This is a genomic window from Herbaspirillum sp. C9C3 (genome assembly GCF_013359625.1).
GTDB lineage: Bacteria > Pseudomonadota > Gammaproteobacteria > Burkholderiales > Burkholderiaceae_D > Herbaspirillum.
In genome coordinates, this window is sequence record NZ_JABFMQ010000010.1 from 1 (window position 1) to 57,671 (window position 57,671).

The window sequence follows — 57,671 nt, forward strand, 5'->3', positions numbered from 1 at the left end:
CAGGCGGGGCAATGCGGGGAGGCTTGGGTTGCGCATCCGGGGAGCGGGATGCGCAGGCGGGCTGGTCAGGCAGAGGGGAGACGGCGGCGGGATGCGCCATCTCCCTGCTGCAAGGATCAGTCTTCGCGACGCAGGTGCGGGAACAGGATCACGTCGCGGATGTTGGGCGAGTCGGTAATGAGCATCATCAGGCGGTCGATGCCGATGCCGCAGCCACCGGCCGGGGGCATGCCATATTCCAGGGCGCGGATGTAGTCCGCATCGTAATACATGGCTTCTTCGTCACCGGCATCCTTGGCCGCGACCTGGGCCTGGAAGCGGGCAGCCTGGTCTTCGGCGTCATTCAGCTCGGAGAAGCCATTGGCGATCTCACGGCCGGTGATGAAGAGCTCGAAGCGCTCGGTGATGCCGGCCACCGTGTCGGAGGCGCGCGCCAGCGGCGAGACTTCAACCGGGTAGTCGATGATGTAGGTCGGGTTCCACAGTTGCGACTCGGCCGTCTCTTCGAACAGCGCCAGTTGCAGCGCACCGATGCCGGCGCCGGCCAGCGGGGCCTGGTCGGTCTTGACGCCGAACTTCTTCAGTTCGGTACGCAGGAAGTCGATGTCGGCCAGTTGCGTCTCGGTGTAGTTCGGGGCGTACTTCAGGATCGCGCCGGTGATGGTCAGGCGGTCGAAGGGCTTGGACAGGTCCAGCTCGCGGCCCTGGTAGGTCAGCACGGCAGTGCCGTGGGCGTCGATGGCAGCCTGGCGGATCACCTGTTCGGTGAAGCCCATCAGCCACTGGTAATCCACGTAGGCGGCGTAGAACTCCATCATCGTGAATTCGGGATTGTGACGTGGCGAGACACCTTCGTTGCGGAAGTTGCGGTTGATCTCGAAGACACGCTCGAAGCCGCCCACCACCAGGCGCTTCAGGTACAGCTCGGGGGCGATGCGCATGAACATCTGCATGTCCAGCGCATTGTGATGGGTGATGAAGGGCTTGGCCGCCGCGCCGCCCGGGATCGGGTGCAGCATCGGAGTTTCCACTTCCATGAAGCCGTTGGTTTCCATGAAGCGGCGGATCGACGACATCGCGGCGGTACGCGCCTTGAAGGTGCGGCGGGTCTCTTCGCTCATGATCAGGTCGACGTAGCGCTGGCGATACTTCATTTCCTGGTCGGCCAGGCCGTGGAACTTGTCCGGCAGCGGGCGCAGCGACTTGGTGATGAGCTTGAGCCTGGTGACCTTGATGGACAGTTCGCCGGTCTTGGTCTTGAAGAGCGTACCCTCGGCACCCAGGATGTCGCCCAGGTCATAGTGCTTGAAGGCGGCCATGGCTTCTTCGCCGGTGACGTCGCGGGTCACGTAGAGCTGGATGCGGCCATCGGCGCGCAGGCCCGAGGCATCCTGCAGGGTGGCGAAGGCGGCCTTGCCCATGACCCGCTTCAACATCATGCGACCGGCGACGGTGACGGTGACCGGCTCGGCTTCCAGGGCCTCATTCTCGAAGCCGTCGTATTTCGCATGCAGGTCGGCGGCGTTGTTGGCCGGACGGAAATCGTTGGGGAAGGCGATGCCCTGTTCGCGGATCGCCGCCAGCTTGGCGCGGCGCTCGGCGATGATGCTGTTCTCGTCGGCTGCCGGCTGGGCGGCGGGGGTGTTTTGCGTGGTCATGGTTGGAATTCTTGAAGGTTGAACGGTCGGATCAGCATGAGCCGGCCGCGCAGCAAGGCCGCGCAGCCGCTGCGGATCAGACGCCCTGTTTCAGCGAGGCCGCGATGAAGTCGTCGAGGTCGCCATCGAGGACGGCCTTGGTATTGCCGGTTTCGAAGTTGGTGCGCAAGTCCTTGATGCGGGACTGGTCCAGCACGTAGGAGCGGATCTGGTGGCCCCAGCCGACGTCGGTCTTGGAGTCTTCCAGCTTCTGCTGCTCGCTCATGCGCTTGCGCAGTTCCAGTTCGAACAGCTTGGCGCGCAGCATGTCCCAGGCTTCGGCACGGTTGCGGTGCTGGCTGCGGTCGTTCTGGCATTGCACGACGATGCCCGACGGCGCGTGTGTCAGGCGCACGGCGGAGTCGGTCTTGTTGATGTGCTGACCACCGGCACCGGAAGCGCGGTAGGTATCGACACGCACGTCGGCCGGGTTGATCTCGATCTCGAAGGATTCATCCACTTCGGGGTAGACGAAGAGACTGGAGAAGGAGGTATGGCGGCCATTGGACGAGTCGAAGGGCGACTTGCGCACCAGACGGTGCACACCGGTTTCGGTGCGCAGGAAGCCATAGGCGTATTCGCCTTCGACCTTGATGGTGGCGGTCTTGATGCCGGCCACTTCACCGTCGGACTGTTCCAGGATCTCGGCCTTGAAGCCCTTGCGTTCGCAATAGCGCAGGTACTGGCGCAGCAGCATGGAAGCCCAGTCCTGGGCTTCGGTACCGCCGGCACCGGCCTGGATGTCGATGAAGCAGTTGTTGGCGTCCATGGGGCCGCTGAACATGCGGCGGAATTCCATTTCTTCCACCAGCTTCTTCAGGTTCTCGGCATCGGCCTCGATGGCGACGATGGTGTCCTCGTCCTTTTCCTCGCGCGCCATCTCGAACAGGTCACGCGCATCGGTGAGTTCGCTGTCGATCTTGACGAGGGTGTGAACGATCGCTTCCAGCGATTTCTTTTCCTTGCCGAGGTCCTGGGCCCGCTTCTGGTCATTCCAGACGTTGGGGTCTTCCAGTTCGGCGTTGACTTGTTCGAGTTTCTCCGACTTCACATCGAAGTCAAAGATACCTCCGAAGCTCGGTGGCACGGGTGGCCAGGTCGTCGAGCAAGGATTGGAGGGAATTGAGGCGTTCTGCTTCCATGATGGTTTCTTTTGCGATCAAACCTCGAATTATACAAGAGGAGGAGGGCAGTTTCACCCCCGTCACGCGCCTGTCATTTTCCCTCGCTACCATCGGCGCGCTTGTTTGACTGACAAAATCCTGACGGCGGCGCCCGGCGCTGCCTGCCATCTGCTAGCCAATACGGAGAACCTTCGATGAGACAGCCTGCCCCCACCGCTACCCAATCCGACGTCGATCAGCCGCAAGCCGGCCGCCGCAACCTGCTCAAGGCGCTGGGCGCCGCGCCCCTGCTGCCGCTGACCGGCGGCCTGTCGGCCTCGGCCCTGCTGGCGGCCTGCGCCACCCCCGGCGCGGGCAAGCCCTTTGCCTCGGCGCGCTTCACCGGCATGCCGGCTCCGACCCTGGCCAATCCGGCCGCGATGGCCACCACCACCGTCGGTTCGGCCCTGGAAGTGATCTTTGCCGATGGCAGCAAACAGAGTTACAAGCTGGCCTATCAACCCTTCTTCATGACCGGCGACATGGTGCCCGACGGAAAGGGCGGTACCATTCTCGCCGGCGGCTACCTCGACATCAACAATCAGCCCATCATCGACCGTTCGGTGCCGGGCAAGGAGCGCCAGTTCTATTCCGACTGCCCGGACGGCTCTTCGTTGCTGACCGTGGCCGGTGCCAAGGTGCCGGGCGTGAAGGGCAATGCGGTATTTGCCGTGGTGCAATTCGAATACACCACCCGCGACCAGAAGCAGGCCGCCATGTACGGCCAGCTGCCGTCGCCCATCGCCGTGCTGACGCTGGACCAGGACCCGTCCTCGGGCAAGTTGTCGCTGGTGCAGTACCACAATGTCGATACGTCCCAGGTCAACGGTCTGTGGATCACCTGCGGCGCCAGCCTGTCGCCCTGGAATACGCACCTGTCGTCGGAAGAATATGAACCGGATGCCTCGGCCATCGCCTCCAACCCGCAATTCAAGGCCTTCAGCAAGAATCTGTATGGCGACGAGAACCGCGCCAATCCCTACCACTACGGCCACTTGCCGGAAGTGACCGTCCACCCCGACGGCACCGGCTCCATCAAGAAGCACTACTGCCTGGGCCGCATCTCGCACGAGCTGGTGCAGGTCATGCCGGACCAGCGCACCGTGTTGATGGGCGACGACGCCACCAATGGTGGCCTGTTCATGTTCATCGCTGACCGTGCTGCCGACTTGTCGTCGGGCACGCTCTACGTGGCGCGCTGGGAGCAGGTCTCGGGCGTCGGTCCGGGCGCGGGCAAGTTGTCCTGGGTGCGCCTGGGCAGCGCCACCAGCGCCGAAGTCAAGGCCATGGCAGACCGCTACAAGGCCGCCGACATCATGGACATCCGCACCACTGATCCGGCCGACGGTTCCTTCTCCAAGATCCCGTTCAACGGCAAGTTCAACTGGGTGCGCGTCAAGCCGGGCATGCAGAAGGCCGCGGCCTTCCTCGAAACCCACCGCTATGCGGCACTCGCCGGTGGCAGCCTGGGCTTCACCAAGATGGAAGGCACGACCGTCAACGCGCAGGACAAGATCGCCTATTCGGCCATGTCCTACATCCAGACCTCGATGCTCAATGGCTCCGGTCACATCAAGGTCGCCGGGCCCCGGGCCGGCGCCGTGTACGCCCTGAACCTGCGCGGTGGCCAGCGCGATACCGGCGGCAATGTCATCGACAGTGAATGGGTCGCCATCGACATGGCCCCGCCGGCGGCCCTGGTGGGCGTAGACCTGAAGACACCGGATGCCCTCGGCAACCTGGCCGATCAGGAGCACATTGCCAATCCGGACAACATCAAGTTCTCCGAGAAGCTGCGGACCTTGTTCATCGGCGAAGACAGCGGCATGCACGTCAACAACTTCCTGTGGGCCTACAACGTCGATACCAAGGCGCTCACCCGCGTACTGTCCTGCCCGGCCGGTGCCGAATCGACCGGCCTGCACGCCGTCGATGAAATCAACGGCTGGACCTACGTGATGAGCAATTTCCAGCACGCCGGCGACTGGGAAAAAGGTTTGCACGACAAGGTCAAGGACACCCTCGACCCGCTGGTACGCGCCAACTACAAGGATCGCTTCGGTGCCACGGTCGGCTATCTGACCGGTTTGCCGCATACCGGAAAGGCCTGATGTGAAGCAAAAGGCTTCAGTCTGAAGGGGGCGGAGGGAACGCATTCTGCTAGGATCAGGCCCTGTCAGCTCGTTTCGTGCCGCCCGCCGATGACCAGAAAGCTGTTTTTTCTCCTGCCGCCCCTGCTGTGCCTCGCACTGCTGGCCGGGTGCGCCTCGACACCCGCCCCGCATGGCGAAGTCAAGGGCGCCCAGGCCAGTTCACGCGAGATGGGCCAATCCGACAGCAACCGCGTGGCTACCCTGGCCATGCGGGCCAATCTCGACAGTCTCTACCTGCTGATGTCCAAGCTGTATCGGCGCAATCCGGCCGAATGGAAAAAGACTGCGGCCAGCCGCGACGAGGCCGAGCAGAAGGTGCGCCAGGCCATCGAACAGCGCCAGGCCTGGCCGGAACTGCAGGGCAAGCGCGATATCGAGGCCATGACGCTGGCCTTGTCGCCGGAGTTCAAGGGGGATAGGGTCGCGGCCTTCATCGATGCCACCGCCGACATGATCATCGTGGCGCATGGCAACAAGATTGAATTCTTCCTGGTCGACGGGCTCGATGCCCAGCGTCTCTACAACGCTGCCCGCAATGTGGAGATCGCCGCCTGGATCCTCTCCAGTCGCCGCCATGCCAGCGGTGCACCCTTGCTGCTGTCCGACGAGATCGGCAGCCAGGCACGCAATCTGAGTTTCGAACGTGAATTCGGCAAGATCGTCGGCCGCCTGGACCTGATGGCCGAATTCATGACCGAGCGCTATCGCCGTGCCGGCATCAGCTATGTGCAGAACCTGTTGGGCGGGTCATTCCTGCAGTTCCTGCCGGTACGTTGAGTTCGTCGGCCACCGTCGGCCGTGCCGGGGCAATCACGTAGCAGCCACGGCCGTTGCCCTTGGCGGCATACATGGCCTTGTCGGCCGCCTGCAGCAGGCTGTCGGCGTCACAGCTGCCGTCACACACGGCGATGCCCACCGACACGCCCAGCTGATAGTCTCCCTGCGCCAGGTGCAGCGGTTCCGAGACCACCTTGATACATTTTTCGGCCAGCACCTGCGCGCCCTGTTCGTAGGGCTGGCCGAGATCGGTAATGAGCAGCACGAATTCATCCCCGCCCACGCGCGCCAGGGTATCGCCGTGGCGGGCCACCTGGCGCAGGCGCCGTGTGACTTCCTGCAGCACCAGGTCGCCGGCCTTGTGGCCGAGGGTATCGTTGATCGGTTTGAAACCGTCCAGATCCAGGAACAGCAGCGCCACACCATTGCGTTCGCGGCAGGCGTGGGTGAGCGCCGCCTCCATCCGTTCGGCCAGCATCATGCGGTTGGGCAGGCCGGTCAGCACGTCGTGATGGGCCTGATGTTGCAGTTCGGCCTGGTGCAGCTTCAGGCGCGAGAGCAGCCCATTGAAGGCCATGGTGAGGTGGCCGACTTCATCGCGCCGCTCCACCGGCAGCGGCGACAGCGGCAGCTCGCCGCGCGTCATGCGGTCGGCCAGGGCGGCGGCACGGCGCAGCGGGCGGAAGAACCACAGGTAGGCCAGCACCACCAGCGCAACCACCATGACCCCCTGAATCAGTCCACCGCGCCCGATCAGGGCGCGGGTACGGGCGACTGTGGGCAAAGCGTCGGCCAGCGGCAGCGTCACCGCTACCAGCCAGCTGGTGCCGGGCACCGAGGAAAAGGCTTTGATTTCACTGACCCCATTGGCCGCCACGTCCACGCCATTGCCGCGGTATCCCTGCTGCAGGGCCTGGTCCATCAGCTTGTCCTGGCCCACGGGAGGCAAGCGGGTATAGACCAGGGCCTCGTCACTGGAGGCGATGATCAGGCGCTGGTTGGGTGCAATGAGCAGGAAACTGCCGGTCGGCCCCAGTCTGGCCCGTTGCAGGTGATCGAGGAAGCCCGGCGCAGTCAGTTCGGTGCTGCCGCCCAGTACCCCCACGATCCGGCCCTCGGCATTGCGCAGCGGCGTCATGATCGCAAGGATGGGTTTGCCGCTGGCCGGGCTGGTCAGGGGCGGGCAGATCACGGTGGCGCCCCGCATGACGCGTTCGAAATCGGGGTACCCGGTCAGCGACAGGGCGCGGCGGCCATTGAGCGTGGGGTAGTCGACGACGATCATGCCGTTGGTGTCGGCCACGAAGAGTCCTTGCGCAAACAGCGGCTGCAATTCCTGGTGCTCCTGCAGCCAGGTGTACAGTCCTGCGCGGTCTGCCGGCATCGACGCCGGCAGGTGCCGGGCCAGGCGTTCCAGGTAGTGCGCCCGCTCCTGTACGCGGTACCCGATGTCCTCGGCCAGATAGCTGGCGATGGTGCTTTGCTGGTCGGCTGCGACCTGGGCTTGTTCCTTTTCCAGAAAGTCGATCAGGATGTAGTAGCGCATGAAGGCGCTGACCACGATCAGCAGGAGGCCGAAGAGGACGAGTCGAGACACCAGGCTGCAATGGATGCGCTTGAGCTTCATTCAGGGATTTGATGTTGTTGTTTTTGCTCGGAGCGCCCTTGTTGCCCACTTCCTTCAAAATTGCCCGGAAGTCGCTCCAAGCCAATATTGTGCCACTGCAATGTGGTGCCGGTGCTCTTTTTTTAGCTATTGCCGGGCTGCAATCCTTGCAGGGCAAGGCTTTGCCCGCGTGCGCAGCCCGCCTGGCTCGACGAGGGGCCTGTCAGGGTTTCAGGCGGGTTCCGCATGTTCCACCATCAGTTGCACGCTGGTCTTGCCGTTGTATTCGTTGGCATCCAGCCGGAAGGCGACCTGGGCATGGTCGGGCAGGGCATCGGTATGGCCGAACCAGATGGCGTCATACTTGCGCCCTCCCTTTTCCAGTTGCAGCTTGAGGTGCTTGTCCTTGAGGATGCGCTGGCTGAGCACGCGGAAATGGTCGCAGAACACCGGCGGGGCAAAGCCCTGGCCCCACACTTGCTGGTCCATCAGGCTGATGAATTCCACCGAATAGTAGCTGTCCTCGAGTTCGCCATCGGTCTCGATGACGCGCTCCAGCTGGTTTTGCGTGAGCCAGTCGCGCCCTACCGCCTCGAAAGCCTGCGCAAAGGCATCGAAGGCTTCAGCATGGATGGTCAGCCCGGCCGCCATGGCGTGGCCGCCGAACTTGGTCATCACCGAGGGGGCATGCTTGGACACCAGATCGAGCGCGTCACGCAGGTGGAAACCGGCGATGGAGCGGCCCGAGCCCTTGATGAAACCTTCATCTCCCGGTGCGAAGGTGATCGTGGGGCGGTAGAACTTGTCCTTCAGGCGCGAGGCCACGATGCCGATCACGCCCTGGTGCCAGGAGGGATCGAAAACGGCGATGGTGCGCCGGTCGGCCGGGTTGAAATCGTCCAGCAGCAGCAGGGCGGTGTCCTGCATGCCGGCTTCGATGTCGCGCCGTTCGCGGTTGATGGCGTCGAGTTGCTGGGCGATGGCCCAGGCACGGCCTTCGTCATCGGTAGTGAGGCATTCGATGCCCAGCGACATGTCGGCCAGGCGGCCGGCCGCGTTCAGGCGCGGGCCGACGGCAAAACCGAGGTCGAACGGAGTGGCGCGGCGGGCCTCGCGGCCGGCGGCGCGAAACAGGGCGGCGATGCCGGGGTGCATCTTGCCGCTGCGCATGCGCTTCAAGCCCTGCGCCACCAGGATGCGGTTGTTGGCGTCCAGCTTGACCACGTCGGCCACGGTGCCCAGGGCCACCAGGTCGAGCAGGCTGTCCAGCCGTGGCTGGGTCTGGGCATCGAAGCGGCCGCGCTTGCGCATCTCGGCGCGCAGCGCCAGCAGCACGTAGAACATCACGCCCACCCCGGCCAGGTTCTTGCTGGGGAAGCCGCACTGCGGCTGGTTGGGATTGACGATCACGCGCGCCTCCGGCAGGGCGTCGCCGGGCAGGTGGTGGTCGGTCACCACGACGTCGATGCCGCGCCGCTTGGCTTCGGCCACACCATCGATGCTGGCGATGCCGTTGTCGACGGTGACGATGATGTCGGGATTCTTCTCGCGCACGGTCAGCTCGACGATCTCGGGCGTCAAGCCGTAACCGTATTCGAAGCGATTGGGCACGATATAGTCGACCTGCGCGCCCAACAGGCGCAATCCGCGCAGGCCGACGGCACAGGCGGTGGCGCCGTCGCAGTCGTAGTCGGCGACGATGACCAGCTTCTTGCGCGCGGCGATGGCGTCGGTCAGGTAGCTGGCGGCGGCATCGATATGCAGCAGGCCGGACGGGGCGATCAGGGCATTGAGCTCGCTGGCCAGCTCACGTGCGGTGGACAGGCCGCGCGCCGCATAGACGCGTGCCAGCACCGGGTGCACCCCTTCGGCGATGAGTTGCTCGGCCTGGGTGATGTCATAGGAGCGGGTGGTGACGCGTATCATGCCGACAGCCCCGCCAGTGAAGGTTTGTGCCAGAAACGCCGCAGCGCGCCACGGGTGACCGTCACTTCCAGGCTGCGATCCGCGCCGCTCAGGATCAGATTGAGCGACTCCAGGCTTGCTGCCCGCAGCGATACCAGCAAGGGTGCCAGCCAGTCGCGGTCCAGGTGTTCCAGGTGCTGCAGCCAGAGACCCCATTCCTCGGCCAGCGCGGCTTCGGCCAGGGCATCGAGCACCAGCAGGCGGTGGCCGCTGCCGCGCACGAGCTGGGCCGCGCCCCCATCGATGCGCTCCTGCCCGAAGGCGCGCAGCCAGCCGCGCAGGCCGAAGCGTTCGGTGTAGATGTCCTGCGCCAGCACGCCGGCATTGGCGCCGCCCCAGATCCAGATCGAGTTGATGGCCTTCTGGCCGCGCATTTCGCGCTGTTCGTTGAGGGACTCGGCGAACCATTGCATCTGCACTTCGTTTTGCAGCTTGCGCCAGGCCAGCTCGCCCGGTCCTTCGGGCATCCAGATATCGACATTGCGCCCGCTGGCCGCCGAAGGGGTGGAGGTGCGCAGGCCGGCCCAGGCATCGGCCCGGATGAACCAGGTACGGGCGTCGCCATAGACCAGCTCATGGCCGATCTCGGTAAAGAGCGGCAGGGCGGCGTCGAACAGGCGGCGCGATTCGTCCTCCTCCAGTTGCAGCTGGCCGATGTCGGTCAACACCAGATGATCGCGGGCCACGTGGATGTGGGCCGGATGCAGCACGAACCAGTGGCCGGCGCTGGGCGCGTGGCCCAAGCGCTGCATCAGCGCGCTGGCGGCAGCCGGGCTGCAATCCTGGGCGGCAGGCGGCAGGCCGAAGCGTCGGGCCAGCCAGTGTTCATGCGGCAGGGCGCGTGAAAACGGATCATGCGCCTGGCGCGCCACGGCCTTGCCCCGGCCCAGCAGCATGGCCAGGGCCGGCGCCTGGCACTGGCGCAGCAGGTCGCGCGCCAGCTCGGCCGGGGGCAGGGCGAAGGGGATGAGGATGTCGAGTTGATTCATGGGGCGCTATTTTAGCGGCTGGCGCGCCGCTTGGCCCCGTCGACTGCACAAAGCTTCACTTCAAGGCAGTGTCATTGCTTGTTCCAGGCGTTTTTGGCGCGCTGTCGTACCAGCATGCGCACGCTGTCGGGCATGGGCGTGCGCGCGCCATTGGTCTCGGCCGAGAACCACAGGCTGTCCTCGAAGAAAGGCAGCATGCGCGGCGTGATGAAACGGCTGCGGATGCCGTTGATGTGGCGCTCGCCCTGCGCCGTCTGCTGGGTGATGTAGAAGCGCTGTGGTACCACCAGGTGCAGATACTCCCTGGCGCGTGTCATGGCCACGTACAGCAGACGCCGTTCCTCGGCGATCTCGGCCTCGCTGCCGGTGGCCAGGTCGGACGGAATGCAGCCGTCGACCACATTCAGTACATGGACCGAGCGCCATTCCTGGCCCTTGGCGGAGTGGATGGTGGAGAGCGTCAGGTAATCTTCGTCGCGATAGGGCGGGCCGGAGAAATCGCTGCTGGCCTCGGGCGGGTCCAGGGTCAGTTCGGTGAGGAATTTCTCGCGCGAGGCATAGCCCCTGGCCAGCGCGGTCAACTGCTCGAGGTCGGCGGCGCGGGCGTCGGCATCCTCGTAGCGTTGTTCCAGCTGCGGCAGGTACCAGTCGCGCGCGGCCTGGAGGTCGGTCGGCCAGGTCGCGCTGGCGCGACGCATCAGGTCATAGGTGTCGGCAAAGGCCTGCCATTGCAAGGCGATGCCGGAGGGCGCGCTGAAGTTCAGGAGCGCGTCGGCCGGGGCGCTGGCACCGGCCATCAGGTCCAGCACCTTCCTGGCGGTAGCGGGACCGACCCCGGGGATCAGTTGCAGCGCCCGGAAGCCCGCCATCCGCCCACTGGGATTGTGGGCCAGGCGCAGCAGGGACAGCAGGTCCTTGATGTGTGTGCTTTCCAGGAACTTGAGGCCGCCGAACTTCACGAAGGGAATGTTGCGCCGGACCAGTTCCAGTTCCAGCGCCGCGCTGTGGGTGGCGGTACGGAAGAGCACCGCCTGCGACTTCAGCGTGAGTCCTTCTTCCCGATGCGCCAGGATGCGGTTGGCCACCCAGCGCGCCTGTTCGGCCTCATCCGGGATCACCACCAGTTGCGGCTTCTGCGAGGAAGGCTTGTCGCTCCAGAGCTGCTTGAGGTGCCGCTCCGGCGCATCGGCGATGACCGCATTGGAGGCCTGCAGGATGGGCTGCGTGGAGCGATAGTTCTGTTCCAGCGTCAACAGCCGCGCCGACTGCGTGAACAGCTCGGGAAAGTCGAGGATGTTGCGCACCGTGGCGCCCCGGAAGGAATAGATGGACTGGGCATCGTCGCCTACGGCGGTCACACCGGCGCCATCCGGTTTCATCCTTTGCAGGATCTCGGCCTGCAGGCGGTTGGTGTCCTGGTATTCATCCACCAGCACGTGGTCGAAGCGCGCGCCTGCCGACTGCGCGATCACTGGGTCCGAGAGCATGTCGGCCCAGAACAGCAGCAGGTCGTCGTAATCCAGCACATGCTGGGCTTCCTTGGCCTCCACATAGCGGGTAAAGAGTTCGCCCAGCAGCCTTTCCCATTCCCGGCACCAGGGGAACTGGGTTTGCAGCACCGTGCCCAGGTCTTGCCGGGTATTGACCGCACGTGAATAAATGGACAGGCAGGTCGCCTTCAGCGGAAAACGCTTGTCGGTCGAGGACAGCCCCATCTCATGGCGCAGCAGGCCGATCAGGTCTTCCGAATCGCCGCGATCCTGGATGGTGAAGTCTTCTTCCAATCCGATGACGGTCGCGTACTCGCGCAGCAGACGCGCGCCGATGGCGTGGAAGGTGCCCGACCAGGGCAGTTGCGGCGGGCTGTCGGCAGGCGCGAGCCCCAGGACCTGTCGGATCACCTGGCCGACGCGCCGGCCCATGTCGGCGGCCGCCCGGCGCGAGAAGGTCAGCAGCAGGATGCGCTGCGGGTCGGCCCCATCGAGGATCAGCCTGGCGACGCGGTGCGCCAGGGTATTGGTCTTGCCGGTACCGGCACCGGCCACGATGAGCAGCGGCAGCTGCTGTGCCGGCGGAAGCTTGCTGCCGTGCTCGACCGCCTCGCGCTGCTGCGCGTTCAGGCGCGCAAACGGATCGCGCTCGCCGCTGGGCGGGCTGCTGGTGTCGGGGACGTCCTGAGCGAGTTCGGGTGGCATGGTGCGGGAAATCCGGAGGGGCGAGGGGGCGCAAGCAGATACTGTATATATAACCAGTTCATGATGCAACATCAGGAAGTGCTTTTATATGAAGTCACTGAGCGCGAACCTCTGCCGTGGAAGTGAATCTATAGACATCACGGCGGGCGACCTACGGGTCAGGCGCGAGCAGGCGGCTGAGGGCCAGGGATGGGCCGTCGGTCCAAACTGTGGCAAACTTCGCGCTTTGTCTTCGCCCGTGTTGGCGTGCGGCCGGAGCATTGCGCCCCTAGCCTGGGGCGCGAGGCGACTGGTGGCACATTGTGCAGGCCCTCTCCCGGAGCAATTTTGAGTCTGATTAAAAACCTGCCGTTCGAATGGCTGGTCGGTATCCGCTACACGCGGGCCGGCAAGCGCAGCGGTCGCAACAGTTTCATTTCCTTCATTTCCCTCATTTCCATGGCCGGCATCGGGCTGGGCGTGGCCGCGCTGATCGTCGTGCTGTCGGTGATGAACGGCTTCCAGAAGGAGGTCCGTGATCGCATGTTGTCGGTGCTGCCCCATATCGAGGTGTTTGACGCTTCCGGTGCCATGCACGACTGGCAGGCCGTCGCCAAGCAGACCTTCCAGAACCCGGAAGTTCTGGGCGCGGCGCCCTACGTGTCCGGTCAGGGCATGATGACGCGTGACGACAACCTGCGCGGCGTCATGGTGCGCGGCGTGCTGCCCGAAGAAGAGCGCAAGGTGTCCGACGTGGCCGGGCAGATCAAGCAGGGCAGTTTCGATTCGCTCAAGCCCGGCGAATTCAACATCGTCATCGGCGGCGAGCTGGCGCGCGGCATGCGCGTGGGCCTGGGGGACAAGGTCACGCTGATCGTGCCGCAGGGGCAGGTGACCCCGGCGGGCGTGCTGCCGCGCCTGAAGCAGTTCACCGTAACCGGCATCTTCGAGGCCGGCCATTATGAATTCGACTCGTCGCTGGCGTTCATCGACATCAAGGATGCCGAGACCCTGTTCCGCATGGATGCCCCTACCGGCGTGCGCCTGCGCATCCGCGACATGCTGCAGGCCCCGGAAGTGACTCAGCAACTGGCCCACACTCTCACCGGCGACCTCTACCTGCGCGACTGGTCGCAGCAGAACAGCAACTGGTTCGCGGCCGTGAAGACCGAAAAGCGCATGATGTTCATCATCCTCGCCCTCATCATCGCGGTGGCGGCCTTCAACCTGGTGTCCACGCTGGTGATGACGGTGACCGACAAGCAGGCCGACATCGCCATCCTGCGCACGCTGGGGGCCTCTCCCGGTTCCATCATGAAGATCTTCGTGATCCAGGGCGCACTGGTGGGCCTCATCGGTACGGCTGCCGGGGTCGGTCTGGGCGTGCTGGTGGCACTGAACATCGATGTGCTGGTGCCGGCCATCGAGCGTGCCTTCCATGTGCAGTTCCTGCCCAAGAGCATCTACGTGATTTCCGAATTGCCGTCCGAGCTGATCTGGTCGGATGTCACCACCATCGGCGGCCTGGCCGTTGTGCTGGCATTCCTGGCCACGCTCTATCCGAGCTGGTCAGCGGCCCGTGTCAAACCGGCGGAGGCGCTGCGCTATGAATAATATTGATCCGATCAAGAACCGCCAGGCCGTGCTCTCATCGCGCGGACTGGGCAAGACCTTCACCCAGGGCAAATATTCCGTGAAGGTGTTGGGCAATGTCGATATCGACGTCTACCATGGCGAGCAGGTCGCCATCGTCGGCGCCTCCGGTTCCGGCAAGTCGACCCTGTTGCACTTGCTGGGCGGGCTCGATACCCCCAGCAGCGGTACCGTGAGCCTGCTGGGCAAGGATTTCGCCAGCCTGGGTGAGCGCGAGCGCGGAACCCTGCGCAACCAGTCGCTGGGCTTCGTCTACCAGTTCCACCACCTGTTGCCGGAATTCTCTGCGCTGGACAATGTGGCCATGCCGCTGATGATCCGCCGCATCAAGCGTGCCGAGGCGCAGGAACAGGCCCGCGAGATGCTGGACAAGGTCGGCCTGGCGCAACGCGTGACGCACCGGCCGGGTGAACTTTCCGGCGGCGAGCGCCAGCGGGTGGCGCTGGCGCGCGCGCTGGTCACGCGCCCGGCCTGCGTGCTGGCCGACGAACCGACCGGCAACCTCGACCGCAGCACCGCCGATCGCACCTTCGAACTGATGATCGAACTCTCGCGTACGCTGGGTACGGCCTTCGTCATCGTCACCCACGATATCGAGCTGGCCGGGCGTTGCGCACGCGTGCTGCGACTGTCCGACCAGGGGCTCAAGGCGGCCGGTCAGCAGTCTTGAGGCTTTCCGGGTAAGCTATGCCCTTGATACCGCCGTCTTTTGGAGACGGCGGTATGCTTTTGAAGACACGAATACCTGAACAGATACAGATGGAAACTGGAGCAAGACAATGAACACCCGCCAATGGCTAGAGACCCTGGTCGCCTTCGATACCACCAGCCGCAATTCCAACCTGGAACTGATCACCACCGTGCGGGACAGCCTGGAAAAGCAGGGCATCTCCTCCTGGCTGGCGCACAACAAGGAGCAGACCAAGGCCAACCTGTTCGCCACCTTGCCCGCTACCGCCGGTCCCGATGCCGGCAGCACCGAGGGCGGGATCGTGCTCTCCGGACATACCGACGTGGTGCCCGTGGATGGCCAGAAATGGGATACCGACCCCTTCAAGCTGACCGAAAAGGAGGGCAGCCTGTACGGTCGCGGTACCTGCGACATGAAGGGCTTCATCGCCACCTCGCTGGCGCTGGTGCCGGAATTTCTGGCCATGCCGCGTGTGAAGCCTATTCACCTGGCGTTCTCCTATGATGAAGAAATCGGCTGCATCGGCGCTCCCGTGATGCTGGAAGAGATCGTCAAGCGCGGCATCAAGGTCGATGGCTGCGTGGTCGGTGAGCCCACCAGCATGAACGTGGTGGTGGCGCACAAGGGTATCAACGTGTTCGCCTGCAAGGTACACGGCAAGTCCGCGCACTCTTCGCTGACCCCGCAGGGCTGCAATGCCATCGAGCATGCCGCGCGCCTGATCTGCGCCATCCGCGATTTCGCCGATGGCTACAAGGCCAATGGCCCCTATGACCAATTCTTCGATGTGCCTTTCAGCACGATGACCACCAATCAGATCCGTGGCGGCATCGCGGTCAATACCATCCCTGAGCTATGTGAATTTACTTACGAATTCCGCAACCTGCCCGGCATGAGCGTGGCCGACATCCAGGCCCGGATCGACAAGTACATCGCCGAGGTGCTGCTGCCCAAGATGCGCAGCGAGTTCCCGGACGCCCGCGTGGAGATCGACAACTTCGCCGGCAGCCCGGCGCTGGAAGCGGTGGAGCAGGCGGCCATCACCGAACTGGTACGCGCACTGACGGGCGACCGTGAAACCCGCAAGGTGGCGTATGGTACCGAGGCGGGGCTGTTCCAGCAGATCGGCATTCCGACCATCGTCTGCGGTCCCGGCGACATCGGCAATGCCCACAAGCCCAACGAGTTCGTGACGCTGTCGCAGATGGAACGCTGCGAGCAGTTCCTGCGCAAGCTGGGCAAGTCCTTGCAGCCGGCCTGATCGCACACAGGATCAGCCAGGCTCGACAGCCAGGGACGCGGGACGCGAGCGATCGCGTCCCTTTTTCATGGTGCTGCGCGCCTGCTGCCGTCATTCTTTACGATTGTTAATCCCTGCAAGAGCGCGTTAGACGGTAAACTGCCGTCTCCGAAGCCGGTGCCAACCGGCTATGCTGTTGAAACAACAAGACGCTTCGGGGGAAGCGAGCCGGATCAGCCTGGCTGAGCCATGCGGTCGCGGCCCCTGTTGCGGGTGTCGTCATCCGGAGCCGTTGCCCGCCGGGCCGGTCTTTCCGATTTTCGCCAAGCCATCCAGCACATGTGGGTTGATACGCACTGCCATCTCGATGCCGGGGAATTCGGCGCCCGTTCCGCTGCCATCGCTGCCGAGGCCGCGCAGGTTGGCGTGCGCGTCATCGTCATCCCGGCCATCGCGCGGGTGAACTTCCATAAGGTCGCCCGACTGGCGCGCGAGGTCGGCAACGCCGTCTATGCGCTGGGCATCCACCCCCTCTACGTGCCCACGTCCGAAGAAAGCGATCTGGACACGCTGCGCTCGGCCATTGCCGAGGCGCTGAACGATCCGCTATTTGTAGGGATTGGCGAAATCGGGCTGGATTTCTTCGTACCAGCCCTGAAGGAAGCGCCGCTGCGCGACAAGCAGGAATTCTTCTTCGCCGAGCAGCTCAAGCTGGCGCGCGAGTTCGCGCTGCCGGTCCTGCTGCATGTGCGGCGCTCCCAGGACATCATTCTCAAATATCTGCGCCGTATCCGCGTGCCGGGTGGCATTGCCCATGCCTTCAATGGCAGCGACCAGCAGGCCCGGACCTTTGTTGAACTGGGGCTGCACCTGGGATTCGGCGGTGCCATGACCTTCCCGCGTTCGCTGCAGATTCGCCGCCTGGCAAAGGAACTGCCCTTGTCGTCCATCGTGCTGGAGACCGACGCGCCGGATATTTCCCCGGCCTGGCGCCATCCCGACATCAACACGCCGGACCAGATCCCGCGCATCGCCGAAGTCCTGGCCGGGCTGCGCCAATTGCCCGTGAACGAGATCGCCGCCGCCACCACGGCCAATGCCCGGGCCGCGCTGCCGCGCCTGGCCCATGCGGGACTGCACCTCTGATGCGCGCGCTGATCATCGGATTTGCCGTCGGCGTGGGCTTGCTGCAGGTGCAGGGCCAGTTGCCCGGGACCGAGTGGTATGCCGTGGGCCTGGTGCTGGCCGCCTTGCTGGCCTTGACTGCCTGGAAGTTCTGGCAGCCTTTCCTGCGGGTGCCGTTGTTGCTGACCTGCGGCGCCTGGCTGGGTTTCCTGTGGGCCGCCTCGTTTGCGCTCTATTACCTCGACCAGGCTTTGCCGACAGCCTGGGAAGGAAAGGACATCACCGTCATTGGTACCGTCGCCGATCTGCCCGTCCACAACGAGCAGGGGGTGCGTTTCCGTTTCGACGTGGAGCAGGTGGTGCTGCAGGGGGGCGTGAAGCCGCCGGTGCCGCCCCGGCTGGCGCTGTCCTGGTATGGCACCCAGCGTTACCAGCTGCCGTCCGAAGATGGCGAGCAGCTCGCCCCGCCCCGGCTGGCCGTACCCGACCTGCGCCCCGGCGAACGCTGGCGGTTGCAGGTGCGCCTCAAGCGTCCGCACGGCAATGCCAATCCCGACGGATTCGACTACGAACTGTGGCTGCTGCAGGACGATGTGCGTGCCACCGGCTATGTCGTTGGTCGTCCGGCGGCGGCGGGCGCGCCGCTCACGGCGCTGAACCGGCGCGTCGATGAATTCGTCTGGACACCTTCCCACGTCATCGACAGCGCGCGCGGCTGGCTGCGCGATCGCATCCATGCGGCGTTGCCCGATGCGCCCTATGCCGGGGTGATCGCGGCGCTGGTCATGGGCGACCAGCGTGGCATCAACCAGGCCGACTGGACCGTCTTCAATCGCACCGGCATTGGCCACCTGATGGCCATCTCCGGTCTGCACATCACCATGCTGGCGGCCTTGTGCGGCGGGCTGGCGAGCTGGCTGTGGCGGCGTTCCTTCTTCACCGGGGCGCAACTGCCGCTGCGCCTGCCGGCCCAGAAGGTGGCGGTGATCGTGGGCATGCTGGTGGCTTTCCTCTATGTTCTGCTGGCCGGCTTCGGTGTGCCGGCCCAGCGCACCTTCTACATGCTGGTCGTGGTCGGGGTCGCCTTCTGGCGCGGCCGCATCGTGCGTGTCTCGGTAGTGCAGTGCCTGGCTCTGGGGCTGGTCTTGCTGCTCGATCCCTGGGCGGTACTGTGGCCTGGGTTCTGGCTGTCTTTCGGGGCGGTGGCCTTGCTGCTCTATGGCTCGGTGGGTCGCATGCAGCCGCCGCAGGCCATGGCTGCCGCGGCCTCGCGCAGGCACTGGTGGTCGGCGCTGCTGCAGCGGATCAAGCAAGCGGGATACGCCCAATATGTCGTCACGCTGGGGCTGGTGCCCTTGACGGTGCTGCTGTTCGGGCAATATTCCCTGGTCAGTCCGATCGCCAATGCGCTGGCCATTCCTCTGGTCTCGCTGGTGATTACGCCGCTGGCGCTGCTGGGCAGCATCCTGCCGGAACTGCTCGCCCACTTCGTGTTGCAGGTCCCGCACCAGCTGCTGGCGTGGCTGGCCGATTTTCTGCGAGTACTTGATGCCATGCCCTGGGCGGTGTGGCAAACGCCGCTGCCGGGCGTCTGGATGTTCGCGCTGGCCCTGGGGGGAACCTTGCTGGTGCTGGCGCCGCGCGGCTGGCCGGTGCGCTGGCTGGGCCTGTTCGGCTGGTTGCCGTTGCTGCTCAATGCGCCCGTGGCCCCGGCCGAAGGCAGCATGCGCGTGACCGCCTTTGACGTCGGGCAGGGCATGGCCGTGCTGGTGGAAACGCCGGGACATCGCCTGCTCTACGATACCGGGCCGTATTACACCGCCGAATCCGACGGGGCTACCCGCGTGATCCTGCCTTACCTGCGTGCGCGCGGTATCGATCATCTGGATCGTGTGGTGATTTCCCACAATGACAACGATCATTCCGGCGGGGCAGTGTCGCTCTTCAAGCATCTGCCGGTGGACAGCGTCTATTCATCGCTGGCACCACAGAGCCCCATCCTGCGCGCCGCGCCCGCGCATACACGCTGCCAGGCCGGGCAATCGTGGAACTGGGATGGCATCGGCTTTACCATCCTGCATCCGCAGGCGGCCAGCTATGACAGCGACAAATGGCGTCCGAATGCCCGCAGTTGCGTGCTGAAGGTGCAGATCGGGCGGCAGTCGGTGCTGCTGGCCGGAGATATCGAGGCCGTGCAGGAAGACGAACTGGTCAACGGTCCGCTGGCCGACCGCTTGCCCTCGACGGTGCTGCTGGCACCGCATCACGGCAGCGGGACCTCGTCCACCGAGCCCTTCCTGCGGGCGGTGCGGCCGGAACTGGCGGTATTCCAGGTCGGCTATCGCAACCGTTTCAATCACCCCAAGCCGGAAGTCTATGAACGATATGGTCGTCTTGGTATCCGCCGCCTGCGCACCGATGAAACTGGCGCGCTGACCATGACGCTGGGGGATCAGTTGCAAGTGGACCAATACCGCAAGCAACATGCGCGGTATTGGTACGGCCAGTAAGCAGGCAAGGCGCTCGACGCCTGCCTGTCGTTCCATTTCGCGATGCGGGAAAATAGCACGCTCGCGGCGTCAGCCGTTTTGCTATGCTGCGGCCATTGCCTAGCCTGCGCCTGTCCATGAGCCTTCCCATTCTTCATTTCGCCCACGCCAACAGTTATCCGGCGGGGACTTACGGCATGTTCTTCGAACAATTGCGTGCCCACTACGATGTGCGCGCCTTGCCTATCCACGCCCATGATCCACGCTTTCCGGTCGACGACGGCTGGCGCACTCTGGCGCGCGAACTGCGTGAGGAACTGGAGCGCAGCTATGCCGAACCGGTGATCCTGGTAGGGCATTCCATGGGCGGCATCCTGGCGCTGATGGCTGCGCGCAAGCGCCCGGCGCTGGTGCGCTGCGTGGTACTGCTGGATTCGCCCATCGTGGCCGGCTGGCGAGCGCAGCTGCTGCGCCTGGCCAAGTTGCTGAAGTATGAAAGCCGTCATTCGCCCTCGGTGGCCTCGGCGCGCCGCCGTGACAACTGGCCGGACATGGAGGCAGCCTACCGGCACTACGCCGCCAAGTCCCTGTTTGCGGCCTGGCCGCAGCAGGTGCTGCGCGACTATCTGCAACATGGCCTGGTGGCGCAGCCCGATGGGGGCGTGCGCCTGCGCTTCTCGCGCGAGACCGAAACCGCGGTCTATCGCACCATTCCTCATCACCTCGGGCGCCTGGCGCGCCAGACCTATCCGGTGCCGGTAGGCTTCGTGGGCGGCGTCGATTCAGTCGAGTGCCGTCTGGCCGGCCTGGAGGCCACGCGTCGGCTGGTCGGACCGAACTTCCTCCAGATTGCCGGCGGCCACCTGTTTCCGATGGAATCCCCGGTGGCGGCGGCCCAAGCCACGCACGGCATGATCGGGCAGCTGTTGCAGGGCAGGCAGCTTCATGGCCAGTGAAGTGCAGATGAACCAATTTGCCGGGACGATGGTCAAGAATCCAGTGCGCGGGGCCGCGCATGTTTTCCTGCTGCAAGATTGTCGATGGAGAGACACTAATCGCAGGGAGGCTTAAAAAACGAGCCGGATTTGGGGTATAATTTGAATTTCCCGCATGTGCCGTTCGGCACTCATCTGTAATGACCAAGTTTGTATTTGTCACTGGCGGCGTCGTGTCTTCCCTGGGTAAAGGGATTGCCGCCGCGTCCCTGGCTGCGATCCTCGAATCGCGCGGCCTCAAAGTCACCCTCCTGAAGCTCGATCCCTACATCAACGTCGACCCCGGCACGATGAGCCCGTTGCAGCACGGTGAAGTGTTCGTCACCGATGACGGCGCCGAAACCGACCTCGACCTGGGCCACTACGAGCGCTTCATCTCGGCCAAGATGAAGAAGGTGAACAATTTCACCACCGGTCAGGTGTATGAATCGGTGATCCGCAAGGAACGCCGTGGCGAATACCTGGGCAAGACTGTCCAGGTCATCCCGCACATCACCAACGAGATCCAGGAATTCATCCATCGCGGCGCCGAAGGTTTCGAGGTCGCGCTGGTGGAAATCGGCGGCACTGTCGGTGACATCGAGTCGCTGCCCTTCCTGGAAGCGGCGCGCCAGTTGAGCCTGCGCTCCGGCCGCAACGCCACCGCCTTCGTGCATCTGACCCTGGTTCCCTTCCTGGCCTCGGCCGGCGAACTCAAGACCAAGCCCACCCAGCACAGCGTGCAGAAGCTGCGCGAGATCGGCATTTCCCCCGACGCGCTGCTGTGCCGTGCCGACCGCCGCATCCCCGACGACGAGCGCGACAAGATCTCGCTGTTCTCCAACGTCGCCGCTGACGCCGTCATTTCGGTGTGGGATGCCGATAGCATCTATAAGATTCCGCAGATGCTGCACGACCAGGGTTTGGATACCATCATCTGCGAAAAGCTGGGCCTGTCGCCCAAGCCGGCCGACCTGTCGATGTGGGACAAGCTGATCGATGCGCAGAACAATCCTTCGCACGAAGTCACCATCGGCATGGTCGGCAAGTACGTCGACCTGACCGAGTCCTACAAGTCGCTCACCGAAGCGCTGCGCCACGCCGGCATCCATACCGGTAGCCGCGTCAACATCGAGTACCTGGATTCGGAAGAGATCGAAGCCAACGGCACCGACAGCCTGACCAAGTACGACGCCATCCTGGTGCCGGGCGGTTTCGGCAAGCGCGGAGTGGAAGGCAAGATCGCCGCCGCCCGCTATGCCCGCGAAAACAAGGTGCCTTACCTGGGCATCTGCCTGGGCATGCAGGTAGCGCTGCTGGAATATGCGCGCAACAAGGCCGGTCTGTCCAAGGCCAATTCGACCGAGTTCGATCCGGATACCGAACAACCGGTGGTGGCCCTGATCGATGAATGGCAGAACCATGACGGCAAGGTCGAGCGGCGCGATGCCAACTCCGACCTGGGTGGCACCATGCGCCTGGGGGCGCAGACCTGTGCGGTCAAGCCGGGTACCCTGGCTGCCGAAATCTACGGCGACAGCGTGACCGAACGTCACCGCCATCGCTATGAAGCCAACAACTTCTACCTGGGTCGCGTGGAAGAGGCGGGCATGATCGTGTCGGCCCGTACGCCCAGCGAAGACTTGTGCGAAATCATGGAACTGCCGCGCACCGGCGAGAACGCTCACCCGTTCTACATCGGCGTGCAGTATCACCCGGAGTTCAAGTCCACTCCGCGTGACGGCCATCCGCTGTTCATTTCGTACATCCGCGCGGCGCTGGCGCATCACGCAGCGTCGAAGGGCCAGGCATAAGCTGCCGGCCAGGTGCATGAAACGGCTGCCGTCGGGCGGCCGTTTCAACATGGGCGCCCCGGCTACCGGGCCTGCACCCGCCAATCATTTTTAAAACCTTGATGGAGATCTGGAATGAGTGCAATCGTTGATATTATCGGCCGCGAAGTGATCGATTCGCGCGGCAATCCGACCGTGGAATGCGACGTGCTGCTGGAATCCGGCGTGCTGGGTCGCGCTGCCGTGCCCTCGGGCGCATCCACCGGCTCGCGCGAAGCGATCGAACTGCGTGACGGCGACAAGAGCCGTTACTTCGGCAAGGGCGTGCTGCAAGCCTGCGAAAACATCAACACCGAGATCTCGGAAGCCATCATGGGCCTGGACGCCAATGAGCAAGCCTTCCTGGATCGCACCCTGATCGATCTGGACGGCACCGAGAACAAGAGCCGCCTGGGCGCCAACGCCATGCTGGCCGTCTCGATGGCCGTGGCCAAGGCCGCTGCCGAAGAATCGGGTCTGCCCCTGTATCGCTACTTCGGCGGCAGCGGTTCCATGCAGATGCCGGTGCCGATGATGAACGTCATCAACGGTGGTGCCCACGCCGACAACAACCTGGACATCCAGGAATTCATGATCATCCCGGTGGGCGCACCGAGCTTCCGTGAAGCCCTGCGCTATGGCGCCGAGGTGTTCCACACCCTGAAGAAGATCCTGCACGATCGCGGCCTGGCCACCTCCGTCGGTGACGAAGGCGGTTTCGCTCCCAACGTTTCCAGCCACGAAGAAGCCATCAAGCTGATCATCGAAGCCATCGAGAAGGCGGGTTACGAGCCGGGCACTCAGATCGCCCTGGGTCTGGACTGCGCTGCCTCCGAGTACTACAAGGACGGCAACTACCACCTGGCCGGTGAAAACATGGTGCTGACCCCGGCGCAGAAGACGGGGCTGCTGGCGTCCTGGTGCGACAAGTACCCCATCATCAGCATCGAAGACGGCATGGCCGAGAACGACTGGGCCGGCTGGAAACTGCTGACCGAAACCCTGGGCAAGAAGGTCCAGCTGGTGGGTGACGACCTGTTCGTCACCAACACCAAGATCCTGAAGGAAGGTATCGACAAGGGCATCGGCAACTCGATCCTGATCAAGATCAACCAGATCGGCACCCTGACCGAGACTTTCGCCGCCATCGAAATGGCCAAGCGTGCCGGCTACACCGCCGTGATCTCGCACCGTTCGGGCGAAACCGAAGACTCGACCATCGCCGATATCGCTGTTGGCATGAACGCCTTGCAGATCAAGACCGGCTCGATGTCGCGTTCGGACCGCATGGCCAAGTACAACCAGCTGCTGCGTATCGAAGAAGACCTGGGCGACATCGCCAGCTATCCCGGCCGCGCTGCGTTCTACAACCTGAAGTAAGAAGCTTGCGGCGCCCACCCCAAAGGCAGGCGCCGCATTGAGAGCTCCCGGCTATGCGCCTGATCATCCTTTGCCTGTCCTTCCTGCTGGTTGTGATCCAGTATCCGCTCTGGCTGGGCAAGGGCGGCTGGTTCAAGGTATGGGAGCTCGACCGCCAGGTGCAACTGGCGCACAAGAAGAACGACGAACTCAAGGAACGCAACGCCAAGCTGGCCTCTGAAGTGGACGACCTGAAGCAGTCCAAGGGGGCGGTGGAAGAGCGTGCGCGCTTCGAGCTGGGCATGATCAAGCAGAACGAGGTCTTCATCCAGCTGCTCGATGGCAATTCGACCAAGCCTGCCCCTGCCGTCAATCCAAATCCTTTCATGCCCGGTTCCGGGCAGCCGAACAGCGTTTCCGTTCCCGTCAATGCGCCCGCCTCCAGCGCCCGCGTTGCTGCGCGTTGAGCGCCTGTCCGGCGTCGTCCTGTCTTTCGCATGAGCCTTGATACCCCGCTGAACTGGCTGGGCCTGAGCACCACGCCGCTGGAGCTGGTCTCCTTCGTGCTGGCGGTGATCACCGTCTGGCTCAACATCGCCCAGAATCATTGGGCGTGGTTGTTCTCCATTCTCTCTTCCTTGTTGTACGCGGCGGTGTTCGCCGATGCCCGTCTCTATGGCGATGCCGGCTTGCAGTTCGTCTTCGTGGCGGTCTCGGTCTGGGGCTGGTCGCAGTGGCTGCGTGGCGGCGAGCAGCAGGGGCCGCTGCAGGTATCGAGGCTCTCGGCTCGGGGCTGGCTGCTCATGGGCATGGCCTGGGTGGCGGGGTGGGGGATACTGTCATGGTTCCTGCAGCGCTACACCGATACCGATGTGCCGCACATGGATGGCCTGCTCACCGCCGGCAGCCTGGTCGGACAATTCCTGCTGTCGCGCAAGAAGCTGGAGAACTGGCTGGTCTGGATCGTCGTGGATGTGCTCTACGTGGGACTGTATCTCTACAAGCACCTGACGCTGACGGCCATTCTCTATGCCCTCTTCGTGCTCATGGCCGCAGCCGGCTGGCGCAGCTGGCGCCGCGCCTAGCGGGATGGCGGCAGTGCCGGTGTCGCCGCTGGCGGGTCGGCGAAGACGATGCGGTTCTTGCCGGCATTCTTGGCCTTGTACAGCGCCACATCGGTGCGCTTGAGCAAATCCGCCTGGCTCTCGCCGGGCTGATACACCGCCACGCCGGCACTGAAGGTGATGAGCAGGCGCTGGCTTTCGTGCATGAAGATGCGCTTGGTCAGTTCGCGCTGGACCCGCGTGATGATCTGGACCGCGTCCTGCGGACTGGTCTCCGGCATCAGCACCACGAACTCCTCGCCACCGAAACGCGCGATCACATCCAGCTTGCGCAAGGTCTCGCGAATGACCTGCACCATGTGCACCAATACTTCGTCACCGGTGGCATGGCCGTGCGTATCGTTGATGCGCTTGAAGTCGTCCAGGTCCAGCAGGGCCACGCACAGGGGCGTTTCGCGACGCAGGGCGTTGGCGATCTCGCGATCCAGGGATTCATCCATGCCGCGCCGGTTGAGGCTGCCGGTCAACTGGTCTTCGCGCACCAGTTCGCCCATCTGCTGCAGTTGCTGCTCCAGCGCCTGGATGCGTTCCTCGGCCTTTTCCACTTCCTGGCGCGCATCTTCCATCGCATCGCGCGAGCGGGTGGCTTCTTCCTGGGCTTTCTGCGTCTCGGTCATGATCTCGCTGAGCACGCTGTTGAGGTCGGCAATGTTGCCGGCCTGGCTGATCTGTTGCGAGAACCCGCGGATGGTGCGCTGGTAGTTGTCGGTAGTGGAGACCATGGCCGAGAGTCGATCCACGAAGGTCAGCATCATGTTCTTGACCACCACTTTTTCCTCGGACAGGGTGTTCTTCAACAGGCCCTGCTTGTAGATCACTTCCTTGAGGTTCTTGGTGGCGTCGGCCAGGGAGGTGCTGCTGAGCGGGCCGGCGATCAGACTCTGCACCGTCTCGATCTGGCTCGACAGCCAGGAACCTTGTTCCAGCAGGCCGTTGATGTTTTCCAGCAGCAACTGGAACAGGCGCATCAGCAAATCCTGCTGCTGGGCCATGTCGTCGGTCTTGAGCTCGATCTGGAAGCTGAGCTGCCTGACGCGGCTGATGATGTCGTTCATCGCCTGTTCCGAGAACGCCATCTTCAGCTCCTGGCCACTGTTGCGCGACTCATTGGCCAGTTCCGGCGCGGTCGACAGCAGCGAGGGCAGATTGAAGACCAGGATGCGCGCCAGCATTTCGCGCAGCATCTTCTCCTTGATGCTGTCACGGATGAACTGGCGTTCCAGGTCGATTGGCACCAGTTCGCCGTGGGGCACTGCCGGCTTGGCGGGCAGGATGGGGCGACTCTGCCAGTTGGCGTCGGCAAACTCGGTCAGCTGGCGTTCGAACTCGCTCCAGTCCCCATTCTCGCGCGCACGTACCAGGCGCGTGCCGAGCAGGCCGTTCTCACCGGGCTGGCGCGAGAGCTTGGTGGCGAAATTGCCGAGCACCGACTCAGCCGTCACCCCTGGCAATCCGCCCTGGATTTCCTCGTAGGCGATGCGGTAGGCGTCCGGCGTGGGCGCAATGCGCCTGGCCCCCAGCCTCTGGAAAGCTTCTCGGGCGATCTCGACAGGCGTGAGCGTGGTCGGTTTCTTGGACATGCCGGCTGGTGACTGTATTGTTGGTGTGATTGTCTGGGTGCCACGGGGAATTTAATAAGGTATCGGCGCAGGCCGGCATTGCTTGAGCACGGCGCCTTCCCCTGTCATCGCGCAGACGCGGCGTAGTCTCCCCTTGCGCCGTAGTCCGTTGCCGCTGTCCCTCAAGGTAGAGGCAAGAATGACAACTAATTGTACTTCAGCGCATGTGCTCTGGATGCTTTTAATAGGAGGAGAAAAGCCCCTTTCCAACAAGGAAGCCACGGCTTGCTGACTGCTTGTCAGGCGTCAGCGGGGAAAGGGCGGGGCAAACTCATTCGACCAGCTTGTTCTTGAGCGCGTAATGCGTCAGCTCGGCGTTGTGGCGCATCTTCATCTTGGTCAGCACCCGCGAGCGATACATGCTGATGGTCTTGACCGACAGCAGCAGCTCGGCGGCAATGTCGCTGACGGTCTTGCCGGAAGCGATCATGACCATGGTCTGGTATTCCCGGTCGGAGAGGGTTTCATGCAGCGGCGTGTCGTGGTCCACGCCGATCTGGTTGGCCAGTTCCTGCGCCAGCGAGGGGCTCACGTACTTGCGCCCGGCGGCGGCCTGGCGGATGGCTGCCAGCAGTTCGCCAGGACTGGCCTGCTTGTTGAGAAAGCCGGCCGCTCCGGCCTTGAGCGAACGGATCGCGTACTGGTCCTCACGGTGGATGGAGAGCATCAGCACCGGCAGCTCCGGCTGCTCCTTGCGGATCTGCTTGAGGATGTCGATGCCGCTGCGGTCGGGTAACACGATGTCCAGCAGCATCACATCGCCATTGCCTTCGCGGGCCAGCTTGATGGCCTCCAGACCGTTGGCAGCATTGCCGACCACGACGATGTCCTTGCTGCCGGCACAGATCTGGCGCAGACCCTCGCGTACGATGGCGTGGTCATCGGCGATCAGGACCTTGATGGCGGCGGTGGATTTCTTGCTCATGGGCGGACGGCGACACTCCTCTGAAACCCTTGCTGCAAGCTGCGGCGGGCGAGGGCGTATTCTATAGCGTTCATTCAGAGTGTGACAGGTATGACGATATTTACGCAGGTACCGCCACTGGCGCGGGCCTCCCATGTCGCACTGCCGCCCAGGGCTGCGGCGCGCTGGCGCATGTTGGTCAGGCCATGGCCACGCCTGCCGTCGCGCCCGGCCAGGGCGGGATCGAAGCCGCCACCGTCATCGGCGATGCTCAGGTGCAGGTGTTTGCCGCTCTGCTCCAGGCGCACCTGCACCGTTCGGGCCGCTGCATGGCGCGCCACATTGTTGAGCGCCTCGCGCAGGATGCGCAGCAGGCCCAGTACCAGGAATTCATCGTGCACGGTCAGGCCCTGCTCAGCGTGGAAGCGGCAGTCCAGGCCGCTCTGGCGACTGAAATGGCGGCACTGCCAGTGCAGGGCATCGACCAGGCCGAACTCGACGATGGGGGGATGCAGTTCGTCAATGATGCGCTCCATGCCTTCGCGTGCCTGCTGCAGCAATTGTCCGGCGTAGTCGGCCTGCGGCAGGGCGGCATGGTGTTCCAGGGCCAGCTGTTCGCGCAATTGGCCCAGTGCCATGCCGATGCCGGTCAATTGCGCACCCAGTTCGTCGTGCAGGTCGCGGGCGATGCGCGTGCGTTCTTCTTCACGGAGGCGATAGGCATCTGACAGATCGAGGGCGGCAGAATCGGACATGCGAGGCAGGTAAGCGGAGGAAGCTGAATATTGTTTCATAATAGCCGCGAGCCACCCATATGCAGGCCGGATTTCCCTTTCGGCAAAAAATCTCGGTCGAGGGCTTCCCAAAGGGGAAAACTTGCTGCTATAATTTTGTTTTTCGCGGCTGTAGCTCAGCTGGATAGAGTACTTGGCTACGAACCAAGGGGTCGTGGGTTCGATTCCTGCCAGCCGCACCAGATATAAAGGGTCCATCGCAAGATGGGCCCTTTTGTCTTTTTCGCCTTCACTTTTACGCTTCCAATTTCCGCCTCCATTTTTCCGTCTTTGCTCAGTGCCTGCTGCGCGCAGGCACTGGCCGGTCAGCGTGGCTCGGTCTGAGCCGGGGGCGCTTGCAGCCAGTGCTGGACGGTCTGGTTGACCAACTCCATGAATTCACGCGCATCCACCGGTTTGACCAGGTAGTCATTGGCGCCTGCTTCGCGCGAACGCGTGGCATCGGCTTGGTCATGAGAGGTGGCGAACATGATGACCGGCAGCGCGCGCGTATGCGGCTGGCTGCGTAGCATGTGCAGCAGGTCCAGCCCTTCCATGCGCGGCAGTCGCGGTTCCAGCAGGATCAGGCAGGGCAGGGTTTCGGGGTGCTGCTGCGCGTGGGGACTGAAAAGCGATTCCATCGCCCGTTCCGCATCCTCGAACCAACCGAAGTCGCACTCCAGCTTGCTGCGCCAAAGGCTGAAGCGCGCCAGTTCCACCGACTCCGGACTGGGATCGACCATCAATATGCTGGGGCGGGACATGCGTTATGTGCGGGACAGGGCGTTGTTCTTTGAATGCGGCATTTCTGAGTTCCGGCAAGTTTGACATAGCAGGGGGCAGAAATCCATTGTTCAATACGCAGCCAACCCCCAGGCAGCGCCTCAATCTCGTCGATGTCAGGTGTTTCCCTCAGGCCGTGGGTTATCGCAATGAGCTTACGTGACAATTACAGATACGCCTTGACTGCCCGCCCGGGCCGGCATTCGCCGCGCGCGGCGGCAACCCTGCTGGATCATTCAATTTCTGAATGCCAGATATGAACGAATAAAATCTCGCGTTGCAGCATTCCTGCTGGCCTGCTCGGCTATATTCCTGACAGCTGTGTCATGAGTTGCAACGAAGCTCATTCGCGAACCTCTTCGCACAAGCGACGGCAATGCCTTGGGTGCATTGCACAAAAAATCGAACAAAGACGGACAGGCAAGTCAGCCAGGGGGAGTCTTTTTCTTCACCTCTTTTCGTGTCTTGTAGTTGAACCGGCGTGCTGTGGCGCGCCTCCTTTGCATGGGTGAATTTTCCATCATGACCATTACCAAGCGCCTCATTCTCACTCTCTCGACAGCCCTGGTGGCGCTGCTGTTCGTCGGTGCCGACGGGCTCTGGCAATTGCAGCGTGCCCAGCAGCGACTGGAACTGATCCAGAATCGCATCATCCCCGGCATGGACAGCCTCAATCTGTTGAAGGGCTATCTGGCCGATTCGCGCCTGGCCGGCTATCGGCTCTCGGTGTTTGCCAATCTGCCCGACAAGACCGCCTTGCAGAAGGCGGTCGATGCCGCCAACAAGGCGCTGGACGAGGAATTCGCCCACTACGAGCGCGATCTCGTGTTCGATGACAAGGACCGCGCCCTGATCCTGGCCGACAAGGCCAACATTGAAGCCTACCGCCGAGCCCTGGTACCGTTCTTCGCCGCCGCCTATGCCAATGACATGGAGGGCGTGCGCGCCACGCTGCAGGCAGGCACGCCGCTGGCCCTGTCGGCGGCTGCCGCCAAGAAGGGCTTTGATGACCACATCCTGATGGGGCGCCAGATGATCGACGCCATCAAGCACGAGAGCGACGCTGCTTACGCCTTCGCTCTGCGCGCGATGATCGGGGTGATCGTGCTGGCGGTACTGCTCACGGGATTGCTGGGGATGCGCACCCTGCGCAGCGTGACGCACAGCCTGGGCAAGATCCAGCAGACCTTCGAACATGTCAGCCAGACCCTGGACCTGTCGCGTCCGGTGCCGGTGGAGCGCATGGATGAAATCGGCCGTACTGCCGCCGCCTTCAACAAACTGCTGGCGCGCATCGTCGAGGTGGTAAGCACCACGCGCAGTTCCACCGATTCGGTGACGGTGGCAGCGCGTCAGATCGCTGTGGGCAATGCCGATCTGTCGGCCCGCACCGAGCAGCAGGCCGCTGCGCTGGAGGAAAGCGCTTCCAGCCTGGAACAACTGACTTCCGTGGTGCTGCAGAATACCCAGAACGCGCGCCAGGCCAACGCGCTGGCGCAATCAGCCTCGCAGGGCGGGGACGTGGTGCGCCAGGTGGTCGACACCATGAACTCCATCAATGACTCCTCGCGCAAGATCGTCGACATCATCGCAGTCATCGATGGCATCGCCTTCCAGACCAATATCCTGGCGCTGAATGCAGCGGTGGAAGCAGCGCGGGCCGGCGAGCAGGGGCGTGGCTTTGCCGTGGTCGCCTCGGAGGTGCGTTCGCTGGCGCAGCGCTCGGCGGCTGCCGCCAAGGAAATCAAGTCGCTCATCGACGATTCCGTCGACAAGGTCGGTAGCGGCAGCAAGCTGGTGGAACAGGCCGGCGCCACCATGAGCGACATCGTCGACAGCGTGCAGCGCGTGACCCAGATCGTCGGCAGCATCGCCGATGCCAGCGAGGAGCAGAGCGCCGGTATCACCCAGGTCAATCAGGCCATTTCGCAGATGGACCAGGGCACCCAGCAAAATGCCGCGCTGGTGGAAGAGGCCGCAGCAGCGGCCCAGGCTTTGCAGGCGCAGGCCGAGAGGCTGGAGAGCGTGGTGGCGGTCTTCCAGCTGGAAGGGCGCCTGGCGGTACCCGTGCGCAGCGTGGCGGCAGCACCTGCAAAGCCTGGGCCGCTGGTCTCGCACTCGCTGGCGCAGCTGGAACAAATCTGAGTGGCACGGGCCGGCCTGGCAACCCCCATCTGATGCCGCTCGCAGTCCCTATGAACCGCCCGGTGCCCGCCGGGCGGTTTTCATTGCTCGCGCATTTTTACTCTTCGGTCAGCATTGCTATGAAGGATTGCACTAAGGTGACCCGCTCACTGCCTCAAAGGGTGATATACTTAATGCTAATCATTATCATTTGTCACCAGGAGAATACGCAATGATCGGTTTGAAGAAACTAGCTGTCGCCGCAGCGCTTGGCCTGTGCTTTGCAGGTTCTGCCGTGGCCGCCGAATACCCCATTGGCAAGCCGCAGATCCAGAATGGTTTTGAAGTCAATGCCGTCTACCTGCAACCGGTGAAGATGGAACCGGACGGCATGATGCGCAAGGCCGAGGATTCCGACATCCACCTGGAAGCCGACATCCGCGCCGTGGCCAAGAACCCCAACGGGTTCGCTGAAGGTGACTGGATGCCCTATCTGGTCGTGAAGTACGAGCTGACCAAGGTCGGTTCCACCAAGTCACTCAAGGGCGACATGATGCCCATGGTGGCCAACGACGGTCCCCACTATGGCGACAACGTCAAGCTGGAAGGTCCGGGCAAGTACAAGCTCAAGCTGACCATCTCCTCGCCGCAAGCCAATGAGCACGCCCACTTTGGTCGTCACGTCGACAAGGAAACCGGTGTCGGTCCGTGGTTCAAGACCTTCGAGCTGAACTACGACTTCACCTTCGCCGGCATCGGCAAGAAGGGCGGCTACTAAGCCGGTGGCAGGCATTGAACCAGCGCCTGCCTTTGCAGTGAATCGATGCCGGTCTGGCCAGGATGGCGGACCGGCTTCACCGTTTTGAGAGTTCCGGAGTCTTCATGATCGCAAGAATCGTCCGACTGATCTGCCCGGGCCTGGTCGCTCTGACCATGCTGGGTGGCGCCGCCCAGGCCAGCGCTTCCGACCTGCCGACCTTCAAGCTGGAGATGCAGGACGGCAAACTGATCCCGTCGCGTATCGAAGTGCCGACCGGGCAGCGCATCAAGATCGAAGTGCACAACATCGGCAAGTCCGCCGCCGAGTTCGAAAGTGTCGAACTGCGCAAGGAGAAGGTGCTGGCGCCGGGTGCGCAGTCCTTCGTGGTGATCGCCCCATTGCGTGCGGGCGAATACAAGTTTTTCGATGACTTCCACCTCGACATGCCGCACGGCGTAATCGTCGCCAAGTAAGTCCGGATGCGCGCAAGCGACACGGAAGTCCAGGTTTTCAGGAAGGGAAGGGTTTCATGGGACAGGTCATGTTCATCGTCTGGCGCGAAAGCGTCGAGGCGCTTCTGGTGGTCGGCATTCTGTATGCCTGGCTGAAGAACGGCGATGTCAGCGCGCGGCGCGGCATCCCCTATCTGTGGGGCGGCGTGGTGGCCGGCGTGGTACTGGCGGCAGCACTGGGCGCAGCCCTGCTGGGCTTTTCGGAACTGCTCTCGGGCGACGCCCAGACCTACTTCCAGATCGCCATCGTCCTCATTGCCGCCGTGCTGATCGTGCAGATGGTGTTCTGGATGCGCAAGCATGGACGCACCCTCAAGAAGGACATGGAAAGCTCCATGCAGTCCAGCTATGAAAGTGGCAACTGGTGGGGTGTGTTCGTGCTGGTGATGCTGGCCATCGCCCGCGAGGGCAGCGAGACGGCGGTCTTCCTGTACGGCATCGGCCTGGGGCAGCAGAACGCCAGCACCGCTTCGCTGGTGCTGGCCGGCGCGATCGGTTTCGGGCTGGCCTTCCTGACCTTCTATCTGTTGCAGCTGGGCGGCAAGATCTTCTCCTGGCGTCGTTTCTTCCAGGTCACGGAAGTGATCCTGCTGCTGCTGGCGGCCGGTTTGCTGGTCACCGGCGTGGAAAAGCTCTTCGACGTCCTGCTGGAAAGTTCGGACATGCTGGCCTCGGCCAACTGGACCATGACCCTGACCGGTCAGCTCTGGGATACCTCGGCACTGCTGGATGATTCCACCACCCTGGGCAGCCTGATCTCGACCCTGACCGGTTACCGCGCCCGTCCGGCGCTGCTGTCGGTGATCGTCTATACCGTTTATTGGGTCGTGGTATGCTCCGCCCTCTATCGAAAACCCCAGCCTCAGCTCAAAAGCAAGAGGCAGGAAGCCGTCTGAACCTGATGACAACCTGTACGCAATCGCCGACTCTGCTCACGCGTACCGGAGACTGGATGCGCCGCCATGGCGCATTCATCCGAGGCCTGCAATGGATCGTGGTGGCCGTGTATGCGGTGCTGATCCTGGTTCCGGTGTTCCTCCCGCTGCCTGACGAAACCGCCCATCTCTGGTCCAATCTGACGCTGATCGCCCAGTTCGCCTTCTGGGGCATCTGGTGGCCCTTCGTGCTGGTGAGCATGGTGCTGATGGGACGCGTATGGTGCGGTGTGCTCTGTCCGGAAGGCGCACTCACCGAGTTTGCCAGCCGTCATGGACGCGGCCGCGCCATTCCCCGGTGGATGCGCTGGGGTGGCTGGCCCTTCGTGGCCTTCGCCCTGACCACGGTCTACGGCCAGATGGTCAGCGTCTACCAGTATCCCAAGGCGGTGCTGCTGGTGCTGGGCGGCTCCACCGTCGGCGCCATGATCGTCGGTTACCTGTATGGCCGCGACAAGCGCGTCTGGTGCAAGTACCTGTGCCCGGTCAATGGCGTCTTCGGCCTGCTGGCCAAACTGGCCCCGGTTCACTACAAGGTGAACGAAGACGCATGGCGCGCCTCCTATCATCCCGAACACAAGATCATTCCGATCAACTGCGCACCGCTGGTGCCTTTGCGCAATATGAAGGGGGCTTCCGACTGTCACATGTGCGGTCGCTGCAGTGGCCATCGCGATGCAATCGCTCTGAGCTTCCGTCCCCCGGCGGTGGAAGTGGTGCAGTTCGGCAAGACCCACAATAATCTGTGGGAAAGCGCCCTGGTCCTCTACGGTCTGCTGGGCATTGCCATCGGCGCCTTCCACTGGACGGTCAGTCCCTGGTTCATCACCATCAAGCAGGACATTGCCACCTGGCTCATCGATCGCGACATCATGTGGCCCTTCGGTACCCAGGCGCCCTGGTGGCTGCTGACCAATTATCCGCAGCAAAGCGACGTCTTCACCTGGCTCGACGGCGCCATGGTGGTCGGCTACATCCTCACCACCGGCCTGTTGCTGGGTACCGGCGTGGCCCTGATGTTCGGCCTGGCTACGCGCCTGTTGGGCAAGTGGGAATGGAGCCGCTTCAACCACCTGGTGCAAGCCCTGATCCCCCTGGCGGGCTGCGGCGTCTTCATTGGGCTCTCGGCCACCACCATCAGCCTGCTGCGCGCCGAGCACTGGCCCGTCTACTGGGCCAATGACGTGCGCGCCGCGCTGCTGAGCGCCATGACGCTGTGGAGCCTGTGGCTGTGCTGGAAGGTCGTGGCGCGTCACGCGACCCACTGGTTGCAGCAGGTGCTGACCATGCTGCCCTTGATCGGTGGCCTGGCGCTGGTCAATACCGCCTGGTGGCTGATGTTTTGGGGCTGGTAAGACAGACGTTACACGGATCGCATGAAGGAAAACGGCAGGTTTGCCCGCAAGCCTGCCGTTTTTATTTGCGTCTTGTTTGATCTCGGGTCTTGCTGGCTATGTGAAGTTGGCTGCCGAAGCAGTACAATCGCTGCCTTTTCAAGCCAATTGCCGGAGTTTTCATATGAGCACCTTGCCCGCCTGTCCCCAATGCCAATCCGAATTCACCTATGAGGATGGTGGTCAGTTCGTCTGCCCCGAGTGCGCCCACGAGTGGAGCGCCCAGGCCGCGCCCGCCGAGGCGGCCCGGGTCTGGCGCGATGCCTCCGGCAACGTGCTGCAGGATGGCGATACCGTCACCGTCATCAAGGACCTGAAGCTGAAGGGCGGCGGCGGTGTGGTCAAGATGGGTACCAAGGTCAAGAACATCCGTCTGGTCGAGGGCGACCATGACATCGACTGCAAGATCGACGGTTTCGGCTCCATGGGCCTGAAGACCGAATTCGTGCGCAAGGCCTGATCGCTTGCCGGCCCCGGGAGCGGGTCCTGCAAGCCAGGGCCGCTCTCACGTAGAATGGCGGTTTGTCCGCAGCCAATGTATACATAAGCATGCGGGCGTCCCGATCACGACAACAACGAAACTGCCATGGCCCGTCCCCGCTTCCTGCCCGATAACATGACCCTGATGCTGCTGGCCGTCGTGCTGACTGCATCTTTTCTTCCCTGTACCGGCCAGGTGGCCGAGGCCTTCGATGGTCTGACGACCTTCATGATCGGTCTGCTGTTCTTCATGCACGGTGCAAAGCTCTCGCGCGAAGCGGTGGTGGCCGGCTTTACGCACTGGAAGCTGCATGTGACGGTACTGCTGTGTACCTTTGCGCTGTTCCCTCTGATCGGCCTGGCCTTGAAACCGGTGCTGCTGCAATTCATCACCCCCGATCTGTACCTGGGGCTGCTGTTCCTGTGCGTGCTGCCCTCGACCGTGCAGTCCTCGATCGCCTTTACCTCGGTGGCGCGCGGCAATGTGCCGGCGGCGATCTGCGCGGCCTCCGCGTCCAATCTGCTGGGCATCTTCTTCACGCCCCTGCTGGTGGGGGTGCTGGTGGTGGCGCATGATGGCAGCGGGCATTCCTCGCTCGGTTCCATCCTGAAAATCGTTTATCAGTTGCTGCTGCCCTTCGTGGCCGGCCAGATCGCGCGCCCCTTCATCGGTCGCTGGGTCGAGCGCAACAAGTCCTGGCTCAAGTTCGTCGACCAGAGTTCCATTCTGCTGGTGGTCTACGTGGCCTTCAGCGAGGCGGTGGTGCAGGGCCTGTGGCACCAGGTGCCGGCGACGATGCTGGTGGCGCTCTTGGTCATCAATGCCGTGCTGCTGGCCATCATCATGGCACTGACCACCTTCGGCAGCCGCCGCCTGGGCTTCAACAAGGAAGACGAGATCACCATCGTCTTCTGCGGTTCCAAGAAAAGCCTGGCTTCGGGCGTGCCCATGGCCAAGGTGCTGTTTTCCAGCGGCGCCATCGGCATGGTGCTCTTGCCGGTGATGCTGTTCCACCAGATCCAGCTGATGGTGTGCGCCGTCATGGCCGCGCGTTACGGTGCGCGCGAGGAACAGGTGAGGGCAGCGGTAGCGACCGAAAGCGGCGGCGACTGATCGTCCCCGGGACGACCTCTCCGCCCACAAAAAAGACCGGCACGCAGCCGGTCTTTTTTTGCCTGTAGGGTCGCTCGGTTTCGGTTCAGGGCGCCGGATTGGGCTGCCTGCGATGGATGGCCTCGATCGCGGCCAGCACCTCCTCGCTCAGCTGTACCTGGGCACTGTCGATGTTGCTGCGCAGTTGCTCCAGCGTGGTCGCGCCGATGATGTTGGAGGTCAGGAAGCGGCGGCTGTTGACGTAGGCCAGCGCCATCTGCGCCGGGTCCAGTCCATGCTGACGCGCCAGCGCGACGTATTCTGCGGTGGCCCGTTCGGCCTGCGGATTGGTATAGCGCACGAAGCGTTCGAACAGCGTCAGACGGCCGCCGGCCGGACGCGCGCCATCCAGGTACTTGCCGCTCAACATGCCGAAGGCCAGGGGCGAATAGGCCAGCAGGCCGACCTGTTCGCGGTGCGCGAATTCAGCCAGGTTCACTTCGAAACTGCGGTTGAGCAGGTTGTACGGGTTCTGGATGGTGACGATGCGCTCCAGTCCATGCTGCTCGGCCGCGCGCAGGAATTGCGCGACTCCCCAGGCGGTCTCGTTGGACAAGCCAATGGTGCGGATCTTGCCGGCCTTCACGAATTCGGAGAGCACCGTCAGGGTTTGCTCGATGGGCACCGTGGTTTCATCCTCCACGTGCTCGTAGCCGAGCTGGCCGAAGCTGTTGACGCTGCGGTCCGGCCAGTGCAGCTGGTACAGGTCCACGTGATCCAGTTGCAGGCGCTCCAGACTGCCATGCAGAGCGTCGGTCAGGCCCTTGCGGTCGAGGTCGTTGATGCCGCCGCGGATGTGGCGCGGGTTGTGCGCCTTGCGGGCCGGGCCGGTGCACTTGGTGGCGATCAGCAACTGGTCGCGCTTGCCGGATTTCTTCAGCCAGGTCCCCAGATAGCGCTCGGTCAGACCTTGCGTTTCAGCCTTGGGCGGGACCGGATACATTTCGGCGACGTCGATGAGGTTGATGCCGCGTTCGACGGCATAGTCCAGCTGCGAATGGGCGTCGGCTTCGGTGTTCTGCTCGCCCCAGGTCATGGTACCGAGGGTGATGAGGCTGACCTTGAGGTCGGTGCGGCCGAGTTGGCGATACTGCATGGGGATTCTCCTTGTGATGCGCAGGCAGGCGCGCGGAGCGCGTCCTGCCGGCTGGCGCGGGATCGGGTAGTATAGCGGCGCCCGCCCTGGCTTGCAGGGCAGGGCCGCAGCGGCGCCAAGACCGCTTGCGCCAGCCGGGTTGCTGCTTGCAGTCCCGGACTCCATCACGCCAGAACACCGCCTTCCCATTCACGAGACATGTCATCCACTTCCCCCAGCGCGACCCCCGATGATGCCGCCGAGCCGCTGCGTCATCACACGCCCTTCAAACTTTTCTGGTGCGCCAGCGTGGCCTCCACCATCGCCTTGCAAATGCAGATCGTCGCGGTCGGCTGGCAGGTCTACCAGCTCACCCACAGCGCCTTCGATCTGGGCATCGTGGGCCTGGTGCAGTTCATTCCTTCGTTGATCCTGGTCTTCGTGGTGGGCCATGTGGCAGACCGCTTTGATCGCCGCAACGTCGCGCGCGTCAGTTCGCTGGTGGAAGCGGCCGCTGCCGCCACGCTGGCAGTGGGCAGCCTGCAAGGCTGGCTCAGCCGCGAGATGATGTTCGCGATCGTGGCCGTCATTGGCGCGGGCCGGGCCTTTTCCAAGCCGACCATGTCGGCCCTGCTGCCCAGCCTGATGTCGCCCAAGGCCTTGCCGGGCGCCGTGGCGGGCTCGGCCTCGGCGACCCAGTTCGCCATCATCATCGGCCCGGCATTGGGGGGCTTTCTCTACGTGGCCGGGCCGGCCGTGGTGTATGCCAGCAGCTGCGCGCTGTTCATCGCCTGCAGCGTACTGTTGTCGCTGATCCGGCGTCCGGCCCAGGTGACGGCATCCCAGGCAGCACCGTCCAAGCCCACTGGTGCCAGCTTGTCGTCGGTGTTCGCAGGCCTGGCCTTCATCCGCAGCAAGCCCGCCATCTTCGGTGCCATCTCCCTGGACATGTTCGCCGTGCTGCTCGGTGGCGCCACTGCCTTGCTGCCGGTCTACGCCAACGACATCCTGCACACCGGTGCGGTCGGCCTGGGTCTGTTGCGCTCGGCACCGGCTGCCGGGGCTCTGATCGTGGCGCTGCTGCTGGCGCGCTTTCCGCTGGGTGGCCGGGTAGGGCGCACCATGTTCATGGCCGTGGCCGTGTTCGGACTGGCCACCATCGTCTTCGGCCTGTCGCGTTCCTTCCCGCTCTCGCTGGCCGCGCTGGCGGTGCTGGGTGCGGCCGACATGATCAGCGTGGTGGTGCGCTCCTCCTTCGTTCAGCTGGAGACGCCCGACGCCATGCGCGGTCGGGTCTCGGCCGTCAATTCGGTGTTCATCGGTACTTCCAACCAGCTTGGAGAATTCGAATCGGGCCTCACTGCAGCCTGGTTCGGTGCAGTGCCTGCGGTGCTCATCGGCGGCTTTGGCACGCTCTTGATCGTGCTGCTGTGGATCCGCCTGTTCCCGTCGCTCTACCAGGTCGACCGGCTGGCGGCGCGTCAGTCCTGAGCTCCGGCGGCAGGCCAGCGGCGGCGCTCAGGGCGGATCGCCCGCGGTCACCAGCATCTGGCTGGCCTGGCGTGCGGCCTGCTGCTGTGCCAGCAGCATCTGCAGGAACTGCGTATAGGGCACCGGCTTGCTGAAGTAATAGCCCTGGTATTCATCCGAGCCAAATTCGCGCAGGGCCTGCAACTGCTTCTCGGTCTCCACGCCTTCGGTCACCACCTTCAGGTTCAGCGCATGGCTCATGGCGATGATGGCCTGTACGATGGCGCTGCTGTTGGCATCGTCGGGAATGTCGTTGATGAAGGATTTGTCGATCTTCAGCGTATTGACCGGGAAGCGCTTCAGATAGGCCAGCGATGAATATCCGGTACCGAAGTCATCGATCGAAATGGTAAAGCCTTCTGCACGGATGCCATCCATGATGGCAATGGCACGATCGCGGTTGTGCATCACCATGCTCTCGGTGATCTCGAACTCCAGGCAGGCCGGCGGTGTTCCGTGGCGCTGGACCACGGTCTTGATGTCTTCCAGCAGGTGTTCATCGCCGAACTGGCTGCCGGTGAGGTTGATGGAGATGCGTCCGCACACCAGGTCGCGTTCCAGCATCAGGCCGATGTCGTGGCAGGCCACGTCCAGCACCACCAGGCCGATCTGGTCGATCAGCCGGGTTTCTTCGGCCAGCGGTATGAATTCGCCTGGTGGCAGCAGGCCACGCACCGGATGCTGCCAGCGCACCAGTGCCTCGGCGCCGACAATGCCGCCGCTGGCCAGGTTGATCTTGGGCTGGTAGTGCACCACGAACTCGGCGCGCTCGATGGCGCGGCGCAGCTCGGCCTCCAGCGCGATGCGCTCGACCGTATTGGTGTTGACCTCGTCGGAGAAGAAGCGATAGTCATCCTTGCCATGGTGCTTGGCGCGGTACATGGCGATATCGGCGTTCTTGATCAGGGTCTGCGCATTGTCGCCATCGCCGGGATAGGTGGCGATGCCGATGCTGGCCGAGAGCATGGCTTCCTGCCCATCGATGATGAAAGGCTTGCGCGCCTCGGTCAGCAGCTTCTGGGCGATCTCGCCCAGTTGCAGCGGATCGTCGAAGTCATCCACCAGCACGATGAATTCATCCCCGCCCACGCGCGCCAGGATATCCAGTTCGCGCAGCGCGTTGCGAAAGCGCTGGGCGATTTCCTGCAGCACCGCCTCGCCGGCCTCGTGGCCGAAGGTATCGTTGATGTTCTTGAAGCGGTCCAGGTCCATCAGCAGCACCGCCACCATGCCGTTGCGGTGCTCGGCGTGGGTGATGGCGTTGGAGACGTGCTGGGTGCACAGGAAGCGGTTGGGAAGGCCGGTGAGCTCATCGTAGTGCGCCAGGTGGCGGATGCGTTCGTCGGCGCGACGACTCTCGATGGCCACGCTGGCGAGGTCGGCGGCGATGTTGGCCAGTTGCAGGTATTCGTTGCTGGGAGCCTGGTTTTCCTTGAGCAGGGCGGCGAACACGCCCAGCAACTGGCCTTCCTTGCCGATGATGGGCCAGGCACCGCAGGACGGGTAGACCTCCACATCGATGAGCACCCGCAGATGTTCGGTCACCGGATCGCGTGCGATATCGGTGACGATGCAGGGACCGCGCCGCAGGGCCGCCTCGGCGCCGACCCCGCAGCCATGACGGATCGGCATACCCTGCAGGGCACGCAGCAGACGCGGCGGGTAGCGGCGGCTGAGCACCGAGGTGAAGTGCGAGGCCTGTTCATTGACCAGCATGACGCAACTGGCTCCGTAAGGAATCTGGGCATCGGCAAAGCCGACGATCTCGTGCAGGATGCCATCGAGGTCGTCATCGGCCATCACCATGTGCAGGACACGGTTCTGTTCGCTCTGCAGCAGCTCGGCGCGTTTGCGGGCGCTGATGTCGCGCAGGATGGCGAAGATCGCATAGCCGCGCTCGAATTGCGCGCGATTGAGGGTGACGTCGGTATGGATGATCTTGTTGCGGCGGACCGTCACCCACTCGAACTGCTGCGGCTGGCCGGCCAGTACCCGGCCGACCAGTTCGTCGATATCCGGCTGGTCCGCCTGGCGCGCCTTCTGGCGCGAGAACAGGCCGACCTTGCGGCCGATGATGCGTTCCTTGTCCGGTACCCCGAAAAAGCGCAGCGCCGCCGCATTGCAGTCCAGATAGCGCAGCTCGGACGAAATCAGCACGATGGGATCGCTGCCTTCCTCGTAGAGCTTGCGGTAGCGGTATTCGCTGGAGGACAGCGCGTGATCCAGGCGGCGCTGATAGCGGAAATACACCAGGAAGGCAATCAGCGCGATGAGGATGAAACCCAGGATGCCGGTCGTCAGCAGGATGCGATTTTCGGTACGGCTGCGCCAGGGCGCCAGCACGTCTTCCATGCGGCGCGCATAGACTGCCACCAGCGACCATTTGTCCAGCCGCTTGTAGGTAAACAGCAGCGGTTCGCCGGTCAGATACGAAATCTCCTCGAACGCGCCTTCCTCGGCCCCGGCGCGGATGCGCGCCATGCTCCTGGCATCGGCCAGGCTGACGCTGAGCCAGCGTTCCTCGAAGGGCGAGCGCAGCATCATCGAGCCGCTCTCCGTGCGCAGCGAGACGATGGCCTCGAAATTGGTGATGCGCTTGTAGAAGTCGAAGAAGGTCGATGCCTTCAGTTCCGCCACCAGTAACCCGATCGGTCGTGAACTGCGATCGTAGAGATTCATGGCCACCGGCAGCACCAGCTCGCGGTTGTAGCGGCTGCGCATGAGCTGGCCGACGAACAGAGCGGGCCGGGTCGGGTTGCCATCCACATGGGTGAGCTTGTGATCTTCCGGGATGCTGGTGGTATCGAGGGCTCGCAGGGAGCTGGCGCGCGTGTTGCCGTTGCGGTCGATGTAGCGCAGCACCATCACGGTGGGCAGGCGCTGCTGCAAGTCAGCCAGCAGGCGATACAGGGCCGGGTCGTTGTCCAGCAGATCGGGGCCGGCAGCCTGGACCTGCCTGGCACCGGACCAGAGCAACTGGTCGAGCTCGCTGAAGACACGTTCGGCCTGTTCCTGCACGCTGCGCACGGCCGCCATCGAGCTGGCGCGCTCGGCGTCGATGGTCAGCTGGCGGTCCTGGCGGATCTCCCACCAGGTCTGCACGACAATGAATGACCCGACGAAGCCCACGAACAGCAGCAAGGTCTTCAGGGTGGTGCCTGGGCGCCCTGGCGATTTGTTCTGTTTTCCCATGTGACCAACTATCACATTACCTGTCGTTAGGCAGCGCATCGCTGCACATCCCTTGGCCCGGAAAGATGCCGGACGACCGTGTCGACAGCCCTCGCACGCAATTGGCGCGTTCGCGCCAGCGCAACGGCCGGCACTGACAGGGCCGTGACGTACAGCGCATGTCAATGCAGCAAGCCGCAGCCGTTCACCCGGTATGAACGCGCTTACGCCAGAATTACGTGGATGCCCCCACTTCGTGATACGCGAGATGTCAGTATGCCATCTCGTGTCCTGCTGCGCTTTGTTGGCGCTTGTCCTTGCTTCGTGTACTTGTTGTGCGCTGATGGATGGCGATATCCTGACCACCCTCATCGTTTGTTCTGTAGCAACCTTACCGCAAGCCCAAGCCTTTGTCATCCTGCCCGCAACCTCGCTGCAACGCGACAGCGTGATTTTCATGTCAAATGGAAATTTTCACCAGTTATGGCATCAACATGAAGGATGTAAAGCCCGGCGCATGGTTTTCCGTTTGCAATGCGATAATACTGCCCAGCCAGAAGTTTCACAGGCATCACAGTTTTACTGAATATCCCTGACCAAGCGCGGCATTGCCGGTCGGGGACGTCTTACATCAATCATCACGCAAAGGACCCATCCCTATGAAGACAAGAGCAGCGGTAGCATGGCAGGCAGGCAAGCCCTTGACCATCGAGGAAGTCGAGCTCGGCGGCCCCAAGGCTGGCGAGGTTCTGGTCGAGATCAAGGCCACCGGCATCTGCCATACCGACTATTACACGCTCTCGGGCGCTGATCCGGAGGGTATCTTCCCGGCCATTCTCGGCCATGAAGGAGCGGGCGTGGTGGTCGACGTCGGTCCGGGCGTGAAGTCGCTCAAGAAGGATGACCACGTCATTCCCCTGTATACGCCGGAATGCCGCGAGTGCAAGTTCTGCCTGTCGCAGAAGACCAACCTGTGCCAGGCCATCCGTGCCACCCAGGGCCGTGGCCTGATGCCCGATGCCACCAGCCGCTTCTCGCTGGACGGCAAGCCGCTGTTCCACTACATGGGTACCTCGACCTTCTCGAACTACATCGTCGTGCCTGAAATCGCGCTGGCCAAGATCCGTTCGGATGCGCCCTTTGACAAGGTCTGCTACATCGGCTGTGGCGTGACCACCGGCGTGGGCGCGGTGCTGTTTACCGCCAAGGTGGAAGCGGGGGCCAACGTGGTGGTGTTCGGTTTGGGCGGCATTGGCTTGAACGTCATCCAGGCGGCCAAGATGGTGGGCGCCAACAAGATCATCGGCGTGGACCTGAACCCGGCACGTGAAGCCATGGCGCGCAAGTTCGGCATGACCGACTTCATCAATCCCAAGGACGTGCCCAACGTGGTCGATGCCATCATCGGCATGACCGATGGCGGCGCCGACTACAGTTTCGAGTGCATCGGCAACACCACCACCATGCGCCAGTCGCTGGAGTGCTGCCACAAGGGCTGGGGCCAGTCCATCATCATCGGCGTGGCCGCAGCCGGCCAGGAGATTTCCACTCGTCCGTTCCAGCTGGTGACCGGCCGCGTCTGGAAGGGCTCGGCCTTCGGTGGCGCGCGTGGCCGCACCGACGTGCCCAAGATTGTCGACTGGTACATGGAAGGCAAGCTCAACATCGATGACCTGATCACGCACAAATTGCCGCTGGAGCGCATCAATGAAGGTTTTGACCTGATGAAGAGCGGCGAGTCGATCCGCTCCGTGGTCGAGTTCTGAGGAGGGCGCGATGCTGGAGACTCTCTCCGAGCACGGCTGTTTTGGCGGCGTACAGGGCTTCTATCGCCATGCTTCGCCGGCCATCGGCCTGGATATGCGTTTTTCGGTATTCGTCCCGTCCCAGGGCGGGCAGGGCGGAGGCAAGCTGCCGGTGCTGTTCTATCTGGCGGGGCTGACCTGTACCGAAGAAACCTTCATGATCAAGGCCGGTGCGCAACGCGTGGCGGCGCAACTGGGCCTGATCCTGGTGACTTGCGACACCAGCCCGCGTGGTGCCGGCATTGCCGGCGAAAGCGACAGCTGGGACTTTGGCATCGGTGCCGGTTTCTACCTCGATGCCACGCAGGCGCCGTGGTCCGGGCATTACCGCATGGAGAGCTATGTGGTGGAGGACTTGCGTCGCGCCGTGCTGGAGAACTTCCCGGCTGACGGGCAGCGCATGGGCATTTTCGGTCACTCCATGGGGGGGCATGGAGCGCTCACGCTGGCCTTGCGCCACCGCGAGCTATACCGCTCGGTGTCGGCCTTTGCCCCGATTGCCGCGCCGATCCACTGCCCTTGGGGCCAGAAGGCTTTCGGCAATTATCTGGGCCCGGATCAGGAAAGCTGGAAGGAGCATGATGCCAGCGAACTGATGGGCAAGCTCTATGCGCCGTTCCCGCAGGGCATCCTGATCGACCAGGGGCTGGCCGACAAATTCCTGACCGAGCAGCTGCAGCCGGAACGTTTCGAAGCGGCCTGCAAGGAAGCCTCACAGCCGCTGAGCTTGCGGCGGCATGCGGGGTATGACCACGGGTATTACTTCATCGAGAGTTTTGTGGAGGAGCATTTGCGCTTCCATCATGCGAATTTGATGGCTTGAAGTCGCTTGCGCAGAACCGAAGGGCTGACGACCAACATCGTCAGCCCTTATTTTTTACCTTCTTCTTTTCACATGCTCTGCCGAGGGGCACTGTTCACTTTTGAACCGACGCACGCTTGCTGTAATTCATTGTCGACGCGGATCCGAACCTCCATTCGGAGGTACGGAAATCGTCATGCAACGATAGGTCTTGCGTCGCTACTCCTTTAATTTATCGATTTTCAAAGGAGGGCCGATGTGCTCCGTCATTTGCCTGACAAGCCGGATTCCTTGTGGCGACATCAAAGGAAGGGCAAGTCAATGAGGCAGCTTTCACTCGTGTTGTGGATGGTTTCGTTGACGGCGCTTGCCACACCGCCAGAGGATGTCGTCAAAAGCTGTCTCTCCAGCACGGCCCGCAATGGGGTATCGCGAACTGCGATTGAAGGCGGGGCTCTCTATCTTCAGGACGATTACCGGTCTGGTTACCAGGCTGAATATTTTTTGTATGGTGGCATGGAGATCGGGAGCGCCCAATCGCGGCGCGGCGATGCGTTGCTGTATCGCGGCAGGCTCTACCCGCTGAGGCGGGCGGTCAAGCTGTCGCAGACAAGATCAAGGGAGCGCCCCGCCATTCAGGTTGCGCTGGCAGAGTGGTCTCTGATCCGGGAGAAGGGCAAGCAGTATCTCTGCGTCAGCGATCAGTTCGAAGGCATCGGCCGCAGCGGCAGCTTTCAGAAGGCCAGGTTTGGCTACCTGCTGGAGACCTGGCGGCACGGTACCTTGTACTTTTTTGATGGGCTGGTGGATTGACCAGCAAATTGCTCGCCGGGCGGCGCATCACCATAGGATAAGGTGAACGAGACAAAACCGGCCCAATAGGGCCGGTCTCGCTCAAGCCATGTAGCCCCTGGCTGGTGTTGTGCGATCAGACGAACGCGTCCGTCACCACATGCTCCCCCAGCATGAACGCATCGGCCACATGCCGCAGTGGCGCCACATCCACATCGGACGACCCGCTACGGATCAGTTTGCAGAAATGTGCATACAGCGAGGGATACTCCCCCTCCACCGGCAGCGCGCACGGCTTATCGTTGATCCAAAGTTCATGTCCGCCCTTTTTCAGGTGGACCCGGGTGCTGTCGGTCTCGATGACGATATCCCAAGTCTGCTCACCCGTCTGGCGCCAGTCGAAGTCGGCTTGCACATCCGTACCCAGCGCATCGGTAAAGCCCAGGCGCGCGGCAATCGGGGTCTGGCGGTTGGACGGCACTTCCAGCGTGGCCTGCTTCAGGAACATCGCCTGCGGCAGGATCTCGGTGACGATCGACAAGGCATTGATGCCCGGATCGAACACGCCCAGGCCGCCCGGTTGCCAGATCCATTCCTGGTCCGGATGCCAGTGGCGCACGTCTTCACGCCAGATCACCTTGACCTGGCGCGGCGCATGTTCCTGCAAATGACGCTTGACCACCTGCACCGCCGGCGCATGGCGCGAGTGCCAGCTGGCGAACAGGGTCACGCCTTTTTCCGCCGCCAGGTGCTTCAGCGACTCGACTTCGGAAAGCGTGGCGCCGGGCGGCTTTTCCAGGAAGACGTGCTTGCCTGCCCCCAGCGCTTCGCGTGCGGCTTCATAGCGGTACTGCGGCGGCATGCACAGGGAGATGGCGTCGATGACCGTGCCCGAGGCCAGCATCTCGGCCATGCTCTTGTAGGCCGTCACGCCCTCGATGCTGTGGTTGCGACTGGCCGTGGCGACCAGCTTGAAATCAGCATTGCCGGCAATGGCCGGAGCATGCTGGTCATAAACGATCTTGCCGACGCCGGCGATGGCTAGCTGGATGGGTGTCATGGTGTCCTTGCTTGTTATTGGTGACATGAGGGGAGGGGCCACAGATTACCAGCGTTGATGGACATGCGGTGCAATGTCGTGCAGATAGAGTTCGCGCAATGCCTGCATCACCTCGTCGGTCAGCGGCGGCAAGTCGCTGGCAGCACTGTTGGACTGCGCCTGCGCGACGTTGCGCGCACCGGGGATGACGGTGCTGATGCCGCTTTCCATCAGGATCCAGCGCAGCGCGAATTGCGCCATGGGAACACCCGGCGGCAGCAACGCACGGATCTTCTCCACGGCGGCCAGCGCGACGTCATACGGCACGCCCGAGAAGGTCTCGCCGACATCGAAGGCTTCGCCATGACGGTTGAACTGCCGATGGTCGTCGGCAGCAAAGGTGGTCTGCGCATTCATCTTGCCGGTCAGCAGGCCCGAGGCCAGCGGCACGCGGGCGATCACGGCGATGTCGCGGCGCTGCGCTTCCTGCAGGAACAGGCCGATGGGGCGCTGGCGGAAGATGTTGAAGATGATCTGCACCGATTTCACATTCGGATATTCGATGGCCTTGAGAGCTTCTTCCACCTTCTCCACCGAGACGCCGTAATGAGCGATCTTGCCGGCCGCCACCAGCTCATCCATATGGGCGAACACTTCCTGCTGGTAATACACCTCGGTGGGCGGGCAGTGCAGTTGCACCAGGTCCAGGCAATCCACCTCCAGGTTCTTGAGCGAACGGTCGACGAAGGCGGTGAGATTGTCCTTGTTGTTGTAGCCGCTGGCCACATGCGGCGAGAGGCGGCGGCCGGCCTTGGTGGCCACGAACGGACGTGCGCCGCCGCGTTCCTTCAATACCTGCGCGATGAGCTGCTCGGAGCGGCCATCGCCATAGACGTCGGCTGTATCGATGAATGTCACGCCAGCATCCAGTGCTGCGTGCAGTGCGGCCTTGGCATCCTGTGCCGAGACATCGCCCCAGGAGCCACCGATGGCCCAGGCACCAAATCCGATTTCCGAGACTTCTGCGCCGGTGCGGCCAAAGCGTCTTGATTTCATGTGCGTACTCCTTGCGAGCATGTTGAAAACCGTATTTATACCGCGCACCACGCGCGAGGGCGCTTGGTTTAAGATGAGCCAGATTCATTCCTGAAGTGATTTCAATTCATCCATGTCTCTCCTCGACCATATCGAATTTTCCGACCTGCGGGTGTTCGTGACCATCCTGCGGACCGGCAGTTTCAAGGCGGCCGCCATTCAGCTCGGGCTGACCCCCTCGGCCACCAGCCATGCCATGAAGCGGCTGGAGGAACGGCTCTGCACACAGCTGCTGTACCGCTCCAGTCGTGCGATCTCGCCCACGGCGGCGGGTAGCGAACTGGCCGCCCGACTGGAGGAGGGCTTTGAACAGATCGCCCGGGCGCTGGGTCATCTGGAAAGCTCGGCAGAAGGCAGCCTGGGGGAGTTGCGCATCAACGTCTTTGCGGACGCGGCCCATCTGCTGATCGAACCGGCCATTCCCGAGTTCGTGCGGCAATGCCCCCGGGTCAAGCTCACCATCGTGGTCGATGACAAGCCCATCGACATCGTCAGCGAAGGCTATGACGCCGGGATTCGCTATGGCCATTACGTGCCGGAAGGCATGGTGACTGCGCCGCTCACCCGCGCGCATCGCTGGGTGGCAGCGGCTTCGCCCGCGTATCTGGATCGGCATGGACGGCCCCTGACGCTGGAGGATCTGCAGCAGCACACCTGCCTGCAATTGCTGCTGGGGGACAACTCCAGCTATCAGTGGGAATTTGGCAAGGGAAGGTATCGGCAGCGCATCCGCGTGCCGGGCCTGGTGACGATCAACAATACCGCCGCCACCATCGCGGCGGCCAAGGCCGGGGTCGGTATCGCCTATCTGTTGGAGGGAAGGATCAGCAAGGAAATCGACGAAGGTTCGCTGGAAACCATCCTGGAAGAATGGGCGGCCCCCAGCGAGCCTTTCCACATGTACTACAGCAGCCGGCGCCATGCGCATCCGGCCTTGCGCAAGCTGATCGACATCATCCGGCTGCAGAACGGCCTGTCACGACTGCGGTAGCCGCCACAGGTGCCGCGTCAGTGCGCCGCCGAGGCTTCGGCGGCACCGGCACCGCCCTTGGATGGCTTGATGATCCAGATCAGCGGGATGATGACGATGAAGATCACGGCCGAGACATAGAAGATGTCATTGATGCCCAGCATGGCCGCCTGGAAGGTGATGGTCCGCTCCAGCATGCCCACGCTCTGCTCGGCGTTGAGCCCCAGGGTGCTGCTGAGGTTGTTGAGGCTTTCCTGCAGCCAGGGACTGTAGGGTGTCGCATGTTCGGTCAACTGGGCGTGGTGCATGATGCTGCGGTTGTTCCAGGCCGTGGTCGAGATCGAGGTGCCGACCGCACCGCAGAATACCCGCACGAAGGACGACAGCCCGGCGGCGGCCGGGATGCGCTCCGGCGGCAGGCCGGACAGCAGCAGCACCGTCAGCGGAACGAAGAACATCGCCGTCGGAATCCCCTGCAGCAGCGTGGGCAGGATCACCGTCATCTGGTCTACCTGCAGGTTGTAGCGCGAGCGCAACCAGAACACGATGGCAAAGCCGATGAAGGACGCCGTGGCCACCTTGCGGGCATCCACCAGCGGCAGGAAGCGCCCGATCAGCGGCATCAGGATCACCGCGAAGATGCCGATGGGAGCGGTCGACAGACCCGAATCGATGGAGCGATAGCCCAGATATTGCTGCAGCCATTGCGGCAGGATCACCAGGTTGCCGAAGAACACGCCATAGCCGATGGAAATGGCGATGGTGCCGCCGGCGAAGTTGCGCCGTCCAAACAGACGCAGGTCCACCACCGGGTGGTCATTGTTGAGCTCCCACACCACGAAGTAGGCAAAGGCGACCAGCGCGATGATGCCCAGCGTGACGATGGTGGGCGAGGCAAACCAGTCCAGGTCCTTGCCCTTGTCGAGCATGATCTGGAAGGCCGCGACCCAGGTCACCAGCAGTGCCAGGCCGATCTTGTCGATGGGCAGATGGTGGGTCGGCGTCTCGCGCGAGCGGTAGATCGCCAGCGTGATGCCGGCCGCGATCAGACCCACGGGGATGTTGATGTAGAAGATCCACGGCCAGGTGTAGCTGTCGGTAATCCAGCCGCCCAGTGCCGGCCCGGCCACGGGCGCCACCACGGCCGTCATGCCCCACAGTGCCAGCGCAAAGGAGGATTTCGATTTGGGGTAGGCCCCCAGCAGCAGCGATTGCGACAGCGGCACCATGGGGCCGGCCACCAGACCCTGCAGCACGCGTGCGGCCAGCAGGATGGGAAGGGTGGGCGCCAGTCCGCACAGCCAGGAGGCCAGCACGAACAGCAGCACCGAAGTCACGAACAGGCGCACCGCGCCCAGGCGCTGCGTGAGCCATCCGGTCAGCGGAATCGAGATGGCATTGGCGGCGGCAAACGAGGTGATGACCCAGGTGCCTTCATCGATCGACACACCCAGGTTGCCCGAGATGGTCGGGATGGCGACGTTGGCAATGGAGGAGTCCAGCACGTTCATGAACACCGCCAGCGACACCGACAGGGTGCCCAGCACCAGGTTGGCGCCGCTCAGCGGTGGCGGCGGCGTGTAGGGTTTGGGGGGAGTAGTGGCCATAAGGCTTGATCATTGTCCGGTGGAGGTCTGATGAGGACAGCGGCATCGCCTCAGGTGTGCGGCACCGCCACCGCTGCGGCGGCGGCCTTGCCCTTGCGCGCCTGCGCCAGTGCGCCGGCGTTGTCGCTGATGATGCGCTCGACGATGGCATCGGCCTGTTTGCCCAGATCGTCATAGACCTTGGTCTGGTAATCGGTCGGCACCGCTTCCAGCGCGCGGCCATCGCCATGGATGTCTACCGTGGCGGTCGTGGACAGGCCGATGCGCAGCGGATGCGCGCGCACCTGTTCCGGGTCCAGCGCAATGCGCACCGGTACGCGCTGCACCACCTTGATCCAGTTGCCGGTGGCGTTCTGCGCCGGCAACAGCGAGAAGGCACCACCGGTCCCGGCCGAGAAACCGATCACGGTGCCCTTGTACTTGACGCCGGAACCGTAGACATCGGCGATCACTTCCACCGGCTGGCCGATGCGGATGTGCTGCAACTGGCCTTCCTTGAAGTTGGCGTCGATCCAGATCTGCTCCAGCGGTACGATGGCCATGAGCGGGTTGCCGGCGGCGATACGCTGGCCGACCTGCACCGAGCGCTTGGAGACGTAGCCCGAGACCGGTGCCACGATGTTGACACGGGCGTAGTTCAGGTAGGCATTGCGCACGGCGGTGGCAGCCTGCAGCACGTTGGGGTGCTCGGTCACGCTGGTGTGATCGGTCAGGGCACGGTTGGCCGCAGCAGCGGCACGCGCCTGGTCCAGCGCGGCCACGGCGCTCTTGACGGCATCGCGGGCGTGCGAGACGTCTTCCTGCGAGACCGCACCGGAGGACAGGCCGGCCTGGCGGCGCTGCAGGTCCTCGCGGGCACGGGCCAGGTTGCTGTCGGCAGCGGCCACGTTGGCGGCCAGGGTGTCATTGTTCAGGAACAGCTGGCGCGTCTGGCGCACCGCCTGGGCCAGTGCGGCCTCGGCCTGGTCCAGCGCCAGCCTGGTATCGGCCGCATCCAGCGCCACCAGTTGCTGACCGGCCTTGACCACCTGCGTGTCGTCGGCCTTCACGGCCACGACGGTACCGCCGACCTGGGCGGAGATCTGAATGACGTTGCCGCCGACATAGGCGTCATCGGTCTCTTCATAAAAACGCGCATGCAGGAACCAGTACAGGAAGCAGACAGCGGCAATGAGCAGCAAGGCCAGCGTCAGCACGATGAGCTGGCGCTTGCGTTTGCCATTACCGTTGCCATTGCCGTTGGCTTGCGGGTTTTGTTGGGTGGTGCTGTCACTCATGGAGGACTCCGTTCTATCTCTTTGTAGTCGGTCGATCAGCCCTGCCGCGAAGGCGGGGCCGTCCCGGTCACCGGCAGGCGGGGTGGAGAAGCCGGTGGCGGGCTGGGTTCAATTCAATGGCTTGCGTGCTCAGGTGCACAGGTTCAGTGCGCGGGCGGTCCTGCGGCCAGTCCGGCCTGCTGGGCATCGAAACCGCCGCCCAGGGCCTTGTAGAGAGCGACCTGCTGGTCGCGGCGCTGGGCTTGCAAGGCCACCAGTGACTGGCGCTGGGCCAGGACGCCGGTTTCCGATGACAGCAGGGTCAGCTGCGACACCAGGCCCAGGCGATAACGTTCGCGCGCCAGGTCGTAGGCGCGTTCGGCGGCCTGCAGGGCTTCGCGGCGGATCGGCAGCTGACGCTCGATCGAGTGGATCGCCGCGATCTGCCGTGCCACGTCGGCATAGGCATCGTTCAAGGTCTTGTTGTAGGTGGCCACGGCCAGCTCGTAGTTGGCGTATTCACCCTTGAGTCCGGCGCGCAGCGCGCCGCCCTCGAAGATTGGCAGCGTGAGCGCCGGACCGAAGGCGATGGTCTTGCTGGCCGCGGTGAAGGGGTTGCTGTCGATGAGGCTGTCAAAGCCGATCATGGCGCTTAAGTTGATGTCCGGGTAGAAGCGCGCCTTGGCGACATCGACGCCGCGGCTGGCGGCTTCCACCTGCCAGCGCGCGGCGACGATGTCGGGGCGGCGTCCCAGCAGGTTCAGCGGCAGGTCCGCCGGCAGGCCCGGCGTGGTCAGGTTCTGCATCGACGGCGGTGCCAGTTGCAGGCCACGGTCCGGACCCTTGCCGCTCAGGGTGCCGAGCTGCTGGCGCAGCAGGACGATCTGGCCGGCGCTTTGCTCCAGCTGGGCGCGGGCGTCGGCACTGCTGGCGCGCGACTGGTTGCGTTCGATCTGGCTGTCCAGACCGGTCTTGACGCGCTCGGCGGTGATGCTTTCCAGGGCGCTGCGCTGTTGCACGGTGCGTTGCAGGATATCCTGCAGGGCGTATTGGGCCGCCAGCTGGCTGTAGACCGAGACGATCGAGGCGGTCAGCGCCAGGCGCGCTTCCTGCTCGCTGGCCTGGGCGGCTTTTTCGCTGGAAATGGCCTGTTCCAGGGCGGCCTGGTTCTTGTTCCAGAGATCGAGCTCGTAGCCGACATTGAGGCCGGCCTTTTTCTCGTTGAACCAGTTGCCGCCATAAGGCGACGGATAGATCGAGGTGCTGGAGAACTGGTTGCGGATGACCGAGGCTTGCGCCTCCACGTTCGGCAGCAGCGGGGCGCCGCGCGACTCGGCCAGCGCGGCGGCCGCGCCGATGCGTGCACGCGCCTGTTGCAGGCTGGGGTTGGCGGCCAGGGCCTGCTCGATCAGGGTGTTGAGCTGGGCGTCGCCAAACTGACGTACCCAGTCAGTGCCCGGCCATTGCCCGTTGGGGGCGCCGGGATTGGGATCGGACAGGCTGCGCGCGGTACTGAAGTCGCTTGCCCGGGCCAGCTGCTTGTCGCTGCCGATGCCCTCGAAGCTGGCACAGCCCGCCAGGCCGATGGCGCCGATCAGCGCCACCAGCAGGGCGCTGGCCGCCTTCGCCCGCGGCCGGGAGGCGGGCGAGATGATGCGTTGCATAGAATTCTCCACGAAGAGTATTTGGCGATACGAGTTGTTTTTCGAGTTTTGCGAGGTGTGCCGTGCCAATCATCCGGCACTCACCCGCGCAGGCTCGTCGGACCGGGCAGACGGCGCAGCAAGCGCTTGCAGTGATTTACGAGTACCATCCACAGGTCGGGCGAGTAAAAACTCATTTTTCGTATTATACTTCGATATACGAACAATCACTCACGTTGTGAATTCGCGTCGGGGGCGGGCGAATTCCTTACCAAAGCTGCCAATGAAACTGCAACCCAGAAAAGAACCTCGCCAGGCGCGTTCGCGGGCGATGGTCGATACCATTCTCGATGCCATGTCGCGCGTGCTGGTCGAGCGTGGCTATGCCAAGACCAATACCAATCTCGTGGCCGAATCGGCCGGTATCAGCGTCGGTTCGCTGTACCAGTATTTCCCCAACAAGGATGCGCTGATCTTCGCGCTGCGCGAGCGGCACAGTACCCGCATGCTGAGCTTGTTCGAGGATGTGGTGGCCCACATCGACGCCTCCGGCACGCTCTCGGGCGATTTCGAGAAGCTCATCAATGCACTGGTGGCGGCACACCTGCTGGAGCCGGAACTCAATCGCATCCTCGAAGAGGAATTCCCGGCCTACAATCTGCCGATCTCTCAGGAGATCCGCCAGGGTTTCTTCGAGGCCATCCGCCGCGTGCTGGAAAAGCACCGGGCCACCATCACCCCGCCCGATCTGGATGTGGCCACCTTCGTGGTCCAGCGCATGATGAAGGCGCTCATCAAGGCAGTGGTCCTGACCGGTTACGGCGGGGTTTCGCCGGCCAGCGTGCGCACCGAAATCCTGCCGGCCGTGATCGGTTACCTGACCGCCGCACGGACCTGACTGCGCTGACTTCGGCGGCGCTGGAGGGCAGAGGGGCTCCAGCACGCGAATTCACGTGCATAATGTTCAACATGAAGATCCTGACTGCACTCCGTGCAGCCTGTCGTGGCAGGGTCGGCAAGCGGATGTCGTGATGTTGTTGCCAGGCAATTCAGAAACTTCCCGATAGGCAGCACGCAGGGCTTCCGTATAGTGCAGGGGCAGGTGATGCCGGGGGATGCGCTGTGGCGGCGTCCTTGGCCGGAGACCTTCATTGCCCGAATTTTCCAGTGACAGCGATATGCAGAAAAAAAACATGCGCCGCGCCCCCCTCCTGACTGCCTTCCTGTTGTTGGCCGGTACGTGGGCCTGTGCGGCCCAGGCTGCCGTCTCGGTACAGGTGCTCGACAGCGCCGGCCAGCCCGTTCCCAACGCCGTGGTCTATGCCGAACCGGCTGGCGGCGGGTCATCGGCCAAGGCGCCGCACCAGGTGGAGATCGAGCAGAAGAACAAGACCTTCATTCCGCTGGTCACGGTGGTGCAGACGGGGACACCGATCCTGTTTCCCAATCATGACAACGTGCGGCATCATGTGTATTCCTTTTCGCCGGCCAAGACCTTCGAACTGAAGCTGTATTCGGGCGTGCCCGGCAGCCCGGTGATGTTCGACAAGGCCGGTACCGTGGTGTTGGGCTGCAATATCCACGATGAGATGGTGGCGTATGTTCAGGTGGTCAATACGCCGTATTTCGGCGTCAGTGACCGCAGCGGCATGGTGCGGCTGGAGGGTATCGCCAATGGGCGCTATGCGCTCAAGGCCTGGTATTTCACCATGGGGCCGAATCAGGCTGCGGTAGCGCAGCCGCTGGAAGTGCAGGGCGAGGGCCGCGCTACCATCAAACTCAATGTCAAGGCGGTACCGCTGTAGAGCGGGCCGTCCGGCGCATCGACAGAAACATTACTAGAGAAAACGGGGCAGGGGTGCGTCTTTACCGTCTGGAAAGCAAGATTGTCGCGCTGTTCATCATCCTTATCGTGGTGGTGCAACTGGCCGGCTTCGTGGCGATCCGAACCGCCATTGATCGCAATGCACGCAGTGCCATCAGCGACGAGCTGGTCGTTGGTGAGCGTGTCTTCACGCGTCTGCTGGATCAGAACGCCCAGCAACTGACCCAGGGTGCGCGACTGCTGGCCTCGGATTTCGGTTTCCGCCAGGCCATCGGCACCGATGACCGCGCCACCATCGCCTCGGTACTGGCCAACCATGGCGCGCGCATCGGCGCCTCCATGGGCATGCTGGTGGGGACCGATGGTCTCATCCATGCCTCCACGCTCGCTTATCCCGATACCGATCTGCAACGCAGCAGTCTCGAACTGGTGCGCCGTGCCGGCAACGGCAATGGCGCCGCCGAGAGTGCGGTGGTTGGCGACAGCCTGTTCCAGATCGTGGCCGTTCCGATCAAGGCGCCGGTCACCATCGCCTGGGTGGTGATGGGTTTCCCGGTAGATCGCAGTCTGGTCAACGACATGCGCGCGCTGTCGCAGTTGCAGGTCTCCATCCTGGTACGCCAGCGCGGCAATGCGGTCTGGACGGCCGATGTTTCTTCCCTGCCCGGGCCGCAGGCGCAGATGATGGTCACACAGGCCAGCCGCCAGCCGATGGACCAGGCCGGGGCCACCGACCTGCAGATCGATGGCAACCAGTATCGTGCGCGCGTGCTGCCGCTGGCCCGCGCCAGCAATGGCCAGGAAGCGGTGGCGGTATTGCAGCGCTCGGTCAGCGAGGCCGTGGCGCCGTACCAGCGCCTGCAACTGATCCTGCTCAGCATCACCGTGCTGGGTGTGCTGGGCGCGGCGGTGGCCAGTGCCGTGATGGCGCGTCGCATCACCAGTCCCCTGCGCGACCTGGCTGCGGTGGCCAAGCGGCTGGGCGAGGGCGATTACGGTGAAGGCCTCTACATCCGTCGCCAGGACGAGATCGGCCGGTTGGGCGCAGCCTTCGAAACCATGCGCTCGGAAATCGCCAGCCGTGAACTCAAGATCAGCCGTCTGGCCTATCAGGACCAACTGACCGGTTTGCCCAACCGGGTGCAATTCTCCGACCTGCTCAGGGAAGCGATCAGCCAGGCGCAGGCGCAGCCCGGCACCCACTGCCACATTCTCATGATGGACCTGGACCGTTTCCAGCAGGTCAATGACGTGCTGGGACACAGCTTCGGCGATGACCTGCTGCGCCAGGTGGCCGTGCGCCTGGCCGCCCAATTGCAGTATCCGGGGGCCAAGGTGGCGCGCCTGGGCGGGGATGAATTCGCCATCCTGCTGCCGGGGGTGGACCTGGACGGCGCGCTGGCCCAGGCCGTGCAGATCCTGCGCGCGCTGGAACAGCCGCTGTCGTTGCAGGAACAGACCGTGGATCTGGGCGCCGGCATCGGCGTGGCCGGTTATCCCGCCCATGGTGAAAGCAGCGAGGTGTTGCTCAGCCGTGCGGAGGTGGCCATGTACACCGCCAAGCGCAAGGGCAGCGGCGTGGTGATCTATGACCCGGCCATCGACCAGAGCAGCCAGGAAAGCCTCTCGTTGCTGTCCGAACTGCGCCGCGCGCTGGAGCGCGACGAATTCATGCTGTACCTGCAACCCAAGCTGGACCTGGCCACCGGTGCGGTGGTCGGCGGCGAGGCGCTGGTGCGCTGGGTGCATCCGGAGAAGGGCTTCATCGGTCCGGACAATTTCATTCCCTTTGCCGAGACCACCGGTTTCATTCGCATGCTGACCATCTGGATGATGGAAAAGGTCGCGCAGCTGTCGGCCCGCCTGCACGCGCAGGGGCTGCGTCTGAAGTTTTCGGTCAATCTTTCCACGCGGGACTTGCTGGACCTGGAGCTGCCGGCCGCCTTTGCTGCCATCCTCGAACGCCATCGCCTCACACCCGACGCGCTCTGCCTGGAGATCACCGAAAGCGCCATCATGGACGACCCGGCCCGCGCCCAGGGCACCCTGGACCGGCTGGCGGACATGGGCTTTGCCTTGAGCATCGACGACTTCGGCACCGGCTATTCGTCCCTGGCCTACCTGAAGCGTCTGCCGGTCAATGAGTTGAAGATCGACAAGTCCTTCGTCATGAAGATGGCGCAGGACCAGGACGATGCCAAGATCGTGCGCTCCACCGTGGACTTGGGCCACAATCTGGGCCTGCGGGTGGTGGCCGAAGGCGTGGAAAGCGAAGAGGTCTGGTTCCTGCTGCGGCAGATGGGCTGCGACCAGGGGCAAGGGTATTTCATGGGTAAGCCGATGCCGGTGGAGCGCTTCCTGGAGTGGTTGCCGCAATGGCGGGCGCCGGAGGCGCTGGATCAGTCGGAAAACGTCGCGATATGAACGATGGCGCAGGGGGCCGCGCCAGCAAAGCATCACCAAGAGGGGGCAGGGGGCAGTATGAAGAAAATTGCCAAAAGTGGCATGTTCGCATTGCTGGTGACGCTGGCCGTGCCGGCCATGGCGCAGATCAGTGATGCCCAGCGGGAGGCCTGGATGCAGGCCCAGCAGCGCAAGGCTGCGCAGGCCATG

46 protein-coding genes and 1 tRNA gene (1 of these 47 running past the window's edge) are annotated in these 57,671 nt (G+C 63.4%); 30 read left to right on the forward strand and 17 right to left on the reverse strand.

Going from position 1 to position 57,671, the window contains the following annotated elements:
- Positions 1–116: 116 nt before the first annotated feature.
- Complete coding sequence (lysS, locus tag HNO82_RS11505; protein WP_008329721.1) at positions 117–1,658, reverse strand: lysine--tRNA ligase; 1,542 nt, start codon at positions 1,656–1,658, stop codon at positions 117–119.
- A gap of 76 nt (positions 1,659–1,734) precedes the next feature.
- Positions 1,735–2,839 (reverse strand): peptide chain release factor 2 gene (gene prfB / locus HNO82_RS11510; protein ID WP_175343815.1). Its coding sequence is split into 2 segments (ribosomal slippage): positions 1,735–2,757 and positions 2,759–2,839, totalling 1,104 coding nucleotides; the frame shifts between segments, so codons are not numbered across the junction.
- A gap of 176 nt (positions 2,840–3,015) precedes the next feature.
- On the opposite strand from prfB, the gene HNO82_RS11515 reads away from it, so the two are divergent.
- Together HNO82_RS11515 and HNO82_RS11520 are read left to right on the forward strand one after the other, a co-directional pair.
- Entirely contained in the window at positions 3,016–4,971 is a 1,956-nt protein-coding gene (locus HNO82_RS11515) for a PhoX family protein (RefSeq protein WP_175343816.1), read from the forward strand.
- 90 nt (positions 4,972–5,061) lie between these two features.
- Positions 5,062–5,790 carry a hypothetical protein gene (locus HNO82_RS11520; RefSeq protein WP_034350432.1) on the forward strand — a complete coding sequence of 243 codons (729 nt, stop codon included), beginning with the start codon at positions 5,062–5,064 and terminating at the stop codon, positions 5,788–5,790.
- Here HNO82_RS11520 and HNO82_RS11525 read toward each other — a convergent pair.
- The 4 genes from HNO82_RS11525 to HNO82_RS11540 form a co-directional block, all read right to left on the reverse strand.
- A complete protein-coding gene (locus tag HNO82_RS11525; RefSeq protein WP_175343817.1) occupies positions 5,732–7,417 on the reverse strand; it encodes a diguanylate cyclase domain-containing protein in 1,686 nt (561 codons plus the stop codon). The genes HNO82_RS11520 and HNO82_RS11525 overlap by 59 nt on opposite strands.
- Before the next feature lie 210 nt (positions 7,418–7,627).
- Positions 7,628–9,322: a single-stranded-DNA-specific exonuclease RecJ gene (gene recJ, locus HNO82_RS11530; protein ID WP_175343818.1), complete on the reverse strand. Its 1,695-nt coding sequence runs from the start codon at positions 9,320–9,322 to the stop codon at positions 7,628–7,630.
- The gene (locus HNO82_RS11535) at positions 9,319–10,350 is read right to left on the reverse strand and encodes a hypothetical protein (protein ID WP_175343819.1); all 1,032 of its coding nucleotides are present in this window, start codon (positions 10,348–10,350) and stop codon (positions 9,319–9,321) included. Before HNO82_RS11535 ends, recJ begins: the two co-directional genes overlap by 4 nt.
- Before the next feature lie 71 nt (positions 10,351–10,421).
- A complete protein-coding gene (locus tag HNO82_RS11540; RefSeq protein ID WP_175343820.1) occupies positions 10,422–12,545 on the reverse strand; it encodes an ATP-dependent helicase in 2,124 nt (707 codons plus the stop codon).
- 327 nt (positions 12,546–12,872) lie between these two features.
- On the opposite strand from HNO82_RS11540, the gene HNO82_RS11545 reads away from it, so the two are divergent.
- The 10 genes from HNO82_RS11545 (at position 12,873) to pnuC (ending at position 24,972) form a co-directional block, all read left to right on the forward strand.
- On the forward strand, positions 12,873–14,138 hold the full coding sequence (locus HNO82_RS11545; RefSeq protein ID WP_175343821.1) for a lipoprotein-releasing ABC transporter permease subunit: 1,266 nt from the start codon (positions 12,873–12,875) through the stop codon (positions 14,136–14,138).
- Entirely contained in the window at positions 14,131–14,847 is a 717-nt protein-coding gene (lolD, locus tag HNO82_RS11550; RefSeq protein WP_008329705.1) for a lipoprotein-releasing ABC transporter ATP-binding protein LolD, read from the forward strand. The genes HNO82_RS11545 and lolD overlap by 8 nt, the downstream gene beginning before the upstream one ends.
- Before the next feature lie 109 nt (positions 14,848–14,956).
- Positions 14,957–16,129, forward strand: a complete 1,173-nt coding sequence (argE, locus tag HNO82_RS11555) for an acetylornithine deacetylase (protein ID WP_008329703.1) — start codon at positions 14,957–14,959, stop codon at positions 16,127–16,129.
- A 318-nt stretch (positions 16,130–16,447) separates the two neighbouring features.
- Complete coding sequence (locus HNO82_RS11560) at positions 16,448–17,254, forward strand: TatD family hydrolase (RefSeq protein ID WP_175343822.1); 807 nt, start codon at positions 16,448–16,450, stop codon at positions 17,252–17,254.
- Positions 17,254–19,743, forward strand: coding sequence for a DNA internalization-related competence protein ComEC/Rec2 (locus HNO82_RS11565; protein WP_175343823.1), 2,490 nt, complete (start codon positions 17,254–17,256; stop codon positions 19,741–19,743). Before HNO82_RS11560 ends, HNO82_RS11565 begins: the two co-directional genes overlap by 1 nt.
- A gap of 116 nt (positions 19,744–19,859) precedes the next feature.
- On the forward strand, positions 19,860–20,678 hold the full coding sequence (locus HNO82_RS11570) for an alpha/beta fold hydrolase (protein ID WP_175343824.1): 819 nt from the start codon (positions 19,860–19,862) through the stop codon (positions 20,676–20,678).
- Between the two features lie 179 nt (positions 20,679–20,857).
- Positions 20,858–22,510 (forward strand): CTP synthase, encoded by a 1,653-nt coding sequence (pyrG, locus tag HNO82_RS11575; RefSeq protein WP_008329694.1) that lies wholly within the window; start codon positions 20,858–20,860, stop codon positions 22,508–22,510.
- Between the two features lie 114 nt (positions 22,511–22,624).
- A complete protein-coding gene (gene eno / locus HNO82_RS11580; protein ID WP_039785546.1) occupies positions 22,625–23,908 on the forward strand; it encodes a phosphopyruvate hydratase in 1,284 nt (427 codons plus the stop codon).
- Positions 23,909–23,961: 53 nt separating this feature from the next.
- Positions 23,962–24,354, forward strand: coding sequence for a cell division protein FtsB (gene ftsB, locus HNO82_RS11585; RefSeq protein ID WP_175343825.1), 393 nt, complete (start codon positions 23,962–23,964; stop codon positions 24,352–24,354).
- A 30-nt stretch (positions 24,355–24,384) separates the two neighbouring features.
- Positions 24,385–24,972, forward strand: a complete 588-nt coding sequence (gene pnuC / locus HNO82_RS11590; RefSeq protein ID WP_008329684.1) for a nicotinamide riboside transporter PnuC — start codon at positions 24,385–24,387, stop codon at positions 24,970–24,972.
- On the opposite strand, the gene HNO82_RS11595 is transcribed toward pnuC, so the two are convergent.
- From HNO82_RS11595 to HNO82_RS11605, 3 genes are all read right to left on the reverse strand, one after another.
- A complete protein-coding gene (locus HNO82_RS11595) occupies positions 24,969–26,591 on the reverse strand; it encodes a GGDEF domain-containing protein (RefSeq protein ID WP_175343826.1) in 1,623 nt (540 codons plus the stop codon). The genes pnuC and HNO82_RS11595 overlap by 4 nt on opposite strands.
- Positions 26,592–26,901: 310 nt before the next feature.
- A complete protein-coding gene (locus tag HNO82_RS11600) occupies positions 26,902–27,555 on the reverse strand; it encodes a response regulator (RefSeq protein WP_008329681.1) in 654 nt (217 codons plus the stop codon).
- 74 nt (positions 27,556–27,629) lie between these two features.
- Positions 27,630–28,289: a sensor histidine kinase gene (locus HNO82_RS11605; protein WP_175343827.1), complete on the reverse strand. Its 660-nt coding sequence runs from the start codon at positions 28,287–28,289 to the stop codon at positions 27,630–27,632.
- 144 nt (positions 28,290–28,433) lie between these two features.
- Here HNO82_RS11605 and HNO82_RS11610 point away from each other — a divergent pair.
- Positions 28,434–28,510, forward strand: a tRNA-Arg gene (locus HNO82_RS11610).
- A gap of 123 nt (positions 28,511–28,633) precedes the next feature.
- Here the strand turns inward: HNO82_RS11610 and HNO82_RS11615 are convergent.
- The gene (locus tag HNO82_RS11615) at positions 28,634–29,071 is read right to left on the reverse strand and encodes a response regulator (protein WP_034350428.1); all 438 of its coding nucleotides are present in this window, start codon (positions 29,069–29,071) and stop codon (positions 28,634–28,636) included.
- Positions 29,072–29,612: 541 nt separating this feature from the next.
- Between HNO82_RS11615 and HNO82_RS11620 the strand changes: the two genes are divergently transcribed.
- The 7 genes from HNO82_RS11620 to HNO82_RS11650 all read left to right on the forward strand — a co-directional run bounded on the left by HNO82_RS11620 (position 29,613) and on the right by HNO82_RS11650 (position 36,409).
- A complete protein-coding gene (locus HNO82_RS11620) occupies positions 29,613–31,235 on the forward strand; it encodes a methyl-accepting chemotaxis protein (protein WP_175343828.1) in 1,623 nt (540 codons plus the stop codon).
- Positions 31,236–31,446: 211 nt separating this feature from the next.
- The gene (locus tag HNO82_RS11625) at positions 31,447–31,992 is read left to right on the forward strand and encodes an iron transporter (protein WP_008329671.1); all 546 of its coding nucleotides are present in this window, start codon (positions 31,447–31,449) and stop codon (positions 31,990–31,992) included.
- A gap of 104 nt (positions 31,993–32,096) precedes the next feature.
- Positions 32,097–32,447 (forward strand): cupredoxin domain-containing protein, encoded by a 351-nt coding sequence (locus tag HNO82_RS11630; RefSeq protein ID WP_175343829.1) that lies wholly within the window; start codon positions 32,097–32,099, stop codon positions 32,445–32,447.
- Between the two features lie 56 nt (positions 32,448–32,503).
- Positions 32,504–33,382, forward strand: coding sequence for an FTR1 family iron permease (locus HNO82_RS11635; RefSeq protein ID WP_008329667.1), 879 nt, complete (start codon positions 32,504–32,506; stop codon positions 33,380–33,382).
- A gap of 56 nt (positions 33,383–33,438) precedes the next feature.
- Positions 33,439–34,776, forward strand: a complete 1,338-nt coding sequence (locus tag HNO82_RS11640; RefSeq protein ID WP_175343898.1) for a 4Fe-4S binding protein — start codon at positions 33,439–33,441, stop codon at positions 34,774–34,776.
- Between the two features lie 163 nt (positions 34,777–34,939).
- Positions 34,940–35,275 (forward strand): zinc ribbon domain-containing protein YjdM, encoded by a 336-nt coding sequence (locus HNO82_RS11645; RefSeq protein WP_008329661.1) that lies wholly within the window; start codon positions 34,940–34,942, stop codon positions 35,273–35,275.
- A 126-nt stretch (positions 35,276–35,401) separates the two neighbouring features.
- Positions 35,402–36,409, forward strand: a complete 1,008-nt coding sequence (locus HNO82_RS11650) for a bile acid:sodium symporter family protein (RefSeq protein WP_008329659.1) — start codon at positions 35,402–35,404, stop codon at positions 36,407–36,409.
- 85 nt (positions 36,410–36,494) lie between these two features.
- Here the strand turns inward: HNO82_RS11650 and HNO82_RS11655 are convergent, their stop codons facing one another.
- Positions 36,495–37,544, reverse strand: coding sequence for an NADP(H)-dependent aldo-keto reductase (locus tag HNO82_RS11655; RefSeq protein WP_175343830.1), 1,050 nt, complete (start codon positions 37,542–37,544; stop codon positions 36,495–36,497).
- A gap of 198 nt (positions 37,545–37,742) precedes the next feature.
- Between HNO82_RS11655 and HNO82_RS11660 the strand changes: the two genes are divergently transcribed.
- Entirely contained in the window at positions 37,743–39,014 is a 1,272-nt protein-coding gene (locus HNO82_RS11660; protein WP_175343831.1) for an MFS transporter, read from the forward strand.
- 27 nt (positions 39,015–39,041) lie between these two features.
- Here HNO82_RS11660 and HNO82_RS11665 read toward each other — a convergent pair whose 3' ends face one another.
- The gene (locus tag HNO82_RS11665; RefSeq protein WP_175343832.1) at positions 39,042–42,245 is read right to left on the reverse strand and encodes an EAL domain-containing protein; all 3,204 of its coding nucleotides are present in this window, start codon (positions 42,243–42,245) and stop codon (positions 39,042–39,044) included.
- A gap of 322 nt (positions 42,246–42,567) precedes the next feature.
- Here HNO82_RS11665 and HNO82_RS11670 point away from each other — a divergent pair, with 322 nt between their 5' ends.
- The 4 genes from HNO82_RS11670 to HNO82_RS11685 all read left to right on the forward strand — a co-directional run bounded on the left by HNO82_RS11670 (position 42,568) and on the right by HNO82_RS11685 (position 45,644).
- On the forward strand, positions 42,568–42,810 hold the full coding sequence (locus HNO82_RS11670) for a hypothetical protein (protein WP_157174224.1): 243 nt from the start codon (positions 42,568–42,570) through the stop codon (positions 42,808–42,810).
- Between the two features lie 73 nt (positions 42,811–42,883).
- Positions 42,884–43,990, forward strand: coding sequence for an S-(hydroxymethyl)glutathione dehydrogenase/class III alcohol dehydrogenase (locus HNO82_RS11675; protein ID WP_013234687.1), 1,107 nt, complete (start codon positions 42,884–42,886; stop codon positions 43,988–43,990).
- 10 nt (positions 43,991–44,000) lie between these two features.
- A complete protein-coding gene (gene fghA / locus HNO82_RS11680; protein WP_175343833.1) occupies positions 44,001–44,852 on the forward strand; it encodes an S-formylglutathione hydrolase in 852 nt (283 codons plus the stop codon).
- 300 nt (positions 44,853–45,152) lie between these two features.
- Entirely contained in the window at positions 45,153–45,644 is a 492-nt protein-coding gene (locus tag HNO82_RS11685; RefSeq protein WP_175343834.1) for a hypothetical protein, read from the forward strand.
- 115 nt (positions 45,645–45,759) lie between these two features.
- Here HNO82_RS11685 and HNO82_RS11690 read toward each other — a convergent pair whose 3' ends face one another.
- The gene (locus HNO82_RS11690) at positions 45,760–46,683 is read right to left on the reverse strand and encodes a Gfo/Idh/MocA family protein (protein ID WP_175343835.1); all 924 of its coding nucleotides are present in this window, start codon (positions 46,681–46,683) and stop codon (positions 45,760–45,762) included.
- Between the two features lie 45 nt (positions 46,684–46,728).
- Positions 46,729–47,718: an aldo/keto reductase gene (locus HNO82_RS11695; protein ID WP_008329630.1), complete on the reverse strand. Its 990-nt coding sequence runs from the start codon at positions 47,716–47,718 to the stop codon at positions 46,729–46,731.
- Between the two features lie 112 nt (positions 47,719–47,830).
- On the opposite strand from HNO82_RS11695, the gene HNO82_RS11700 reads away from it, so the two are divergent.
- A complete protein-coding gene (locus tag HNO82_RS11700; RefSeq protein WP_175343836.1) occupies positions 47,831–48,748 on the forward strand; it encodes a LysR family transcriptional regulator in 918 nt (305 codons plus the stop codon).
- 17 nt (positions 48,749–48,765) lie between these two features.
- Here HNO82_RS11700 and HNO82_RS11705 read toward each other — a convergent pair whose 3' ends face one another.
- The 3 genes from HNO82_RS11705 to HNO82_RS11715 all read right to left on the reverse strand — a co-directional run bounded on the left by HNO82_RS11705 (position 48,766) and on the right by HNO82_RS11715 (position 53,254).
- Positions 48,766–50,334 (reverse strand): DHA2 family efflux MFS transporter permease subunit, encoded by a 1,569-nt coding sequence (locus HNO82_RS11705; RefSeq protein ID WP_008329620.1) that lies wholly within the window; start codon positions 50,332–50,334, stop codon positions 48,766–48,768.
- A 50-nt stretch (positions 50,335–50,384) separates the two neighbouring features.
- Positions 50,385–51,611 (reverse strand): HlyD family secretion protein, encoded by a 1,227-nt coding sequence (locus HNO82_RS11710; protein WP_175343837.1) that lies wholly within the window; start codon positions 51,609–51,611, stop codon positions 50,385–50,387.
- 143 nt (positions 51,612–51,754) lie between these two features.
- A complete protein-coding gene (locus HNO82_RS11715) occupies positions 51,755–53,254 on the reverse strand; it encodes an efflux transporter outer membrane subunit (RefSeq protein WP_175343838.1) in 1,500 nt (499 codons plus the stop codon).
- Positions 53,255–53,516: 262 nt separating this feature from the next.
- Between HNO82_RS11715 and HNO82_RS11720 the strand changes: the two genes are divergently transcribed.
- The 4 genes from HNO82_RS11720 to HNO82_RS11735 all read left to right on the forward strand — a co-directional run.
- Entirely contained in the window at positions 53,517–54,131 is a 615-nt protein-coding gene (locus HNO82_RS11720; protein ID WP_034350422.1) for a TetR/AcrR family transcriptional regulator, read from the forward strand.
- Between the two features lie 295 nt (positions 54,132–54,426).
- Entirely contained in the window at positions 54,427–55,038 is a 612-nt protein-coding gene (locus HNO82_RS11725; RefSeq protein WP_249776984.1) for a methylamine utilization protein, read from the forward strand.
- A 53-nt stretch (positions 55,039–55,091) separates the two neighbouring features.
- Positions 55,092–57,482 carry a putative bifunctional diguanylate cyclase/phosphodiesterase gene (locus tag HNO82_RS11730; RefSeq protein WP_175343840.1) on the forward strand — a complete coding sequence of 797 codons (2,391 nt, stop codon included), beginning with the start codon at positions 55,092–55,094 and terminating at the stop codon, positions 57,480–57,482.
- 57 nt (positions 57,483–57,539) lie between these two features.
- Positions 57,540–57,671, forward strand: the beginning of a protein-coding gene (locus HNO82_RS11735) for a DUF3034 family protein (protein WP_175343841.1). The gene runs 888 nt beyond the window's last position; only the first 132 of its 1,020 coding nucleotides appear in the window; it begins with the start codon at positions 57,540–57,542; the stop codon falls past the right edge of the window.

Excerpts from the sequence above, each read along its gene's own strand:
- HNO82_RS11620 (WP_175343828.1), top strand. The coding sequence starts at position 29,613 with ATGACCATTACCAAGCGCCTCATTCTCACTCTCTCGACAGCCCTGGTG.
- HNO82_RS11660 (WP_175343831.1), top strand. The coding sequence starts at position 37,743 with ATGTCATCCACTTCCCCCAGCGCGACCCCCGATGATGCCGCCGAGCCG.
- HNO82_RS11675 (WP_013234687.1), top strand. The coding sequence starts at position 42,884 with ATGAAGACAAGAGCAGCGGTAGCATGGCAGGCAGGCAAGCCCTTGACC.
- HNO82_RS11520 (WP_034350432.1), top strand. The coding sequence starts at position 5,062 with ATGACCAGAAAGCTGTTTTTTCTCCTGCCGCCCCTGCTGTGCCTCGCA.
- HNO82_RS11645 (WP_008329661.1), top strand. The coding sequence starts at position 34,940 with ATGAGCACCTTGCCCGCCTGTCCCCAATGCCAATCCGAATTCACCTAT.
- HNO82_RS11715 (WP_175343838.1), bottom strand. The coding sequence starts at position 53,254 with ATGCAACGCATCATCTCGCCCGCCTCCCGGCCGCGGGCGAAGGCGGCC.
- HNO82_RS11635 (WP_008329667.1), top strand. The coding sequence starts at position 32,504 with ATGGGACAGGTCATGTTCATCGTCTGGCGCGAAAGCGTCGAGGCGCTT.
- lolD (WP_008329705.1), top strand. The coding sequence starts at position 14,131 with ATGAATAATATTGATCCGATCAAGAACCGCCAGGCCGTGCTCTCATCG.
- pnuC (WP_008329684.1), top strand. The coding sequence starts at position 24,385 with ATGAGCCTTGATACCCCGCTGAACTGGCTGGGCCTGAGCACCACGCCG.
- HNO82_RS11655 (WP_175343830.1), bottom strand. The coding sequence starts at position 37,544 with ATGCAGTATCGCCAACTCGGCCGCACCGACCTCAAGGTCAGCCTCATC.
- eno (WP_039785546.1), top strand. The coding sequence starts at position 22,625 with ATGAGTGCAATCGTTGATATTATCGGCCGCGAAGTGATCGATTCGCGC.
- HNO82_RS11515 (WP_175343816.1), top strand. The coding sequence starts at position 3,016 with ATGAGACAGCCTGCCCCCACCGCTACCCAATCCGACGTCGATCAGCCG.
- HNO82_RS11630 (WP_175343829.1), top strand. The coding sequence starts at position 32,097 with ATGATCGCAAGAATCGTCCGACTGATCTGCCCGGGCCTGGTCGCTCTG.
- recJ (WP_175343818.1), bottom strand. The coding sequence starts at position 9,322 with ATGATACGCGTCACCACCCGCTCCTATGACATCACCCAGGCCGAGCAA.
- HNO82_RS11600 (WP_008329681.1), bottom strand. The coding sequence starts at position 27,555 with ATGAGCAAGAAATCCACCGCCGCCATCAAGGTCCTGATCGCCGATGAC.
- HNO82_RS11695 (WP_008329630.1), bottom strand. The coding sequence starts at position 47,718 with ATGAAATCAAGACGCTTTGGCCGCACCGGCGCAGAAGTCTCGGAAATC.
- fghA (WP_175343833.1), top strand. The coding sequence starts at position 44,001 with ATGCTGGAGACTCTCTCCGAGCACGGCTGTTTTGGCGGCGTACAGGGC.
- argE (WP_008329703.1), top strand. The coding sequence starts at position 14,957 with ATGAACACCCGCCAATGGCTAGAGACCCTGGTCGCCTTCGATACCACC.
- HNO82_RS11650 (WP_008329659.1), top strand. The coding sequence starts at position 35,402 with ATGGCCCGTCCCCGCTTCCTGCCCGATAACATGACCCTGATGCTGCTG.
- HNO82_RS11540 (WP_175343820.1), bottom strand. The coding sequence starts at position 12,545 with ATGCCACCCGAACTCGCTCAGGACGTCCCCGACACCAGCAGCCCGCCC.
- HNO82_RS11565 (WP_175343823.1), top strand. The coding sequence starts at position 17,254 with ATGCGCGCGCTGATCATCGGATTTGCCGTCGGCGTGGGCTTGCTGCAG.
- HNO82_RS11685 (WP_175343834.1), top strand. The coding sequence starts at position 45,153 with ATGAGGCAGCTTTCACTCGTGTTGTGGATGGTTTCGTTGACGGCGCTT.
- HNO82_RS11640 (WP_175343898.1), top strand. The coding sequence starts at position 33,439 with ATGCGCCGCCATGGCGCATTCATCCGAGGCCTGCAATGGATCGTGGTG.
- HNO82_RS11560 (WP_175343822.1), top strand. The coding sequence starts at position 16,448 with ATGTGGGTTGATACGCACTGCCATCTCGATGCCGGGGAATTCGGCGCC.
- pyrG (WP_008329694.1), top strand. The coding sequence starts at position 20,858 with ATGACCAAGTTTGTATTTGTCACTGGCGGCGTCGTGTCTTCCCTGGGT.
- HNO82_RS11705 (WP_008329620.1), bottom strand. The coding sequence starts at position 50,334 with ATGGCCACTACTCCCCCCAAACCCTACACGCCGCCGCCACCGCTGAGC.
- HNO82_RS11725 (WP_249776984.1), top strand. The coding sequence starts at position 54,427 with ATGCGCCGCGCCCCCCTCCTGACTGCCTTCCTGTTGTTGGCCGGTACG.
- HNO82_RS11605 (WP_175343827.1), bottom strand. The coding sequence starts at position 28,289 with ATGTCCGATTCTGCCGCCCTCGATCTGTCAGATGCCTATCGCCTCCGT.
- ftsB (WP_175343825.1), top strand. The coding sequence starts at position 23,962 with ATGCGCCTGATCATCCTTTGCCTGTCCTTCCTGCTGGTTGTGATCCAG.
- HNO82_RS11700 (WP_175343836.1), top strand. The coding sequence starts at position 47,831 with ATGTCTCTCCTCGACCATATCGAATTTTCCGACCTGCGGGTGTTCGTG.
- HNO82_RS11595 (WP_175343826.1), bottom strand. The coding sequence starts at position 26,591 with ATGTCCAAGAAACCGACCACGCTCACGCCTGTCGAGATCGCCCGAGAA.
- HNO82_RS11525 (WP_175343817.1), bottom strand. The coding sequence starts at position 7,417 with ATGAAGCTCAAGCGCATCCATTGCAGCCTGGTGTCTCGACTCGTCCTC.
- HNO82_RS11665 (WP_175343832.1), bottom strand. The coding sequence starts at position 42,245 with ATGGGAAAACAGAACAAATCGCCAGGGCGCCCAGGCACCACCCTGAAG.
- HNO82_RS11570 (WP_175343824.1), top strand. The coding sequence starts at position 19,860 with ATGAGCCTTCCCATTCTTCATTTCGCCCACGCCAACAGTTATCCGGCG.
- HNO82_RS11625 (WP_008329671.1), top strand. The coding sequence starts at position 31,447 with ATGATCGGTTTGAAGAAACTAGCTGTCGCCGCAGCGCTTGGCCTGTGC.
- lysS (WP_008329721.1), bottom strand. The coding sequence starts at position 1,658 with ATGACCACGCAAAACACCCCCGCCGCCCAGCCGGCAGCCGACGAGAAC.
- HNO82_RS11615 (WP_034350428.1), bottom strand. The coding sequence starts at position 29,071 with ATGTCCCGCCCCAGCATATTGATGGTCGATCCCAGTCCGGAGTCGGTG.
- HNO82_RS11535 (WP_175343819.1), bottom strand. The coding sequence starts at position 10,350 with ATGAATCAACTCGACATCCTCATCCCCTTCGCCCTGCCCCCGGCCGAG.
- HNO82_RS11710 (WP_175343837.1), bottom strand. The coding sequence starts at position 51,611 with ATGAGTGACAGCACCACCCAACAAAACCCGCAAGCCAACGGCAATGGC.
- HNO82_RS11690 (WP_175343835.1), bottom strand. The coding sequence starts at position 46,683 with ATGACACCCATCCAGCTAGCCATCGCCGGCGTCGGCAAGATCGTTTAT.
- HNO82_RS11670 (WP_157174224.1), top strand. The coding sequence starts at position 42,568 with ATGGATGGCGATATCCTGACCACCCTCATCGTTTGTTCTGTAGCAACC.
- HNO82_RS11720 (WP_034350422.1), top strand. The coding sequence starts at position 53,517 with ATGAAACTGCAACCCAGAAAAGAACCTCGCCAGGCGCGTTCGCGGGCG.